At 46.8% G+C, this 53,148-nt stretch carries 48 protein-coding genes, 2 tRNA genes and 1 pseudogene; 29 read left to right on the forward strand and 22 right to left on the reverse strand.

The window, feature by feature from the left end; translation table 11 throughout:
* The 6 genes from GGR07_RS11955 to GGR07_RS11985 form a co-directional block, all read left to right on the forward strand.
* Positions 1-768: FimB/Mfa2 family fimbrial subunit (locus GGR07_RS11955; protein WP_183200515.1), on the forward strand; the 768-nt coding region annotated here is incomplete at its 5' end.
* A 47-nt stretch (positions 769-815) separates the two neighbouring features.
* A complete protein-coding gene (locus GGR07_RS13950) occupies positions 816-3,212 on the forward strand; it encodes a fimbrial protein (RefSeq protein WP_256680527.1) in 2,397 nt (798 codons plus the stop codon).
* 82 nt (positions 3,213-3,294) lie between these two features.
* Positions 3,295-6,054 (forward strand): BACON domain-containing protein, encoded by a 2,760-nt coding sequence (locus tag GGR07_RS11970; RefSeq protein WP_147298105.1) that lies wholly within the window; start codon positions 3,295-3,297, stop codon positions 6,052-6,054.
* 327 nt (positions 6,055-6,381) lie between these two features.
* On the forward strand, positions 6,382-6,879 hold the full coding sequence (locus tag GGR07_RS11975) for an HU family DNA-binding protein (RefSeq protein ID WP_034544068.1): 498 nt from the start codon (positions 6,382-6,384) through the stop codon (positions 6,877-6,879).
* A gap of 305 nt (positions 6,880-7,184) precedes the next feature.
* Entirely contained in the window at positions 7,185-8,096 is a 912-nt protein-coding gene (locus GGR07_RS11980; protein ID WP_122056360.1) for a peroxiredoxin family protein, read from the forward strand.
* Between the two features lie 71 nt (positions 8,097-8,167).
* The gene (locus GGR07_RS11985; RefSeq protein WP_147298104.1) at positions 8,168-8,548 is read left to right on the forward strand and encodes a hypothetical protein; all 381 of its coding nucleotides are present in this window, start codon (positions 8,168-8,170) and stop codon (positions 8,546-8,548) included.
* A gap of 120 nt (positions 8,549-8,668) precedes the next feature.
* Here GGR07_RS11985 and GGR07_RS11990 read toward each other — a convergent pair whose 3' ends face one another.
* Positions 8,669-9,316 carry an HAD family hydrolase gene (locus GGR07_RS11990; RefSeq protein ID WP_034543672.1) on the reverse strand — a complete coding sequence of 216 codons (648 nt, stop codon included), beginning with the start codon at positions 9,314-9,316 and terminating at the stop codon, positions 8,669-8,671.
* 155 nt (positions 9,317-9,471) lie between these two features.
* On the opposite strand from GGR07_RS11990, the gene GGR07_RS11995 reads away from it, so the two are divergent.
* From GGR07_RS11995 to GGR07_RS12010, 4 genes are all read left to right on the forward strand, one after another.
* Positions 9,472-10,053, forward strand: coding sequence for a pilus assembly protein N-terminal domain-containing protein (locus tag GGR07_RS11995; RefSeq protein WP_021647345.1), 582 nt, complete (start codon positions 9,472-9,474; stop codon positions 10,051-10,053).
* 223 nt (positions 10,054-10,276) lie between these two features.
* Complete coding sequence (locus tag GGR07_RS12000) at positions 10,277-11,134, forward strand: enoyl-ACP reductase FabI (RefSeq protein WP_034543662.1); 858 nt, start codon at positions 10,277-10,279, stop codon at positions 11,132-11,134.
* A gap of 6 nt (positions 11,135-11,140) precedes the next feature.
* The gene (locus tag GGR07_RS12005) at positions 11,141-12,148 is read left to right on the forward strand and encodes a gliding motility protein GldB-related protein (RefSeq protein ID WP_122056359.1); all 1,008 of its coding nucleotides are present in this window, start codon (positions 11,141-11,143) and stop codon (positions 12,146-12,148) included.
* Positions 12,149-12,180: 32 nt separating this feature from the next.
* Complete coding sequence (locus GGR07_RS12010; RefSeq protein ID WP_034543663.1) at positions 12,181-12,885, forward strand: SAM-dependent methyltransferase; 705 nt, start codon at positions 12,181-12,183, stop codon at positions 12,883-12,885.
* On the opposite strand, the gene GGR07_RS12015 is transcribed toward GGR07_RS12010, so the two are convergent.
* Genes GGR07_RS12015 through GGR07_RS12025 form a run of 3 tightly spaced genes read right to left on the reverse strand, consistent with a single transcriptional unit; the run spans position 12,851 to position 17,084 of the window.
* Positions 12,851-13,969 carry a hypothetical protein gene (locus GGR07_RS12015; protein ID WP_034543664.1) on the reverse strand — a complete coding sequence of 373 codons (1,119 nt, stop codon included), beginning with the start codon at positions 13,967-13,969 and terminating at the stop codon, positions 12,851-12,853. The genes GGR07_RS12010 and GGR07_RS12015 overlap by 35 nt on opposite strands.
* A 56-nt stretch (positions 13,970-14,025) precedes the next feature.
* Positions 14,026-14,874: a lipoyl synthase gene (gene lipA / locus GGR07_RS12020; protein ID WP_122056358.1), complete on the reverse strand. Its 849-nt coding sequence runs from the start codon at positions 14,872-14,874 to the stop codon at positions 14,026-14,028.
* Positions 14,874-17,084, reverse strand: coding sequence for a S9 family peptidase (locus GGR07_RS12025; RefSeq protein ID WP_034543665.1), 2,211 nt, complete (start codon positions 17,082-17,084; stop codon positions 14,874-14,876). The genes lipA and GGR07_RS12025 overlap by 1 nt, the downstream gene beginning before the upstream one ends.
* Positions 17,085-17,238: 154 nt before the next feature.
* On the opposite strand from GGR07_RS12025, the gene GGR07_RS12030 reads away from it, so the two are divergent.
* Positions 17,239-17,541, forward strand: coding sequence for a hypothetical protein (locus GGR07_RS12030; RefSeq protein ID WP_021647337.1), 303 nt, complete (start codon positions 17,239-17,241; stop codon positions 17,539-17,541).
* A gap of 666 nt (positions 17,542-18,207) precedes the next feature.
* Here GGR07_RS12030 and miaA read toward each other — a convergent pair.
* The 12 genes from miaA to asnA form a co-directional block, all read right to left on the reverse strand.
* Complete coding sequence (gene miaA / locus GGR07_RS12035; protein WP_034543666.1) at positions 18,208-19,104, reverse strand: tRNA (adenosine(37)-N6)-dimethylallyltransferase MiaA; 897 nt, start codon at positions 19,102-19,104, stop codon at positions 18,208-18,210.
* 33 nt (positions 19,105-19,137) lie between these two features.
* On the reverse strand, positions 19,138-19,692 hold the full coding sequence (locus GGR07_RS12040) for an IS1096 element passenger TnpR family protein (RefSeq protein WP_034543667.1): 555 nt from the start codon (positions 19,690-19,692) through the stop codon (positions 19,138-19,140).
* A gap of 22 nt (positions 19,693-19,714) precedes the next feature.
* Entirely contained in the window at positions 19,715-20,482 is a 768-nt protein-coding gene (gene lpxA, locus GGR07_RS12045) for an acyl-ACP--UDP-N-acetylglucosamine O-acyltransferase (RefSeq protein WP_122056357.1), read from the reverse strand.
* A 17-nt stretch (positions 20,483-20,499) separates the two neighbouring features.
* Positions 20,500-21,885, reverse strand: coding sequence for a bifunctional UDP-3-O-[3-hydroxymyristoyl] N-acetylglucosamine deacetylase/3-hydroxyacyl-ACP dehydratase (locus GGR07_RS12050; RefSeq protein WP_034543668.1), 1,386 nt, complete (start codon positions 21,883-21,885; stop codon positions 20,500-20,502).
* 3 nt (positions 21,886-21,888) lie between these two features.
* Positions 21,889-22,929, reverse strand: coding sequence for a UDP-3-O-(3-hydroxymyristoyl)glucosamine N-acyltransferase (gene lpxD, locus GGR07_RS12055; protein WP_122056356.1), 1,041 nt, complete (start codon positions 22,927-22,929; stop codon positions 21,889-21,891).
* An 82-nt stretch (positions 22,930-23,011) separates the two neighbouring features.
* Positions 23,012-24,241, reverse strand: a complete 1,230-nt coding sequence (locus tag GGR07_RS12060) for an HD domain-containing protein (protein WP_034543669.1) — start codon at positions 24,239-24,241, stop codon at positions 23,012-23,014.
* Positions 24,242-24,290: 49 nt separating this feature from the next.
* Positions 24,291-25,118 carry an orotidine-5'-phosphate decarboxylase gene (pyrF, locus tag GGR07_RS12065; protein WP_021647328.1) on the reverse strand — a complete coding sequence of 276 codons (828 nt, stop codon included), beginning with the start codon at positions 25,116-25,118 and terminating at the stop codon, positions 24,291-24,293.
* A gap of 19 nt (positions 25,119-25,137) precedes the next feature.
* The gene (gene prfA, locus GGR07_RS12070; RefSeq protein WP_021647327.1) at positions 25,138-26,247 is read right to left on the reverse strand and encodes a peptide chain release factor 1; all 1,110 of its coding nucleotides are present in this window, start codon (positions 26,245-26,247) and stop codon (positions 25,138-25,140) included.
* A 23-nt stretch (positions 26,248-26,270) separates the two neighbouring features.
* Complete coding sequence (locus GGR07_RS12075) at positions 26,271-27,245, reverse strand: hypothetical protein (RefSeq protein ID WP_021647326.1); 975 nt, start codon at positions 27,243-27,245, stop codon at positions 26,271-26,273.
* Between the two features lie 13 nt (positions 27,246-27,258).
* Positions 27,259-28,425: an AIR synthase-related protein gene (locus GGR07_RS12080; protein ID WP_034543670.1), complete on the reverse strand. Its 1,167-nt coding sequence runs from the start codon at positions 28,423-28,425 to the stop codon at positions 27,259-27,261.
* A 476-nt stretch (positions 28,426-28,901) separates the two neighbouring features.
* Complete coding sequence (gene ung / locus GGR07_RS12085; protein ID WP_021647323.1) at positions 28,902-29,564, reverse strand: uracil-DNA glycosylase; 663 nt, start codon at positions 29,562-29,564, stop codon at positions 28,902-28,904.
* Between the two features lie 2 nt (positions 29,565-29,566).
* Entirely contained in the window at positions 29,567-30,604 is a 1,038-nt protein-coding gene (gene asnA / locus GGR07_RS12090) for an aspartate--ammonia ligase (RefSeq protein ID WP_021647322.1), read from the reverse strand.
* A 221-nt stretch (positions 30,605-30,825) separates the two neighbouring features.
* On the opposite strand from asnA, the gene GGR07_RS12095 reads away from it, so the two are divergent.
* Positions 30,826-30,898 (forward strand) — tRNA-Arg (locus GGR07_RS12095).
* A 111-nt stretch (positions 30,899-31,009) separates the two neighbouring features.
* Here the strand turns inward: GGR07_RS12095 and GGR07_RS12100 are convergent.
* Positions 31,010-31,741, reverse strand: a complete 732-nt coding sequence (locus GGR07_RS12100) for a DUF3307 domain-containing protein (RefSeq protein ID WP_021647321.1) — start codon at positions 31,739-31,741, stop codon at positions 31,010-31,012.
* Complete coding sequence (locus tag GGR07_RS12105; protein ID WP_021647320.1) at positions 31,729-32,385, reverse strand: nucleotidyl cyclase domain-containing protein; 657 nt, start codon at positions 32,383-32,385, stop codon at positions 31,729-31,731. Before GGR07_RS12105 ends, GGR07_RS12100 begins: the two co-directional genes overlap by 13 nt.
* Positions 32,386-32,805: 420 nt before the next feature.
* Here GGR07_RS12105 and GGR07_RS12110 point away from each other — a divergent pair, with 420 nt between their 5' ends.
* Complete coding sequence (locus GGR07_RS12110) at positions 32,806-34,086, forward strand: L-cysteine desulfidase family protein (protein WP_021647318.1); 1,281 nt, start codon at positions 32,806-32,808, stop codon at positions 34,084-34,086.
* A 183-nt stretch (positions 34,087-34,269) separates the two neighbouring features.
* Here GGR07_RS12110 and GGR07_RS12115 read toward each other — a convergent pair whose 3' ends face one another.
* Positions 34,270-34,878, reverse strand: a complete 609-nt coding sequence (locus GGR07_RS12115) for an FKBP-type peptidyl-prolyl cis-trans isomerase (RefSeq protein ID WP_021647317.1) — start codon at positions 34,876-34,878, stop codon at positions 34,270-34,272.
* Between the two features lie 480 nt (positions 34,879-35,358).
* On the opposite strand from GGR07_RS12115, the gene ilvD reads away from it, so the two are divergent.
* The 6 genes and pseudogenes from ilvD to GGR07_RS12145 all read left to right on the forward strand — a co-directional run bounded on the left by ilvD (position 35,359) and on the right by GGR07_RS12145 (position 43,092).
* Positions 35,359-37,161, forward strand: a complete 1,803-nt coding sequence (gene ilvD / locus GGR07_RS12120; protein ID WP_081691794.1) for a dihydroxy-acid dehydratase — start codon at positions 35,359-35,361, stop codon at positions 37,159-37,161.
* 114 nt (positions 37,162-37,275) lie between these two features.
* Positions 37,276-38,970 (forward strand): biosynthetic-type acetolactate synthase large subunit, encoded by a 1,695-nt coding sequence (gene ilvB, locus GGR07_RS12125; RefSeq protein WP_021647314.1) that lies wholly within the window; start codon positions 37,276-37,278, stop codon positions 38,968-38,970.
* A 27-nt stretch (positions 38,971-38,997) separates the two neighbouring features.
* Positions 38,998-39,558: an acetolactate synthase small subunit gene (ilvN, locus tag GGR07_RS12130; RefSeq protein WP_021647313.1), complete on the forward strand. Its 561-nt coding sequence runs from the start codon at positions 38,998-39,000 to the stop codon at positions 39,556-39,558.
* A 120-nt stretch (positions 39,559-39,678) separates the two neighbouring features.
* Positions 39,679-40,446: an acyl-[acyl-carrier-protein] thioesterase gene (locus tag GGR07_RS12135; RefSeq protein WP_021647312.1), complete on the forward strand. Its 768-nt coding sequence runs from the start codon at positions 39,679-39,681 to the stop codon at positions 40,444-40,446.
* A gap of 7 nt (positions 40,447-40,453) precedes the next feature.
* Complete coding sequence (ilvC, locus tag GGR07_RS12140; protein WP_021647311.1) at positions 40,454-41,500, forward strand: ketol-acid reductoisomerase; 1,047 nt, start codon at positions 40,454-40,456, stop codon at positions 41,498-41,500.
* Positions 41,501-41,893: 393 nt separating this feature from the next.
* A pseudogene (locus GGR07_RS12145) lies at positions 41,894-43,092 on the forward strand (IS256 family transposase).
* 382 nt (positions 43,093-43,474) lie between these two features.
* On the opposite strand, the gene pfkA reads toward GGR07_RS12145, so the two are convergent.
* The 3 genes from pfkA to cmk all read right to left on the reverse strand — a co-directional run bounded on the left by pfkA (position 43,475) and on the right by cmk (position 46,160).
* A complete protein-coding gene (pfkA, locus tag GGR07_RS12150) occupies positions 43,475-44,455 on the reverse strand; it encodes a 6-phosphofructokinase (RefSeq protein ID WP_021647304.1) in 981 nt (326 codons plus the stop codon).
* Positions 44,456-44,589: 134 nt separating this feature from the next.
* A complete protein-coding gene (locus GGR07_RS12155) occupies positions 44,590-45,459 on the reverse strand; it encodes a 4-hydroxy-3-methylbut-2-enyl diphosphate reductase (protein WP_021647303.1) in 870 nt (289 codons plus the stop codon).
* On the reverse strand, positions 45,456-46,160 hold the full coding sequence (cmk, locus tag GGR07_RS12160) for a (d)CMP kinase (protein WP_021647302.1): 705 nt from the start codon (positions 46,158-46,160) through the stop codon (positions 45,456-45,458). Before cmk ends, GGR07_RS12155 begins: the two co-directional genes overlap by 4 nt.
* A gap of 648 nt (positions 46,161-46,808) precedes the next feature.
* Between cmk and GGR07_RS12165 the strand changes: the two genes are divergently transcribed.
* From GGR07_RS12165 to GGR07_RS13800, 10 genes are all read left to right on the forward strand, one after another.
* The gene (locus GGR07_RS12165) at positions 46,809-47,492 is read left to right on the forward strand and encodes an energy transducer TonB (RefSeq protein WP_021647300.1); all 684 of its coding nucleotides are present in this window, start codon (positions 46,809-46,811) and stop codon (positions 47,490-47,492) included.
* Positions 47,493-47,578: 86 nt separating this feature from the next.
* Positions 47,579-48,553: a polyprenyl synthetase family protein gene (locus tag GGR07_RS12170; RefSeq protein ID WP_021647299.1), complete on the forward strand. Its 975-nt coding sequence runs from the start codon at positions 47,579-47,581 to the stop codon at positions 48,551-48,553.
* Between the two features lie 15 nt (positions 48,554-48,568).
* The gene (locus GGR07_RS12175; protein ID WP_034543671.1) at positions 48,569-49,258 is read left to right on the forward strand and encodes a hypothetical protein; all 690 of its coding nucleotides are present in this window, start codon (positions 48,569-48,571) and stop codon (positions 49,256-49,258) included.
* Positions 49,259-49,277: 19 nt separating this feature from the next.
* A complete protein-coding gene (locus GGR07_RS12180; RefSeq protein WP_034543674.1) occupies positions 49,278-50,054 on the forward strand; it encodes a TatD family hydrolase in 777 nt (258 codons plus the stop codon).
* A 120-nt stretch (positions 50,055-50,174) separates the two neighbouring features.
* Positions 50,175-50,262, forward strand: a tRNA-Ser gene (locus GGR07_RS12185).
* 71 nt (positions 50,263-50,333) lie between these two features.
* Positions 50,334-51,125: a MotA/TolQ/ExbB proton channel family protein gene (locus GGR07_RS12190; protein ID WP_021647296.1), complete on the forward strand. Its 792-nt coding sequence runs from the start codon at positions 50,334-50,336 to the stop codon at positions 51,123-51,125.
* Positions 51,126-51,131: 6 nt separating this feature from the next.
* Complete coding sequence (locus GGR07_RS12195; RefSeq protein ID WP_021647295.1) at positions 51,132-51,617, forward strand: hypothetical protein; 486 nt, start codon at positions 51,132-51,134, stop codon at positions 51,615-51,617.
* 38 nt (positions 51,618-51,655) lie between these two features.
* Positions 51,656-52,249 carry an ExbD/TolR family protein gene (locus GGR07_RS12200; RefSeq protein ID WP_021647294.1) on the forward strand — a complete coding sequence of 198 codons (594 nt, stop codon included), beginning with the start codon at positions 51,656-51,658 and terminating at the stop codon, positions 52,247-52,249.
* Positions 52,249-52,722 carry an ExbD/TolR family protein gene (locus GGR07_RS12205; RefSeq protein WP_021647293.1) on the forward strand — a complete coding sequence of 158 codons (474 nt, stop codon included), beginning with the start codon at positions 52,249-52,251 and terminating at the stop codon, positions 52,720-52,722. Before GGR07_RS12200 ends, GGR07_RS12205 begins: the two co-directional genes overlap by 1 nt.
* A gap of 243 nt (positions 52,723-52,965) precedes the next feature.
* Positions 52,966-53,148 (forward strand): hypothetical protein (locus tag GGR07_RS13800; protein WP_221213969.1); only part of this gene is annotated, 183 nt, incomplete at its 3' end.

Raw genomic sequence — 53,148 nt, forward strand, 5'->3', positions numbered from 1 at the left:
GAGCGTGTGGAGCAGGTGACACTGTGCGTCTACCGTCCGGACGGGAGCATAGAACAGACCCTGACAATCTCCAAAGGCGAACTCATGAAGTTTCAAGGGACGGAACTCTACCTTCCCCAAGGGGAGTACACGGTGGTTTGCTGGGCGAACGCATCGGCAGAAAACAGCAGGCTCGGAGGATTCCAAACAGGGGAAACCATTGCCGACCTGTTCCTTGAACATCCGAAAGCCGCAACTTCACAAGAGATCCCTACGCTCGACAGGCTACTGTTCGCCACGGCGGACCTGAGTGTGAACGAGCGGAACGCGGGTGTGGAGACCGAAGTCAAGTTCAGCACCAAGACCATTCGCGTGAGCGTGCTGCTGAAAGGGATAAGCCTGCAACCTCAATTAAAGATGGGCGGTCTGGCATCCGCACTGCGTCCGATGAAAGATGACGACACGGGAGAATGGAAAGTGCTTCCGGTGGAGCAGGGAAAGACATACGTACCGACTGTGGAATACGACGGGACGAAGAAAGAGGCCGTAGCCGTGATAGACGTGCCGAGATTCGGAGCGGACACGCCCGCTCTGATAGAACTCAAAGACAACGCGGGAAACCACATCGTGCCGCCCATCTCGATAGCAGACCTTCTCAGGAAGTACAACATACAGATAGGGGATGAAAACGAAATCGTGATTCCCATCGAGATTACATTTACCAACGGACACGCGAAGATAACGATTAAGGACTGGGAAAACCAGAATGTGAAGCCGGGAGGAGTCTGAAAGACACGTCATCAATCATGAAATGCAAATCATAAAAACAATATATTATGCCAAGTAATTCAATCATCATACCATTTCGCAGCCTGCTGTCGGTCTCGTTATTCTTGCTGCTCGTACTCTCGTGTCAGCAAAACGATCCCATCCTTCCTGCTCCCCCTGCGCCCGGTAAAGGTGAAACGGCCGAAGTGACGCTTACCCTTCACATTCCCGATTTCCGGGCAGCAAATACCCGTGCGGGCGTACATGAGGAAAAAATAGACAAGATTACCGTGCTGATGTTCGCCGATGAAGGCGGCACGGAGAAAGTCAAGGTGAAAAAGAATATCTCCTACACCTCGCTCCTTGACGGCGGCGCTCCGGATACGAAAATCTTCAGCATACCCGTCACCGCAGGGACATACAAACGTATAGCTCTCGTAGCCAATGCTGAAGCGGAACTGTCCGGAATCAATATCGGCTCTACCTACGACGATCTTAAGCAGGTGGAAGCCATAGGCAAATTCGGACAAAAGGGAGGGACAGAACCGGACAGCTACATCCCGATGTACAGCGAGTATGCGCCGCCTGAGGGTATCAAGCTGGAAGCGGGCGTGTCGCAAACCATTGCGCAGGCGATACCTCTTATCCGCATGCTGGCACGTGTGGACATCATCAATCCGACAACTTCGGGAGCTACTACAGTGGGTGAAGTTTACTTCGTCAATCCCGCGGGAAACGGGCGTGTTTGGGTCGATCCCGCCACATACAATACAAGCAATCCGCAGTCCGGATACATGGTTCCCACTCTGCCCGGCACACTTCAAAAAGCCAATGGCAGCGATCCGCTTTTGGGAGCAGGAGATCCCGGAGTTCAGGTAATAACGTATTATCTGAACGAACAGCCCGCAACCTCTACAACCCTCACCACTTCCGGCAACAACCGCCCCTGCATCGTGATGATTCTTGCCTATCAGGGAAGACAATACTACTACCGCATGGACTATACTTGGGACGGCATCAAGGGTGGAAACGTGGCACCCTATGAGAAAGGAAAACCCATGCCTATCCTGCGCAACCACCGCTATATCTTCACCATCAAGGAAGTGAAAGGGCCGGGATTCCTTACTTTGAGCGAGGCAATACAAAGCCCGGAAAACCATACCAACCAAAACATCGTGGTGACGCCCGTCGTGATAGATGAAGCGTTCACGGATGTGACGTTCAACGACATGGGGCAGTATATTGCCGTGACCCGAACGGCGATTCTTTTAAAAGGCGAGCATACAAGCGCCAGTTCGGAAAACCGCTTTTCAGTGCACACCAACTATCCTTCCGGGTGGAAGCTGACAGCTTATCAATATGACGGAACACCGCTTCCGGCTTCCGCATGGCTCACACCATCTCAAACCGTCGGAGCGGCAAATACTACTGTCGAGGTACAGGCTCTGACACAGGGGAAAGGATGGAAGTTCGGCTACTTTGAAATACAGGCAGGCAGGCTTCAGCGCAGAATAGAGGTGATATTACTCGGCAAATTGCCTTTGGAATATGCGGCGGAATATAACCTCGCCGGTGGTTATCAGTATGGTTCTTCCTTTAATAAAGCTCTCAATGGATCCCCTTGGTTGGGAGGACAGTCAGTCCCTCTTTCCCCCACCTCCGCACAGACCGATATGGCTCTTCGTTGGGCCACAAGCCATGCTAATGACCAAAGCGGCTATTATAACGGTTATGTATGTAAGGGTAAGCACGATAATACTTATAATCCAACTACCAAGAATATCATGAATGATGTTTTCTTCACTACCGGTGAAGGGAAAAAATATCACATTCCTTCGCGTCAAGAATTGACAGGTGCATTTTGCTATTCAAACGAAGTACAATATAATAGCGCGATAGACTATCCAAATTTGGCCGAGGCCGTCAAGGTCGGAGAAACTCTACAAACTTATGCCTCCGACTTCTATTCCGCAGGTAATGGCATCTGTTATGCTCTGCGGTTCAAAAAAGGCACTTCTACAGGCAGCGATGATCCGGGAGTGCCTCTTGCCGCCACCAACAGCATGGCCTGCGCTTATCGTTACGAACGGGTGGGTGCAATGACTACTTACCTTAATACTACCGACTATTTGAAAATACAGTGCGTTTATGTTGGCAACCAAACCCCTTTGCCCGACTTAAAGACAAAGATTGCGCAAGAGAGCTGGTGGAACGCTCAGGCTCCCAGCACGGTTATCACTCGTATCTTCCCTATTCCCGGGAGTATTAGTGAAGCTAAACCATCGGCTGTATCTGACAACTTTCTCAGAGAGCGTGGTATAATAGGTTATTATTGGACGAGCACGCTTTCTCCTAACCAAGATTGGCTTGCCTATAGCTGCATCTATTCTCAGAACATACGTCTGTATAGCGGTGGAACAGACATGCAAGGGGGATTTGCAATACGTCTCTTTTCCAATGAATAAAAATGATATCTACGGTTGTTCGGCTTAAAGATGCTGACATGTTTAGGAATAATGAATGTATTAATAACAGATGAATAAAAGGATGAAAATAAAATCTCGAATATCCGGTTTGGCCGGTTTGGTGCGTGCCTCACGCTTGGGGAGGCGACATGTCTCGGTTGCACTGTGGGTTGCGATGGCGACAGTTCTCACGACTGCTTGCAGCGACGATTCGAAGCAGCCTGCACCGCAAGCCGATGGGCATACGGCCGTTATTTACCTGAATTTCAAAACAGCTGCAGCCAAGCCCTATTCCGGCATGCAGGCTTCGCAGAAGCCCGGAATGTCGGTGACGGAACTTTGGATGGACGCGGACACGGCGGACAGTGCTCCCACCGAAGAAAAAACGACCGCCGGAACTACCCGCGCACCAATGACCCGCGCCGTGGACGAGACCGGCATACAGACCGTAGACGTGCTTTCGTTCAAGACGGATCCCGCAGACCCTACGGATATAAAGAAAGGAACATTCTTCTATCGCTCTCGCGGAGTGTACACTCAAATAACTCCGGGACAGGGACGCGTGGAAGTGAAGTTGATGGGGAGTCCGGAGGCGCAGACGCTTGTGGTGCTTGCCAATGCTCGCACGCAGGTGGACGCGCTCGGCGCTGTATATGGAGAGCAAAAAGAAGCGGTGATGAGCCGCCTAACATTCGATGTGGCGATGGAGGTTTCTCCCGACCTTACGAACGGCATACCCATGTGGGGCGAGCTTCCCAACGAAGTGGTGGGTGAAGGTTTTTCCCCTTCCGGCGCTCCCAAAGAAGTGACGATGATACGTTCGGTAGCCAAGTTTACGCTGGTGAACCCTCCGCAGAGCGACCCTAAGGGCTTTTTCTTTTACTATGACCAACTGCGGCTGTACAACTACCGGAAGAAGGGACGCATCGCTCCGGACAATTACAACAGGACGGACAGTAAAGTGAACGCCCCCACCGTGCCCGCCGGCGCCCGCCCGCCTCGGGGCACATTCGTCCAATTGAACAGTGAGGTCTCACCTGGACGTATCGGTATCTACGAAGGCAAGCAGAAGTCGTTCTACTTGTGCGAGGTAGACAACAATGTGCATCCCTCCGGCGGGAATGCGCTGGACGACCTTTGCCTGATCGTATACGTGAAGTCGCACGGCACCGGTTTCATCCCTCCCAAGCCACAGAGACACGGCTACTACCGCCTCGACTTCAAGGACTACGGAACGGGAGTGCGGATGGACATACTGCGCAACCACGAATATAAAATCCAAGTAGAAAGTGTGGAGGGATTACCTGCTGACACTCCTGAGGAGGCTTTTAAGGGCAACCACACGCTCAAATGCCGCATCGTTCCGTGGAACGAAGTGCAGGAAGAGGTGAAGGTTGAAGGGAACAAACGGCTGACGGTGGACAAGCGGGTATTTCAGTTCCCGGGAGACCCCAATGTGGCGGGCGAAACGGGCGGTACGCAGACCCTCACGCTCAGCACGGAAAACACAGGCGGATGGCGTATCGATGGCAAGCCTGACTGGGTAAACCTCTCGCGAACTTCAGGCGCCGACGGCACACCTGCCACTGTGACGCTCAGCGTGGGCGTTAACCCCGGACGTACAGACCGCACGGCGGTAATGAATCTTGTGGCCGGCAATCTGACCTACAAGATTCATCTCTCGCAACCCGATGCCTGCGGCAAGAACGGTGTGCCCAAGAAGATGCGTATCGGCAATAACGACTATTACACACACCGTTTTGGCGGCCCCAACGGGCAGTGCTGGATGCTGGAAAACTCGCGCGAAGGCACTGCGGACGCTGAATTGCCCCCCTTGCCGGGCAGAACGCACAAAAGATATCTGTGGAACGGATGGAATGCTGTCCGGAGAGATAAAGCCGGCTTTCCGGCAGGCTGGGATATTCCTACGTACATGGATGTTTATAACCTGAGGAAAACGACGTTTTCGGATGGTACAGGAACAGGTATAGGAACAGAGAAATGGTTTTGGCTGCAATGGCAGAAGGATCCGGGCGTACTGTCCTATCATCCCGCTTTTGATGGGAATGGCCCCGTAGTAAATCCTTCACCGGATTGGAGCTCAATTGGCGGCAGAACTTCCGACAAGTTTTGGCCGGGCGACTATCAGAATTGGGAATACAGACGATTGCCGCGACTGGCTTCTTATATAAGAAAACAACAAGATAACATATCCGCGTTTTGGTCATATCAGAATTGTACTAACCCCAGTATGAATTCCGGTGTTCAAGAAATACCTGCCGCCAATGGTCAAAAAATGCACGCCCATGTAGGACGTATGCCGATTGTTACGGTGAACATCGGCATACCGAATAAGTATCAATCTTGCATTCACATTGCTACTACTTTAAGAGAGCCCGGAACGCATATGAACGCTTACGAGAGAGCGTCAGATTGGCTGACATTACATTGGTGGGTAAATCCGGACACAGGAGATAACTGGTCTTGGGGATATAATGGCCCATGGGGGAAAAAAGGTTTATTGCGCAAGGCTACGAGTAGTCATGGTTGGTTCGGTCCCAGTGATATGCCTTGGCGACTTACGTCATCTCATTTTTATGATGTTATGATAGAAAGGGATGGGGCTACCTTTGCAGATTTATTTGTGGGCGGACAACATTATTATAAGCCCAAGAATAGTGGCTCCACATATGAATATAATTTTTATCCGGGTGCAAATGAATTGTTTGACTATAATCCATCATTGCCTGGTGCTAACTATAATTTAGATTTTAAAAATCAGACAGGGCTGGGTGCCTATATGGAGAATCTGCTCCCTCTTCGTTTCGTGCGTAGAGATTGATTTTATCGGCATCCTCTGTTCCCGCATCGGCTTATGGCACATCGATGCTGTGCAAGTTTTTTTCATGGGGCCCGCAGGGAAACACGATTATGAGGCTAACGAAGTTAGAAATAATGACAAATAAGAATTCACGCCCACTCGTCCGGCCGGAAGCGACACCAAGTGTCCGACTTAGACTATGTCGAGAGTCCGACCTCGACATAGTCAAGAGTCCATTCTTGACATGGTCAAATGTCCGACCTTGACAACACCCCTTCGGAAGTATCTCAGGGGCATGTTCCGGCGAGGCGGGCAGGCTATTGTTTAATCTTTAAATAATTTATTACAATGCTATTCTTCAAGAAACAGAAATCACAGCTCAAAGACCGACCTGTGAAGTATTATCCGCAAGTAGTGACCGTGGGCAAGCCTGCCGGCACGCAGGAAGTGGCGCGCCGCATTGCGCGCGAGAGTACTTTATCGCCGGCGGACGTGCACGCCGTTGTCCGCGCGTTGCCGGAAGTGATGTCGCAAATCATGTCCGAAGGACGAAGCGTGAGCCTCGACGGGCTGGGTTCGTTCCGCTACGCAGGAGTGGTAGGCAAAACGGTAGACCGTGCCGAGGACGTGAACGCAGACCTTTTCAAAGGGATACGCGTGCGCTTCACTCCCGCGCGTGAACGGAAGGACCTCGGGACGGGATACACCCGGGCACTGGTGAGCGACATCAGCTTTGCCGAGTGGCAGGGAAAACCGTCGAAGAAAAAGCCGGAAACCGGAGGCGGCACTTCCTCGCCGGGAGGAGGTTCCGGCGGACATGGCGAGGCTCCCGACCCGGGCGCATAAAAGGCGGGCTTGCAGGGCACAGAATCCTGCAAGACGTTTTCATCCGTGAAATCCGTGAAACAGCTGCGGTGTTGCCCGAAACTTTCCTCTCCTCTCTTTTTGCCTCATAAAATGTCGTGTACTCACACTCCCGATGCCGGGATTTCCGGAGAGGTAAAGGGAAACAAGGGAATTTCCGGCAACACCACAGACCAAACTTAAAAGAGCTGCCGGCCGGACTTAAAAAACTCAAAAGCCCCGACCGTCAGACTTAAAAGAACCACCGGCCAAACTTAAAAGTCCGCCGGGCAGACTTAAAAGAACCTATGAACAAACTACATGACTTCCTCGCTCTATTGCCCGCTCTCTTCCTCTTGTCCGCCCTCTGCTGCGGATGCCGGAGCCGGAAACAAGGAGAAGAAACGGGAATAGAAAGCCGCTACATGCGGCTGCTACATGCTCTTGTGACAGACGACACGCCTGCCCTGCGCCGTGAACAGCATTACGTAACGGACACGCTCCCCCCCGACACGCTCCTCGCCTTTCCCCACAGATACGACTACATGCGTGTATGGGCAGATTCGTACATCTTATACGACGCAGTGATGAAAGCGGAGAAACCCGAGGTGGCAACCACTCTTGCTTCCGAACGTTTCTGCACCGATATGAAACGCCTTGCCGCCCGGCTGATCGGCGCGGGCGGGCAGCGGTGTGCGGAAGAGATGTTGCGCCCTGTGGCGGAATGCCTGTCGGGGCATGGCATGAGCGATGCGGCGGCGGTAACCGCCGCCGCCTGCATGGGCATCGATGCCGACCCTGCCCATCCGGGCGACATTGCCCGCCGCCTGCTCACCCGCCTGCTGCTTGTGGGGAAGAGGGCTCCCTGTCTATCACGTACTGTCCCGTCGGTATCGTCCGGCCCCACGTTGTTGCTGTTTTATGAGACGGATTGTCCCGGCTGCGAATCCGTTCTGCGGGACTTGTGCGGATTCTACGCCACCCTTAAAGGAATAGGCATTCGTGTGGTTTCCATCGCTTCGGACGAAGACGAACACACATTCTCTTCCCGTGCCGCCTCATTGCCTTGGGCTACGAAATTGCATGATTCCCGTGGTTTCCGGAGTCCCGACTTCGAGGCTTACGGTGTGGCGTTTACACCTACCCTTGTATTAGTGAATCCGGACGGGCGTGTGGTCGGTTCGTACAGTACGCTGGAAGAGACGGGGCTGCTCCCGTAGCTTGCCTGCCTTATCGCCACTTCCCGCATCGGGATGTGGTGAAGCCGGCCGATATCCCAAAACTCAAAATCATGGACACTCTTTTATCCCATAATGCGAACATACGCACGGAGTTGTCGGTTCTCTACGCCAAGCTCCAAGTCTATTATCTCATGCAAATATACCTTTGGCGCAAACGCGACCTGAAAAAGGCCCGTCTGTTCAATGCCCGCCTGAAGCAGCTGCAAGAGTCTGAAATCGTTGAAAACTCAGAGGGGGCAAGCCTGCATGCGCTATGCGCCGCTTACTTGCGCATGCAGGAATGCTATGCGTACGAACTGGCTATGGTAGACCGCATTCTGGAGGAATATCCGGCTTTGTTCCTGATGGACAACGATTCCCTGCAGGCTGTTCTGGAAGAGGAAACGGAGGCTTTCTCCCGGGAAAACGCCGGAGGTACGGACAGCAATTGAAAATATGCCACTAAGATACCCTTAGTCCGGATACCGTGCTGTTTTCAGTCCGGCATACGTTTTCTCCGAAGAACGCTTAAAGGCATCCTCATATCCCGAATCATCCCCTCGGCTTTATGCTTACACCAAGTCCGCTATTTTTTCCGGGCTGTCTGCAATATATGCGGGATGAAACTGCTCCAGCTCCTGTCTCGGACGGAAGCCCCATGTCACCCCGCAGGCCGTGATTCCTGCATTGGCAGCTGTTTGCATGTCTACTCCCGAATCGCCGACGTAAAGCACATCTTCTTTCTTTATATTTGCCAGTTTCAGAATATCAAAAACAATGGCGGGGTCAGGCTTCACGCTTATTCCTTGACGCTGACCGAACACGGCCGTGAAGCGTATCTCCGGGAAGTAGCGGGCAATGAGTTTTTCGGTGGCAGCCTGATATTTGTTGGAGGCTACGGCTATTTGGATGCCTTTCGACTGCAATGATTGCAACAACTCGGGAATACCCGGATAAGGACGGCTGTCGTCGGCGTTGTGAACATCGTAATAGGGGATGAATTCATTGCGTACACGGAGGACGTTCTCCTGCGTCCGCTCTCCTTCGGGCAATGCCCGCTCGAAGAGTTTGTCGATGCCGTTTCCCACCATGAAGTTGTATGCTGCCGTTTCATGCGTGGGGTATCCCAGCTTGTTCAAGGCATGGTTGGTGCTGTTTGCCAAGTCGGCTATGGTATTCAGCAGCGTTCCGTCGAGATCGAAGATGACCAGTTTTTTCATTGGCTTTTTATTTATGTTGTCAGCGAGTGAGCATTCTTGTTCCATGTGCAAAGGTAAAAAAAAAATCTCGGACACGCATGCAATATTTCTGCCATAAGCCTATTTAACAAACAAGAGCTCTTGGAAATATTAAAGTTAAACTAAAAGAAAACAAAATGAAATTCAAAATGAAATTTTTCGGACTTGCAGCGGCGATGGTCTGCTGTGTACTTGCAACCTCTTCGTGTAGTAAAGATGATGACAATAAAATCCCCAGAGTGCAGATGCTGAGATTCAATCCTGCCAAAGTGGAAGTTACCGTCAACTCGACGGCTTTGGTGACGGTGAGCGGCGGAACGGCCCCTTACACAGTCAAGTCGGGCGACACACGGATAGCCACTGTGAAGTCGGACAAGAACAAAATCACCATTGCAGGCGTCAAAGCGGGGAATGCCGTAATCACGGTGACGGACAAGAAAGGAATGAACGGCAAACTGACGGTGACGGTGACGGAAAAGAGAAACGCCGGTCTGGATTTCGACAAGAAATCGGTGACGGTCGGTGTAGGTAAGCAAGAGACAATCGCCGTTAAAAACGGTGCAGCGCCTTACACCGTTACGGTGAAAGACATGAAAACGGCCACCGCCTCGGTCAAAGACGGCAAAGTGGTGGTCAAAGGCGTCAAAGCCGGAACGACCACGGTTACGGTGACCGACAAGAATAAACTCTCGGGCATGATAAATGTGACCGTGAAATAAAGCAACCTCCCTGAATACTCTCTCGAAGATATGCCGCAGAAAACCGAGAACGGCAGTTTTGAGAAGGATTAAACTATAATTACAACCCTGCGGGAGCCACATCGAACTCTATTCCGGAAAAAGAAGATGTGGCTCCCTGTTTATTGCTTGATTTTTGCACACTTCTCATGCTTTTATGCAGAAAGTTCCTATCTTTGCACAAAATTTAACCGTTATAAGAAATATGAGTTACAACTTACTGAAAGGAAAAAGAGGGATTATCTTCGGCGCGTTGAACGACCAGTCCATTGCTTGGAAAGTGGCGGAGCGCGCGGTGGAAGAAGGAGCGACAATAACATTATCAAATACTCCGATGGCTATCCGTATGGGTGAAGTCGACGCTTTGGCCCAGAAGCTGAATTGCCGGGTGATTCCCGCCGACGCTACTAATGTGGAAGATCTGGCTAATGTGTTCAAGACTTCCATGGAAGTGTTGGGAGGAAAGATAGATTTCGTACTGCACTCCATCGGTATGTCGCCCAACGTGCGGAAGAAGCGTACTTACGATGATCTTGATTACGGAATGCTGGATAAGACGTTGGATATTTCCGCCGTTTCATTCCACAAGATGATTCAATCGGCGAAGAAGCTGAATGCGATTGCCGATTACGGGTCGATTGTCGCTTTGAGCTATGTGGCGGCACAACGCACCTTCTATGGTTACAACGATATGGCGGATGCCAAAGCGTTGTTGGAATCCATCGCCCGCAGCTTCGGTTATATTTATGGCCGCGAGCATAATGTACGTGTGAATACTATTTCGCAATCGCCTACGTTTACCACAGCCGGTTCGGGTGTGAAAGGAATGGATAAGCTGTACGATTTCGCCAACCGCATGTCTCCGCTGGGTAACGCTTCCGCTGAAGAATGTGCCGATTATTGTATCGTCATGTTCTCCGACCTGACACGTAAAGTGACCATGCAGAATTTGTTCCACGACGGAGGATTCTCCAGTATCGGAATGAGTCTTCGGGCGATGGCTACCTACGAGAAGGGATTGGATGAGTACAAAGACGAAGAAGGCAACATCATTTACGGATAAGTAAAGATGAAGAAACGGAATACTCTTCTTATAGTAGGGATGGCCATCCTTCTCGGCTCTTGCCGGATAGGCTCCGGGAAAATGACAGACCGGAAAGAAGAAGAGATTTCGGTCTTGAGATATGACAAGCTGTTGGGCGAGTATGTTCGCTCCAACAGCTTTTCTGCTATGCAGAAAATAACGATGGATTATCAGTTGCCGACTAAAATCCTGATCGAAGACGTACTGGCTATCGGGACCGTGGACGGTGACACCATTGCGCAACGCCTGCAACATTTCTATTCGGATACTACTCTCTTGCGCCTGCTGAACGATGTGGATCATAAATTCCCCGATTTGGAAGAGGTGGAGAAAGGACTGACCAAAGGCTTCGGAAAGCTGAAAAAAGAAGTCCCCGACACGCAAGTGCCATTCATTTACTCGCAAGTATCCGCATTCAACGAGTCCATTGTTCTGATCGATACCCTGCTCGGAATCAGTCTCGACAAATACATGGGAGAAGATTATCCGCTTTACAAACGTTTTTATTACGACTATCAGTGTCGTTCCATGCGTCCCGAGCGGATTGTGCCCGATTGTTTGGTATTCTATCTTCTCAGCCGTTACGGGATGGAGTATTGTGAAAGTACTTGCCTCGTCGATTGGATGATACACTACGGTAAAATCAATTATGTGGTGCAAAGCCTGCTGGACTACCGTGATATCGGTCAGACGATGGGGTACTCACCCAAAGAAACAGCCTGGTGCAAGAAGAACGAGAAAGATGTTTGGGCATATATTCGTGATAACGACCATTTGTACGCGCGCGATCCGATGATTATCCGTTATTACATGAAGGCTGCCCCTTCTGTCGACTTCTTGGAAAAAGACGTTCCGCCGTCGGTGGGAATTTGGTTGGGCGCGAAAATCGTATCCGCTTATATGAAAAAGCATAAGCGCGCCACAATAAAAGACTTGCTGGAAACGACCGATTATCACGAAATGTTGAAAGAGTCGGGCTATATGAAGTCCTGACTCTTAATTATTTCAAATTTCAAACCAAGAAAATGGAAACTGCTCTTTACCTATTGCCAGTAACGCTGGGCGATACGCCGATCGATCGGGTATTGCCGCCTTACAACAGAGAAATCATTCGCAACATCCGGCATTTTATTGTCGAAGACATCCGGTCGGTCCGCCGTTTTCTGAAGAAAACAGACCGTGAAATAGATATCGACGCGCTGACTTTCTATCCTCTGAACAAACATACGTCGCCCGAAGCCATTTCAGGGTATCTGGAACCTTTGCTCGCAGGCTCTTCGATGGGAGTGATATCCGAAGCCGGCTGCCCCGCTGTGGCCGACCCGGGCGCGGATGTAGTCGCCATTGCCCAGCGCAAGAAGCTGAAAGTCGTTCCTTTGGTAGGTCCGTCGTCCATTATCCTTTCGGTGATGGCGTCGGGGTTCAATGGGCAAAGCTTTGCTTTTCACGGCTATCTGCCTATCGATCCCGCCGAACGCATCAAACGGTTGAAACAGTTGGAACAGCGCATCTATGCCGAGAGCCAGACGCAGCTTTTCATCGAAACCCCTTACCGCAATCATAAGATGATGGACGACATTTTGCAGCATTGCCGTCCGCAAACGAAGCTTTGCATCGCTGCCGATATCACCTGTGAAGGCGAATATATTCAGACTCGCAGCGTAAAAGAATGGAAGGGGCATGTACCCGATCTGTCTAAGATTCCTTGTATTTTTCTCTTATACAAATGACTTCTTTCAGGTGTTCGTATTCGTCTTCGAAGCAACTGCTGAAGAAACCTTTATCCAGATTCTCCTGAATCTGCTTGAAACTCCATAATTTGCCGTTCTTAAAATGCGTGTTGCAGAGAATCGAGTCGTCTTTCAGGTCGATAATAAACAGATAGATGAGCCGATTGGTTACTTCGTTCTCGAAATGGTATACAATGTTGAACGTCGGTTCGCTTTCCTGTGCCTGAGGAAGCGAGTTTCGCAGCAGGCGGGATACGCCTTCCGATAATGTTTCTCCGTAACGAAGGTAACATTCCATGGGAATATCCATCTTCCCTTTATCCAGAATGGCGGACATGGATTTGCTGCAAAGAAACAACATCCCGCCGACGGATACGGCTATCCGTATCACGGGGTTGATGTAAGCGTTCTTGTAGTTGATTGCTTCTATGGCAAGGCTTTTCCCGATCACCTTCCCTTTTCTATCCACGATAGGTACGTATTCGGTGTGAGACATCAGGTGGTTGAAGTACCGGATGGCGATTTGATTGAATAAAATGCTTGCAATAAAGACAGCAGGAGGGAATATCCGGTAGAGGATGAACGTGCTTGTCCGGTTTATGGGACATTGAACAGCCAGAATAATACTCATGACGATGAAATGCAATGCTCCGAATAAAAGAACGATTCGTGCGGATACGACGGCAGATTCGGCTCCTTGTGCGAACAGCCGTTTATTGCACGATTCTATTTGACCCAGAAAATGGTTGATGAACCTTTTCCGGTGCATGTATAAAATCAACATAAAGATAAGGATACATATCTCTAAAGTTACAGGAAAACAACCGTCAGGAATGTAATTGTTGTTAATTATATTGACAAGTGAGAGAAGCAGCAGTACTCCCGTTGAAATGTATAATATAAAATTGGGTACAATAATTCCTTTTCGTCTTGACTGCAGATATATGAGAGCTATGCCGATACCCGTACCGGTATAGGCGGCGATGTCTTGCGTTATGATTTCACATAGCAGAATGGATATGATAACGGGGATAAAACCCAGTGACATATTGAATGCGGACGACAGTATTCCTTTGTGGTTCATCTTTGTTTTATGCGTCAGTCTTTTTCATAAAACAACCGATGAATCTTTTTTGTTTTTTATCCGATGTGTTTCTCCGCATGGTATGAGGAGCGGACGAGCGGGGCGCTTTCCACAATTTTGAATCCTTTTGCCAATCCGGTTTGTTTGTATCGTGCAAACTGTTGCGGAGTAATATACTCTGCCACAGGATAATGCCGGCGGGTAGGCTGAAGGTACTGCCCGATGGTGAGGATGCCGCATCCCACTGCCAGCAAGTCGTCCATCAATGTTTCCACTTCTTCCGGGCTTTCTCCCAGACCCACCATGATGCCGCTTTTCGATTTCGTTCCGCTTTTCGATACATGTCCGATGACTTGCAGGCTGGTTTCATAGTCGGCTGCGCTGCGTACGTGCGGACTGATGCGCCGCACCGTCTCCATGTTGTGTGAAATGATGTCCGGCCCTGCCTCGATTACTTTATCCACCAGCTCCATCCGTCCCTGAAAATCGGGTATGAGTACTTCGAGTGTGGTTTGAGGGTTGAGGCGTTTGATTTCGCGAATGGTGCGTGCCCAATGTTCCGCACCCAGATCGGGAAGGTCGTCGCGGTCGACGGAGGTTACCACCGCATGGCCCAGCTTCATCAGCGCCACAGATTCCGCCACGTGTACGGGTTCCTGCTCATCGAGCGGGCGCGGGCGTCCCGTTTGCGTGTTGCAAAATTTGCAACTGCGCGTACAGATATCTCCGCCTATCATGAATGTTGCCGTTCCCTTCCCCCAGCATTCGCCCATGTTCGGGCAACGTCCGCTGCTGCATATCGTATGCAGGCAGTGCGAGTCGACAATCTTTTTCGTCTCGGTGTACCGCTCGTTGCTTCCGATGCTGATTTTCAGCCATTCCGGTTTGCGTGCTCTCTCAGCCATTACAGGTTGTTTTTAAAGAAGTTGGTAAGGCGTGTGTACAGGTGCAGGCGCGTTTTTCCGCCGTATATGCCGTGGTTGCGGTTGGTATATACCTGCATGTCGAATTGTTTGCCCAGTTGCACCAGATGTTCGGCATATTCCGTACAATTCTGGAAGTGAACGTTATCGTCCGCCATGCCATGTACGAGAAGCAGATGGCCGTGCAGTTTTTCGGCGCGGGTGAATGCCGAAGACGCCTTATATCCTTCGGCATTCTCTTTCGGCGTACGCATGAATCGTTCGGTATATACCGAATCGTAGTAACGCCAGTCGGTGGGAGCGGCTACGGCGACTCCGGCTTTGAATACGGGCGTTCCTTCGCTCATGCTCATCAGCGTCATGTATCCTCCGTAGCTCCATCCCCAAATGCCGATACGGTCTTTGTCCACATACGGTTGGTTCCCCAGATAGAGGGCGGTTTCCACTTGGTCTTTGGCTTCCTGTACGCCGATCTTCAGGTAAGTGCATTTCTCGAATAGCTCTCCCCGTCCGCCGGTTCCGCGACCGTCTACGCAAACCACTACGAATCCTTGGGTCGCCATGTAGGTTTCCCAACTGAGGCTCCAAGTGTCGCGCACTTCCTGAGAGCCCGGTCCGCTGTATTGATACATAAGAACCGGATATTTCTTCGAAGCCGAAAAACCGATCGGTTTCATCATCCATCCGTTCAACGTCACGCCGTCGGACGTCCGGAAGCTGAAGAATTCTTTTTCCGGAATGGCGTATTCTGCCAGCGTCTGCTGCAGCTCCTTATTGTCTGCGAGTGTTTTCAGCGTTTTCCCGTTGTTGTCGTTCAGCGTGATGAGCAGGGGAGTTTTCAGGTCGGAGAACTTGTTCATGTAGTGCTTCATCGTTTGGCTGAACAGCGGCGTATTGGTGCCTTCGTGCTGCGAGAGTTTGGTTTTCTTCCCTTTCTTGTCCGTTTTGTAAACGGCTTTACGCATCGGGCTCTCTTCGTTGGCGGTGTAGTAGAAGCTGCCGTCGGTTGCGTCGTATCCCAGAAATTCTTTTACTTCGTACTTGCCGTCGGTTACTTTCTTGATGAGGTTTCCGCCCATGCTGTACCAGTATAAATGGCTGTATCCGTCGCGTTCGCTAAGCATGCTGAAGCCTTCGGGATAGAAGCGGATATTATCGAAAACATTCTCTTTGATGTAATAAGGCGATTCGTCGCGTACCACCAGTTTGCAGAGCGTGGAGCGGGGATCGGCGAAATAAAGGTCGAAACGGTCCTGATGGCGGTTCAGCGTCATGATGGCCAGTTTGCCAGCATCTTGGGTGAAGCGGATGCGGGGAATATATCCGTCGGCATCCAGAGGCAGCTTCATGGTGCGGGTGACGCGCGACTTTATGTCGAATGTGCGTACTTCTACTTTCGAATTAGGATATCCCGCTTTCGGATACTTGTAGACGTATTCGCCGGGATAATCGTCAAACTGCCTCAGATGAGGCGACTGTCCGGCAAACAGCGGGAAGGAGTAGGAGGGAACCGCCGATTCGTCGAAGCGTACGAAGGCAATCATCGTATTGTCGGCGCTGAACTCCAATGCCCGGTTGAAGCTGAATTCTTCTTCATATACCCAGTCGGGTATTCCGTTCAGCACAGCGTTTCTTTTACCGTCTTCGGTTACTTGGCTTTCGCTGTTGCCGTAAAGTAATTTCACGAGGAAGATGTTGTTCTCCCGTACGAAGGCAACCATTGTTCCGTCGGGCGAAAAGACCGGAACCTGCTGAGGTCCTCCGTCGGAGAGCTTTTCGATGATGTTGTGCGTGGTTGCTCCCTTATCGTTCCGTTTGAGCGGATAGATATAGTGCACGGCCGTATACGAGTGTCGATACACGGGTTGGGTTTCTGTTGCGATCAGCAGTTTCTGTCCGTCGGGTGAAAACCGGTAACTGTCGAAATGCTTGAAGTCGCATTCGCGGGCTGTGGAAACATCGAACAGCACTTCTACTTTTTCGCCCGTTTTGAACGAGTATTTCACGATTTGCGTACGGCTGTCGTTCATCTGCGTATAATATTCTCCGTCCGGCATCGGGATTACTCCGTGTATGTTTTCGGGGCGAAAACGTCCCGATGTCACTTCTTCCAGACTCAGGTTCTTTTTGCCTTGCGCCATTCCGGCGAGACAAAGCAGGCAGAGAAAAAGGGCGATACTTATCTTCTTCATGGTTCTGATATGTAGTTATATTTTTTTATTCATACCTGCAAAAGTAACAATAAACTTAGATTCGGCAAAACATGCTTTGTTTTTATCGGCTTGTATGATGGATTATTGATGGAGATTTTTTATCTTTGTCTATAAACCTTTAGAACCGGACGTTATGAACTCGAAACGAAAAGATCTGCAATACGCCTCTGTCTTTCTATTGGCGGTGGTGTTGACATTCCTCATGGGGAAAGGAGATCGCTTGTGGCTTACTTCATGGGGAGACCTGATACCGAGTATTTTCGTGCTTTTCATAGCCGGCGACTGTTTGTACAGCTCGCTGCTCCGCATCAAGCGGGGAGGGGAGGAGAAAGGCGCTCGTTGGAGCACCTGCTTTACTTTTCTGATATTCAGTTTTGTCTTCATGGCCGATTTGTTCTTCATCGGGCATTTCATATTCGATAAGATTTGCGGATAGCTTCCGTATCGGACGGATTGTAAAATCATCTTTTCATTCAAACGGAAGAATTTCTTTGTGTGGGAGAAAGATTTACTTCGCCACGCAGGATATTGCGCCGACAGTCCTCAAATAAAAACAGTGTTGACTCTTAAGAAGCCCGACAGGATGTTGCAGTATCAGTTCTTCGACTCGGATAAGCCAAAACGAGCGTCAACTTGTAATAAAAATAAGTATTAACTGAGTCAACCGACTTTGCAAATAAGCCGTAAAGTGGTCAACTAAAAACACAGTGTTGACTCCTAAGCCGTATGTTTCATTTAGTTTCCCACCGATGAAACAATAGTTTCCCACTGGGGAAACAAAAGTTTCCCGCTATTGAAACAAAAGTTTCCCATTGGGGAAACTTTTTTCTCGCTATAGCATTACGGAGCGGACTGTCCGTCATCGGCTTCGGCGATCATCTTCATACGGATTCCGGACGTACGGATGGGGTTTCTTTAATCGGTGTGCCGGCAACGGATAAGCCTTTGTTCTTTGTCGACGGAAAAGAGGCGGACTCTCCGGCTGCGGGTATTTTGAGTCCGGAGCTTGTGAAGAACATGGTGGCAACGGTGGGGAAAAAGCCATCATTAAGCATGGGGGAAGGGCGAAACGGGGAACAGTCTCTTTTTCCTTTTTACGCCGTCAGAGCATTTCCTGAATATAGGCGCGAATCTCCGTTTCCTGTTCGGGGTGGAACCAGCGTATCTCTTCGTCGCGCTTGAACCATGTCATCTGTTTGCGGGAGTAAATGCGGGAATTTTGCTTGATTTTTTCAATAGCGAACGGAAGTTCCCATTCGCCGTCCAGATATTTGAAGAGTTCTTTGTAGCCTACTGTGTTGAGCGAGTTCAGGTGGCGGTAAGGAAGCACCGAACGAACCTCGTCCAGCAGCCCGTCTTTCATCATTTCGTCCACCCGTCGGTTGATACGCCCGTAAAGTTCTTCGCGGTCGAGCTTTAATCCTATTTTCAAGATGCGGAACGGGCGTTCCTTTGTCTGCCGGGTGCGGAAAGAAGTATAGGTACGCCCCGTCATGTAGCAGATTTCGAGCGCATGGATCACGCGCTTGGGATTCTTCAGGTCTACGATGCGGTAATACTCCGGATCGAGGAGACGGAGCTCGGCACAGAGTGGTTCCAATCCTTCCGTCTCATATCTTTGCAGCATAGTCCGGCGCGTATCTTCATCCACGGTGGGAATATCGTCGATTCCTTTGCAGACGGCATCCACATACATCATCGATCCGCCTGTAAGAATCACCACGTCTCGCCGGGTGAATAGCCGGTTGAGAATTTCCATCGCTTCCGCTTCGTATTGCGCGGCGCTGTAGTAGTCGGTCAGCCGCAGTGTGCCGACCAGATAATGGGGAACTCTTTTCAATTGTTCCTCAGTGGGGGCGGCTGTTCCGATTTTCAGGTCGGCATAAAGTTGCCTGGAATCGGCCGAAACAATAGAAGTTTGAAAGCCTTCGGCTAACCGAAGGCTTAATTCTGTCTTTCCTACTCCGGTAGGACCTATGAGGACGATGAGAGTACCCAATACGATGGAAATTTTAAGTCAAATGTCCGTTGCTCAATATTTGTCGTCATCGAAAGATCCGCCGGCATCTCCTCCCATATCGAATCCCTCCTGATCGAAATCTTCCATGTCGAAATCCTGGTCTCCGTAGAAACTTTCGTCCAGATCGAGCGAGTTGCCCGTTGAGGCCATCTCTTCGAAATCGACAGTCTGTTTGGGTGCTTCTCCGCTTTTTTGGGTGCATTTAGCTCCTTTGATGTCTTTTCCGGTGATGATTTCGGACAATTCGATGAAGAAGCAACGTTCCGTCATGTAGTCGAACACGTACAGCAACTTCTGCTTTTCGTCTTCTACCAGTTCGCTGACCGGTGTGTCTTTCATCACCCAGCTGTCCATTTCCGGATTGTCATCCATCTCTTCCAATGTCACTTCTTTGTCTTTCTCCCAGTCGTCGTCGCAGATGAAGAACGAAGTCATCTGGTTGTCGGTGTAACCGGTACACTCCAGTATCGCCTTGTGAAAGTCGAAGAATGTAGCTTCCGGATCAATCTGTATTTCTCTGACAAAGTCGTCGGCTTCATCAGATATGATTGTAAATCTGTATATCATGTTGCCTTAGTTTTTTGAGTTCTTATTTGATGATTCCGCGTTCCGAACTTCGGATGAAGTTGATGATATAATCAATTTCCTGCGTCCTTTCAAACTCATCCTCGATCTTCTTCAGAGCGTCGCTCGTGTTGAGCCCGCTTTGGTAAATGACGCGGTATGCGTTGTGGATGTTTTCAATTGTTTCGTTAGAGAAACCGCGACGGCGCAGTCCGATGATATTGATACCCGAGAATGCGATGGGTTCGCGCCCTGCGATGATGTAAGGAGGAATATCTTTGCTGAAACGCGAGCCGCCCTGTATCATGACATATCCGCCCACGTGGCAGAACTGGTGCATCAGTACGTTCGCGCTCACTATCGCATTATCGTCGATGACAATCTCTCCGGCCATCTTGGTAGAGTTGCCGATGATGCAGCCGTTTCCTATGATTGCATCGTGGGCCACATGCACGCTTTCCATCAGCAGGTTGTTGCTCCCCACTACGGTTCGCCCTTTAGCCGATGTTCCTCGGTTGATGGTTACGTTTTCGCGTATCAGGTTATTGTCTCCGATCTCCGCCGTGCTTTCTTCGCCGCAGAACTTGAGATCTTGCGGAATGGCTCCGATTACCGCGCCCGGAAATATTGTATTTCCGTTTCCTATGCGCGAACCGTACAGGATATTGGCGTTGGGCATGATCTTGTTGTTGTCGCCGATTACTACGTTTTTATCGATGTACACGAAAGGCGCGATCTCTACGTTCTCTCCTATCTTTGCTTCGGGGTGTATATAAGCTAAGGGACTTATCATAACTGATTGGAAATGTATTATTTGTTTTTTACTATTTGCGCCATGAATTCCGCTTCGCAAACTACTTTTTCGCCGACAAAAGCGTATCCTTTCATGGTGGAAATGCCTCGACGGATCGGAGCAAGCAGTTCCACACGAAAGATGAGCGTATCGCCCGGAACTACTTTCTGGCGGAACTTCACACCGTCTATTTTCATGAAGTAGGTAGAGTAACGCTCTGCCTCGTCTACCGAATTCAGTACGAGCAAACCGCCTACTTGCGCCATTGCTTCTACCTGAAGAACGCCCGGCATGACGGGTTCCTGCGGGAAGTGCCCCTGAAAGAATGGTTCGTTGGAAGTGATGTTTTTAACGCCTACAATGTAGTTGGCGCCGATTTCGATAACCTTATCCACCAATTGGAAAGGATAGCGGTGAGGAAGCAACTCGCGGATGCGGTTCACATCCATTATCGGTTCGGCGCTGCAATCGTAAGCAGGCGCCTGAATATCGTGCAGCCGGATTTCTTTCCGCATCTGACGGGCGAATTTGTTGTTGATCGTGTGTCCCGGACGGGTGGCGATGATGCGTCCTTTAATCGGCTTGCCGATAAGAGCAAGGTCGCCGATTACGTCCAGCAGTTTGTGGCGGGCGCATTCGTTAGGCCATACCAATGGTTTATGATTAATATAACCCAGTTGGTCGGCGTTCATGCGGGATACTCCCATGACATCCGCCAGCTTGTCGAAGTTCTCCTGCGACATTTTGCGCTCGTAAATAACGATTGCGTTGTCCAAGTCGCCTCCTTTGATGAGTCCTGCCGACAGCAACGGTTCTATTTCGCGGACAAAAACGAAAGTACGGCTGGCTGCCACTTCGTCTTTGAACTTGTCCATATCTTCGAGCGTGGCGAACTGATTCGGTATGATGGTAGAATCGTAAGACACCAGAACGTTCAGGCTGAAATTCTCGTCGGGAAGCACGATGATGGATGAACCTGTTGATTCGTCACGGACTTCTATTTTCGATTTGATGATATAGAAGTCTTTTACCGCATTCTGCTCTTCCGTTCCTACGCGCTCTATTTCCCGCACGTAATACTGTGCGCTACCGTCGAGAATGGGGAATTCCGGCCCGTTGACCTGAATGAGGCAGTTGTCTATTCCCAAAGCATAAAGGGCTGCCATCCCGTGTTCTATGGTGCTTACTTTGACTCCGTTTTTCGATAATACCGTTCCACGGGTAGTTTCCGTCACATTATCGGCCACAGCATCGATAATCGGATGTCCCTCCAAGTCGAGACGTTGGATCTTATATCCATGGTTATCGGGAGCTGGATTGAATGTTACGGTAAGATCAAGTCCAGTGTGAAGACCTTTTCCGCTCAGTGAAAAGCTATCTTTCAGCGTTTTTTGTTTCAACATTGGCTATTTGTTTAGTAGTTGTTTTAATTCTTCTAACTCTTTGCGCAGACTGCTCAACTCAGTGTACATGTCCGGCAATTTTTTCGACATGACCGCTGCCTTGAAATACGGCTTGGGTTCCATAGGAGGAGTGCCTATCAGCTGGCTGTCGGATTTGATGCTTCCGGGAACGCCCGATTGAGCGCCGAGATTTACACGGTCTCCTATCGTAATATGTCCGGCAATGCCTACCTGCCCGCCGAACATGCACCATTCTCCTATCTTGGTAGAACCGGCGATGCCCACTTGGGCGGCCATCACGGTGTGCGAACCGATTTCATCGTTGTGGGCAATCTGTACAAGATTGTCTATCTTCGCGCCGCTGTGTATGATTGTAGCGCCCATTGTCGCGCGGTCTATACAGGTGTTTGCTCCTATATCTACCTTATCTTCCAGGACAACGATACCGATTTGCGGTATCTTGTCGTATCCGTTCGGAGTGGGAGCGAATCCGAATCCGTCGGCACCGATCACAGCTCCCGAATGAAGAATACATTCGTTGCCGATGCGGCAGTCGTGATAAACGTTGACATTCGAATAAAGCAGGCAGTTGTCGCCTATTTTAACGCCGTCGCCCACAAAGGTGTGCGGATAGATCTGAGTATTGTTTCCGATTTCCGCATTCTCACCGATATAGGCAAAAGCGCCGATATATACATTTTCGCCCACTTTCGCGCCGGGAGCGACAAAAGCCAGGGGATCGATCCCCTGTTTCTTTGGCTTGCTCATTTCGTAGAGATTAAGTAGCTTTGCCAGACTTTCGTAGGCATTGTCTACTTTGATGAGAGTGGTTTTTATCTCATGTTCGGGAATGAAATCTTTGTTCACCAGTACGATGCTGGATTGCGTCTCATATATATAAGGTGTATATTTGGGGTTCGATAAGAAAGAAATAGCTCCGGGTATTCCCTCTTCTATTTTAGCGAATGTATGGACCGTCGCATTTTCATCTCCTACGATTTCCCCTTGGATAAATGCAGCAATTTGCTTAGCCGAAAACTCCATATCTTTATTTTAAAATTAAATTAGTCCACAAATAACGGACTTTTTTTCCATATTTCCGTATTCCGGAATGATTATTTTATAGTTACCTGTCTAATCGCTGATAGCAGAGATAGTATTTTTTTACCTTTTTCGACAGTAACGAGATGTTCAACATGTCCGATGCTTCGGCGATGTTCTTTATTGTTCCGTCTTTGTAGATAATGTCGATACTGTCGTCTGCGGGATTATACATATTTCTTTCGATGCCGGGGGTAGAGACGAAATAGCTTGCTTCGGAAAGTGAGATGTTCAGCTGCCGGCTGATTCGTGATATGAGTTCTTGTTTTCTCTCTTCACCGGCGGGTTCGGATGTAACTTCCACTTTAAAAACGTTCCGGTTGATCATGCCTTGGCTTAAAACGGCGAGAACTTTGTCGGAGTGTGTGCTCCATACTTTCAAGGCTGTCCATATGTCGTTATCGTCCAATTGGATGAAATGCTCCAGGCATTCGGGGTTGTTGTAAAACTCCGAATGGTCGATGTTGTTGTACAGGAAGAAATGCAACGAGGGAGAGGCAAACAGCTCCACACCTTGCGATGCCAGCTCTTTGGCACGCAATAAGGCGCTGATAAGCATGCGCTCGTAACCTACGGATGTCTTATGCAGATATACCTGCCAATACATCAGTCGGCGTGCCGTAAGGAAGTTTTCTATGGAATAGATGCCTTTGGATTCGACAACCAGATGGTCGTCTGCCACATCGAGCATCTTGATGATACGCGCCGAACCGATATTTCCTTCGGTGACTCCCGTGTAGAAACTGTCGCGGCGGAGATAATCGAGCCTGTCCATGTCGAGTTGTCCGCTGACGAGCTGGTGCAGGAAGCGTTTGGGGTATTCGTCCTTAAAAATCTGAATGGCGAGACTGAGCTGTCCGTTCATCTCTTTGTTCATACGCTCCATGAGCATGAGTGAAATCTCTTCGTGAGACACTCCTTTCACGATCGTATCTTCGAGCACATGCGAGAAAGGCCCGTGACCGATATCGTGAAGCAGAATGGCCGCCTGCACGGCTTCCGCTTCGCTGTCGAAGATAAAATTGCCTTTCGATGTCAGTTGGGTGATTGCTTCGCTCATGAGGTGGAAAGCTCCCAACGAGTGCTGAAAGCGGGTGTGCTGTGCTCCCGGATATACCACCGAAGACAATCCTACCTGCTTGATGCGGTTGAGACGCTGCAACAGGGGATGCCGGACAATGTTGTATAAGAGTCCCTTCGGGATATGGATAAATCCGAATACCGGATCGTTGATTATCTTTCTTTCGTGGATCACAATTTCGATATTTAACGGGTTAATGGAGCAACAACATCCTCGTCACGAATCATTTGATTATCGCTTTCAATTGTTCTTCCATCTGCTTCTGTACTTCCTGGGCGGCGATACGGGCGGCTTCGGCGAACTTCTCGCCATTGTCGGCATAAATGATGCCGCGTGAAGAGTTTACAATCAATCCGCAAGTGCCGTTCATCCCGTATTTGCATACCTCTTCGAGAGATCCGCCTTGCGCACCTACGCCGGGAACAAGCAGGAAATGATTGGGAACAATCCGGCGAATGTCTTCGAAAGCCCGTCCCTGCGTAGCTCCTACTACATACATCATGCTGTCGTCTCCGCCCCATGCCTGCGATTTACGCAACACTTTCTCGAACAGGCGTTCGCCGTTTGCGTCTTCCGTCAGCTGAAAATCGTGAGAGCCTTTGTTTGAAGTAAGCGCCAATAGAATCACCCATTTGCCTTTGTACGAAAGAAAAGGAGTTACGCTGTCTTCTCCCATGTACGGGGCTACGGTCACCGAGTCGATATCCAGCTCGTCGAAGAATGTACGGGCATACATCGCCGAAGTGTTGCCGATATCACCGCGTTTGGCGTCTGCGATAATGAACTGGTCCGGATAATTTTTCTTTATGTATTGAACGGTCTTTTCGAAAGCAATCCATCCTTTTACCCCCATGCTTTCGTAAAAAGCCAGATTGGGCTTGTAGGCGATGCACAAATCGGCCGTTGCGTCGATAATGGCTTTGTTGAAAGCGAATATCGGGTCGTCCTCTTTTAGCAAGTGCTGGGGGATTTTCTTGATATCGGTGTCCAGTCCCACGCAAAGAAATGACTTCTTGCGTTTGATGTTTTCGAATAACTGCTGCTTGTTCATGATAATATTGCTGTTTTTTTTAAAGTTCGCTTTCTTTCAGTCTTTCCGCATTCTCAGCCACAATCAGGTGATCGATGCAGTCTTGGATGTCTCCGTCCATAAAAGCCGAAAGATTATATATGGTATAATTGATGCGATGGTCGGTGATGCGCCCCTGCGGATAGTTGTAAGTGCGTATCTTTGCCGAACGGTCGCCGGTAGAAACCATCGTTTTGCGCTTGGAAGCGATATCATCGATGTATTTCTGGTGCTCTTTGTCGTAGATGAACGTGCGGAGACGGGCCAAGGCGCGTTCCTTGTTCTTCGGCTGGTCGCGGGTTTCGGTACATTCGATGAGGATTTCTTCGGAAACTCCCGTGTTGGGATTCTTCCAAATGTAACGCAGACGTACGCCCGACTCTACCTTGTTTACGTTCTGTCCGCCGGCGCCGCCGCTTCGGAACGTATCCCATTTGATTTCTCCTTCGTTGATCACTACGTCGAACTCTTCCGCTTCGGGCAGTACTGCTACCGATGCCGCCGACGTATGTACACGTCCCTGTGTTTCAGTAGCGGGAACACGCTGTACGCGGTGCACGCCCGACTCGTATTTCAGCGTTCCGTAAACGTTCTCGCCCGTTATGCTGCAAACAATCTCCTTGTATCCTCCGGATGTGCCCTCGTTGGCGCTGGATACTTCGAGCTTCCATCCTTTGGTCTCGCAATATTTGGCGTACATACGGAAAAGGTCTCCGGCGAAGATAGCTGCTTCGTCGCCGCCTGCGCCTCCCCGTATCTCGAGAATGGCATTCTTCCCGTCTTGCGGATCAGCGGGCACGAGCATCAGCTTTATTTCTTCTTCCAGCAAAGGAAGTCGCTCCTGACTGCTGTCCATCTCTTCTTTCGCCATCTCGCGCATGTCCGCGTCCGATTCGTTGGAAAGGATGTTTTTGGCTTCTTCGATGTTGCCCAGCAACTGGATGTATTCCTTACGGGCTTTCATCAAGTCGTCCAGCTCTTTGTACTCTTTGGTCAGTTTGACGTAGCGTTTCTGGTCGGCAATCACTGCCGGGTCGGTGATTAATGTGGAAATCTCTTCGAAACGGGCTACAAGTCCGTCGAGCTTTTCTAATATAGTATTGTTGTCCATGAAAGTTTTTTAGATTAAGAGATTTATAATAAATCCTCTTCTATCGAGATGGGGATGTTTTTTTCTTTACAGTATGAGAAGATTTTTGAATCCTCGTCTCTTTTGAAGTAATTATCGCATAAATCTTCCATGCCTTTTTTTACATCTCTTGCAAATTTAGGTTCTGCTGTAATAATTTTCTCCAGTTGCTCGAAGAATTTATTGAATTCTTTATTGATAATACATAGTTTTTCTATTGTTTTAAAGTCTAAGGATCTGTGTTTGGCAGGAAACAATAGTTTGCTTTCGAATGGGTTGGGCATTATATGAATAACTCCAATTCCAAAAGAGTGATTTAATCGTTCCAGTTCGTCTAGTAGGTTGCTACCTATTTCGAAAGCTGCGATAAAACCATAATTGGCCCAGCTTGAGTTTGATACAGCTTGAAAAAAACTTTTTTTTAGCTCATAATCCGATGTTAGTTCTTTCTTTACTTCATAGGAATATATTTCAACTGCATTCGTGTGATTCGTTGCCTTGAAAAAGTCTTGACATGTTTTATTCCCAAACTCTGTGAATTTGGCTCCTATAATATCTGGATGAACCCATTTTTGATATTCATCATGTTTATTGGATTGCTCATGGAAGATCGTTTTCCCGTAAATATTGTTGTTTTTCAGGAAAGTAGTTAATAAAGGGTGTAAGTCTCTTTCCTTGTAGGAATGCTTTACTTTATCTGTTGTTTTGTTGTTATTAGAGAGTATTGGAAGAGTATTTATTTTTTTCTCGTTTTGGGCTAAGTAATAGCTATAGGTGTTATCGCTATTCTTTACTCTCTTAACCCGATTATCTCCATGCCTGATAAAGCCACCCAATCTTGCACTAACTGTTTGTTCCGGTGTTTGAGCATTGCTGAAATCACAGTAGTTTTTTTCCTTGATATGTTGGAATACCTCTTTGTAAGTTCCTCCTTGTTCAAGTTCTTCAAGGCTTTTTAGAATAGCTTCTTTTACGGTCATTTTATTGGCTTATTTAATATCTGAACTCTCCGAATTCGCTTTGAATGATCAACTCTTTTCGGTCGCTTGCCTCCACTCGTCCGACAATTTGCGCGGGAATGCCGAAAGACTCGGAGATGGAGATGACTTCCGCGGCGTGTTCGGGCGAAAGATAAACCTCGAGGCGATGTCCCATGTTGAATACCTTGTACATTTCCGACCAGTCCGTTCCGCTTTGCTTCTGAATGGCTCTGAATAAAGGAGGAACAGGGAAAAGATTGTCTTTCACCACGCGTACCTCGTTTACGAAGTGTAGGATTTTGGTCTGCGCTCCGCCTGAGCAGTGCACCATTCCGTGTATTTCCGGACGCAGTGCATCGAGGAGTTTTTTCACTACGGGCGCGTATGTGCGGGTAGGAGAGAGCACCAGTTTTCCTGCATTCAGCGGAGAGTCTTCCACCGCATCGGTCAAATTCAGCTTTCCCGAATATACCAACTCTTCGGGCACGGCCGCATCGTAGCTTTCGGGATACTTCGCCGCAAGATATTTGCCGAATACATCGTGGCGGGCACTCGTCAATCCATTGCTGCCCATACCTCCGTTATATTCTTTCTCGTAAGTCGCTTTTCCGTAAGAGGCCAGTCCTACGATGACATCGCCCGGCCGGATGTTGGCGTTGTCTATCACATCCGTTCGTTTCATGCGGCAGGTCACTGTAGAGTCGACAATGATGGTGCGTACCAAGTCGCCCACGTCGGCAGTTTCTCCGCCGGTTGCATATACACCTATCCCCATTTCGCGGAGTTCGGCCAGAAGTTCGTCCGTTCCGTTGATGATGGCGGAAATCACTTCGCCCGGAATCAGCAACTTGTTGCGTCCGATGGTAGAAGAAACCAGAATGTTGTCTACCGCTCCCACGCAGAGCAAATCGTCGATGTTCATGGTCAGCGCGTCTTGTGCGATTCCTTTCCATACGGACAAGTCGCCCGTTTCTTTCCAATACATATATGCCAGCGACGATTTTGTTCCGGCGCCGTCGGCATGCATGATGTTGCAATATTCGGGATCGCCTCCCAATATATCGGGAATGATTTTACAAAAAGCTTTCGGGAAGATTCCTTTGTCTATGTTCTTGATGGCATTGTGCACATCTTCTTTGGATGCGCTGACGCCTCTCATCATGTATCGTTGGTTGCTCATGAATGATAGAATTGATGTTTTGTATACAGCGGCAAAATTACTCTTTTTTTTTCTATCAGCCAACAATCAGAGCAGAAGAGGTTCTCTCAAACCGAATTTTCGATTTTGACTTTTTGCCAAAAGGTTTTGAGTTTTGCCGGGAGTTTTGCAGAGGTTTCTTCGTGGGGAATGTCTTTGTTCGTTTCTCGGTTGTCGTTCCTTACTGCAATTGGTGGATGTTTCTTGTTATCGCGGTGGACATATATGCTCGGTGCGGTGGATATATATACTCAGTACGGTGGACATATATACCCAGTGTGGTAGATATATATACTCAATACGGTAGATATATATGAGTGAAACGGTACCTCTATTCCTAATACAATCCATAACCAGCTTTTATGGTTGACAGGCGGGCATGTGATTCGGGCAATGTCTGTTTCTGCATAGGTATTAAGCTGTCTTACCATAAGTTTGTTGAAGGATAGTGGTTTCTGCTACCAGATTATTTCGCTTTCTCCGTGTGCCTTTAAGTATTCGTTTGTTCGGCTGAAGTGTTTGTTGCCGAAGAAGCCGTTATAGGCGGAAAGCGGAGACGGATGTGCCGAAGTGAGTACCAGATGTTTGTTGCGGTCGATGAAAGCCCCTTTCCGTTGCGCATATGCTCCCCATAGAATAAATACCAGATGTTCTTTCTCTACTGCCAGAGAGCGGATGGCTGCATCTGTAAACGCTTCCCATCCACGGCTTTGATGAGAGCCGGCTTGGTGCGCCCTTACAGTAAGCGTAGCGTTGAGCAAGAGTATTCCTTGTTCTGCCCATCGGGTGAGATTGCCTGTAGCGGGTGGTTCGATGCCCGTATCCGCTTTTATTTCTTTGAAAATGTTGACCAGTGAAGGGGGAAAGGGAATGCCGTCGTTCACCGAGAAGCACAAACCGTGCGCTTGTCCCGGTCCGTGGTACGGATCTTGCCCGATGATCACAACTTTCACCCGGTCGAACGGGCAAAGGTTGAAAGCGTTGAATATCAGTCTTCCCGGTGGAAATATCCGGTGTTGGGTGTATTCATTTCTGACGAATTCCGTCAATGCGCGGAAGTAGTCTTTCTCAAATTCCGGCTGTAAGCGTTTTTTCCAGCTTTCTTCTATCTGAACGTTCATGGCTAAATAAGGTGTATGTCGAGTTCTTCACATTTTTGGCGCATTTCATCGGGCCAAATGCTGGCTTGTATCTCTCCGATGTGGGCTTTGCGAAGATAATACATGCAAAGGCGCGATTGTCCGATGCCTCCGCCGATGGAGAGAGGAAGCGTTCCGTTTATCAGCCGCTTGTGGAAATATAGTTCGAGCCTGCTTTCTTCATTCTTTTCCTTAAGCTGTTGCAGCAACACCTCCTTGTTCACACGGATTCCCATGGATGAAAGTTCGATGGAACGTTGCAACACTTCGTCCCAAAGCAGCAAATCGCCGTTTAGTCCGGGCAAGTCGTTCAACCCCTTTGTAGTATAGTCGTCGTAGTCCGGTGCGCGTCCGTCGTGCTTTTGCCCGTCGCTCAGCTCGCAACCAATGCCGATGATGAACACCGCTCCGTACTTCTGACAGATGGCATGTTCCCTATCCTTCGGCTCCAGCTTCGGGTAGAGCCGGTACAACTCTTCGGCATGAATAAAATGCAGCTTCGCGGGCAGGCAAGGTTTGATTTGTGGATACATTTCGTACACCATATATTCTGTGCGGATCATGGCTGCATAGATGCGGTTGACAATCTCTTTCAGAAAATTTATGTTTCTGTCTTCATCCGTTATCACCCGCTCCCAGTCCCACTGATCGACATAAAGTGAATGAAGGTTTCCCAACTCCTCATCTGCGCGGATGGCGTTCATATCGGTATAAATGCCGTATCCCGGTTCGATGTTGTAATCGGCCAGAGTCAGTCTTTTCCATTTGGCCAGCGAGTGCACCACTTCGGCCTTCGCATCTCCCAAATCTTTGATCGGGAAAGAAACCGGTCGCTCTATTCCGTTCAAATCATCATTGATCCCCATCCCTTTCAGTACGAAGAGAGGGGCTGTGACACGGCGAAGACGCAGCTCCGACGACAGGTTGAGTTGGAAAAACTCTTTTATTTTTTTTATTCCCAGCTCGGTTTGTTTTAAGTCGAGCAAGGATTTATAGTTTTGAGGTTTTATCAAGTAGCTCATATATCTTAATATGTTATTTGTCGACAAAGGTAGAAATTATATTGATAGGAGTATTTCGTTTTCTCCAAAAGATTATCAATTCGATTGAATATACCTTCCGTAATGTTTCAAAATATCAATTGTAGTAGAGAAGTTTATATTGCAGGGAATATAAAAAAGAAAAAATCATTAGGAAAATGCGAAGTTTTTTTCTACTTTTGTCCTCGCATTAGAAAAAGAATGGCTCCGTAGCTTAGTGAATAGAGCGTCAGATTCCGGTTCTGAAGGTCGTGCGTTTGAATCGCACCGGGGTCACATGAGAAGAGGGTTTCCGAAAAGGATATCCTCTTTCTTTTTCTTTATAATACTTCTGCTACAGTCGGGGTGTGTAAACAGTATTTTAAAGCAGCTTTTCCGCTATAACTCCTACGAGGCAGGCAATGGTGAAACTGGCAAGCGTGCCCACCAGTACGTATTCCGTATTTTTAATTCGGACGGTTTGCTTAATTCTCCGAACCGGAAAATAGACTTTGCAGCCAAGAGGAAACCTATCCCTTCGTAATGGTGAGTCAGTATAAAGGTCAGTATCAGTACGCGTTCAAAATAGCCTATCCATTTCCCTGCTTGCGGCAGACTCATTTCCTCGATGTCTTTTTTAAGCTCTGGGCTTTGTTGCTCTTCTTGTTTGGGAGGATGAGGAATCCATCTTTTGATAAATTGCCCCAATAGAATGGAAGTAGGGTGCAATACGAATATGTATGCAGTGGCAATTATCCAAAAACTTCTGTTGTCCCAATTTTGTTCGAGCCAATCTTTTAAGGTTGCGCTTCCGGAGAAAAGGAGAAGCCATATAAAGCCGATGACAGTGATGTGAGCGGCTTGGTCTGAAAGAAACATGTGCATAGTTTCTTTGGGACGGCACACTTTAAACCAGTCGATAGCCCAGTGGCTTAGCAGGATGATGGTGGGGACAATCCAGTTTGTCCATTCCCCGAGTACGATGTAAACCGTTGAGGCATGAAGAAAACTGTGGATGAAAAGGGCGAGATATCTTTGAAACCCTTTTTCTTTCTTTGCTTCAAGCAGCTTTTGAGGCTGGAGTGCGAAATCGGTAATGAAGTGAGCGAAGAGCAGTTTGATGAGCGTTAGTGTGTGCATATTGATAACTTCTTTTGAATGAGTGTTGAATACCGGTCTATATACATTTCTATCAGTGAGATTTTGGCATTTACCAATAGCTTGCTTACATTTTGATATGAACTCCCGATTTGCTGCCCGATTTCTTTTTGTGTTGCTGCCCGATTGAGCAATGCGTAATAAACCGCTTTCGACTGCGTGACACTCCAACCGGAAATAATGTCGTCGGCAAACGATGTGCTTACTTTAAGTTCTTCGTTTACTGTCTCCCATTTGGTTTTTATTTGCAGCCTTTGTTTGCCGATTTCGTCCAAACCTCTTCCTGAGAGCTGGAAAGCTTCCCCGTCGGAAGTGACGATATGTTCTGAGGTGAAAGATACTTCGCCTATGCCTATCGACAGGCGAGCGTCCCAGGATGGCATTCCTTTCGGAGTGCTGCTGATAAGGCGAGCCCGTAAAAGAATGGCAATTCTGAGAGTCTCTTGCGGGTTTCCGGAAACAATCTGAAAACTGTCTCCTCTGTAGAATTCTATTCTTAGTGAAGCGTCTATCTGCGTCAGTTCGGTGATGATGTCGTGTATATCGTTCAATAGCTGTTCCCGCCACTTTGTTGCGATATGTGTGGAACCTACAATGTCTCCGGTAATTACTCCTTTTATGTCCATAGCTTTTTTCTTGCTTGATTTGTTAGCAAATATAATAACACTCTTCGTATTATCAACTTATTTCGGTTGAATTTTCTATTTCAATCTATTTCGGTTGATTTTTGTTGTTTCATCTTTTGGGAGTTGAATCTTTTGTTTTACTTCTTTGTAGGCTGAGTGAGCAAACGGTGAAACCCTTGTTGGCGGTATGCAGATCTGGAAGCCGATGCAGGTCCGGAGGACGAGCCGGTATTGTGATGTTTATGAGAGTCTTTGGTTATTTCTGCTAACTCTTGATTCTGAATCGAATGATATACGCCCGTGGGGTTATATCGGCTGGGAAATCTTTCTTGATCCCTGAAAGTAAAAAGATAAAGATGCAGAAAATATACATATCAATCTATTATTTCCTATTTTTGTAGCTGAATAAACAAAACCTTTATGACCGAATCAGAAAGAAAACAGATTATAGAGCTGATAAAGGAAGAAGTGGTTCCTGCTATCGGCTGTACCGAACCGATAGCGGTTGCTTTGTGTGTTGCCAAGGCTGCCGAATTATTGGATTGTAAGCCCGGACGGGTGAATGTATTCTTGAGTGCCAATGTTCTGAAGAACGCGATGGGAGTGGGAATACCTGGAACGGGAATGATCGGGCTTCCCATAGCCGTAGCTTTGGGAGCTTTGATCGGTAAATCCGCTTACCAGCTGGAAGTGCTGAAAGACTGTACGCCCGAAGCGGTAGAACGCGGCAAACGCTTAATTGATGAGAAACGCATTCATATCGCTTTGAAAAAAGACATATCCGAAAAGCTTTATATTGAAGTGATTTGCGAGGCAAACGGACGGAAATCCACTGCCATTATTGCGGGCGGGCATACTTCGTTCGTTTATCTGGCTCGTGATGGCGAAGTGCTGCTTGATGTGCAGCAGGTGTCTCAGGAAGAAGACAAGGAGCATACGCTCGATCTCAATCTGCGTAAGGTGTACGAATTCGCATTGACCACTCCGTTGGACGATATTCGTTTTATTTTGGATACGGCCCGTTTGAATAAAGCAGCGGCGGAGCAGTCTTTCAAGGGCGATTACGGACACTCGTTGGGTAAAATGCTTTGTGGGACACAGAGAAGTAAAGTGCTGGGCGATACTGTGTTTTCACGTATTCTTTCTTATACCTCAGGTGCATGCGACGCGCGTATGGCAGGCGCAATGATTCCCGTGATGAGCAATTCGGGCAGCGGAAATCAAGGAATCTCTGCTACGTTGCCGGTGGTGATTTATGCCGAAGAAAACGGCAAGACCGAAGAAGAGTTGATTCGCGCTTTGGTGCTTAGCCACCTGACGGTTATTTACATCAAGCAAAGCTTGGGACGCTTGTCAGCTCTTTGCGGTTGCGTAGTGGCAGCTACGGGATCCAGTTGCGGAATAACCTGGTTGATGGGAGGGGATTATGACCGAGTGGCTTTTGCCGTTCAAAACATGATTGCAAACCTAACGGGAATGATTTGCGACGGGGCGAAACCGAGTTGTGCCTTGAAAGTGACGACAGGAGTTTCTACTGCTGTATTGTCGGCAATGATGGCGATGGAAGACCGTTGTGTCACTTCTGTAGAGGGGATTATTGATGAAGATGTGGATCAAAGTATTCGTAACTTGACCCAAATAGGTTCGAAAGGAATGAATGAAACAGATAAGATGGTGTTGGATATTATGACGCATAAATAAAACCCGCCATTCTCGGGCGGTCATGCATACGAACTTACCCAAGAATACGCTAAAGTTCGTAAACTTGGGTAAGGTTTAAAATGAATTAGTTCCGGTTTTATCTACAAGTTCGGCTACCCGGACAGGTAATCCGGCTGTTTGCATAAACTTGTTGGCCGCATCTAAAAGTAGATTGGCACGGGTTTAGTGGCAGCTTCCTTCACAACCGCAGTCGCTTCCGCATCCGCAACTGTTTTCTTCGCATCCGCAGCCATCGCCGCATCCGTGATCATCGCAACTTCCACATCCACAACCGTCGCCGCTCATCATCTTTACCAGTTCCTGAATCTCTTCATTCGTGGCAGGACGATTTTCAATCACCTCTCCTTCGAAAATCAAGCTGGCTCCCGCCAAAGGGTGATTCAGGTCTACTACGACTACGTCTTCCTTGATCTCCACTACGTTTGCGTTTACCTGCTGTCCGTCTCCAGTCATAAGAGGTACAATGTTTCCTTCTTTTACGCGTTCTTTGTCGAATGCGCCGTCTACCTCAAAGATATGCTTGGGGAGTTCGATGACATGTTGCTCGTCATACTCTCCGTAAGCTTTGTCGGCAGGAATGGTAAAGTTGAACTTATCTCCTTTCGACAAAACGGTTATCTGATTTTCGAAGTCTTCAAGTGTTGTTCCCAATCCGGAAATAAATTGGAAAGGATGATCTGCTTTTGCTTCTTCGAACAATTCTTTTTCACCATCTTCCATTGTATATAGTCTGTATGCAACGGTGATGTACTTGTTTTCTGCTGTTTCCATCTGATTTTTTAATATTTCTAATTAATGAATCCCGCAAAAACGGGGCGACAAAGATACGAATTATTTGTTTCTCTACGGTGAGCAGAAGATAATTTTCAGATTATTAAGGGCCTTTCTTTGAAAATATACCGATTTATATACTATGAACCTAAGCTTCCAATCATATATATTGAAGTAATAAAATGACCTGTAAATCTCTATCTATTCTTACGAATAACCATTTTTATCTTCATTTTTTAATTGATTTGTTTGGAAATAATAAAAAAGGCCTTACCTTTGCAAACAAGAAATTAAAGTATATAATGATTGCGCTACATACATCTATTAACCTTGCAATTTTGCATATTATTCGCGTCGTGGTGGTTTCATCAGGAATGTGAGGAAGGTTTTTGTATGTATACATATCTCGAGCATAATAAGTTGTAGGAGCCTTTCTCACAGTTGTGAGAAAGGCTTTTTTCATTAAACATATATTTTGAAATGAAAAAGCAGTTACGTAGTTCGTTTAGCACGCAAGGGCGTCGAATGGCAGGAGCACGCGCATTGTGGGCGGCTAACGGGATGAAAAGGCAGCAGATGGGAAAACCTATTATAGCTATCGTAAATTCATTCACACAATTTGTGCCCGGTCATGTGCATCTCCATGAGATAGGTCAGTTTGTGAAAACTGAGATTGAAAGTATGGGATGTTTTGCAGCAGAATTTAATACGATTGCTATCGACGACGGTATCGCTATGGGGCACGACGGTATGCTCTATTCCCTTCCTTCGCGAGATATCATAGCCGATAGCGTGGAATATATGGTTAATGCGCATAAAGCGGATGCCATGGTGTGCATCAGCAACTGCGATAAGATTACTCCGGGTATGCTGATGGCTGCCATGCGTTTGAACATTCCTACAGTTTTTGTATCGGGCGGACCGATGGAGGCAGGCGAATGGAACGGGAAACAACTGGATTTGGTGGATGCCATGGTGCGGTCGGCGGATGAGAATGTGACTGATGAACAAGTGAAAGGTATCGAGCAACATGCTTGTCCCACATGCGGCTCTTGTTCGGGTATGTTTACGGCCAACTCCATGAACTGTCTGAATGAAGCGATCGGTTTGGCGCTCCCGGGCAATGGAACCATTGTAGCTACGCATATAAATCGTAAAGAGCTGTTTAAAGATGCCGCCCGACTGATTGTCGAAAATGCCATGAAGTATTATGAGAAGGGAGATGATAGCATGCTCCCGCGCAGTATCGCTACCCGTGAGGCCTTTTTGAATGCGATGACACTGGATATCGCAATGGGCGGATCTACTAATACCGTGCTCCATTTGTTGGCGATTGCTCGCGAAGCAGAAGTAGACTTCAATATGGACGATATCGACTTGCTTTCCCGCAAGACTCCTTGCTTGTGTAAAGTAGCTCCTAACTCGCAGAAATATCATATTCAGGATGTAAACCGTGCGGGAGGTGTTCTTTCCATTATGAATGAATTGGCAAAAGGCGGTTTGGTCGATACCTCCGTAAGGAGGGTAGATGGGCTTTCGTTATCAGAAGCCATTGATGCTTATGCTGTGACGAATCCGAAAGTCTGTCAGAAGGCATTGATAAAGTATGCGAGTGCCCCCGGAAAAACATTTAATTTGATACTCGGCTCACAAAACGCTTATTACGACGAGTTGGATACGGATCGTGCTAACGGATGTATACGAGATATAGCCCATGCTTACAGCAAGGATGGCGGATTGGCTATATTGAAAGGAAACATTGCGCAGGATGGATGTGTGGTGAAAACTGCCGGAGTTGATGAGAGTATATGGCGGTTTACAGGTCCCGCCAAAGTGTTCGATTCGCAGGAGGCGGCTTGTGAAGGCATCCTTTCGGGTAAGGTGGCGAGCGGCGATGTAGTCGTGATTGCACACGAAGGTCCGAAGGGAGGCCCGGGTATGCAGGAGATGCTTTATCCTACCTCTTATATTAAGTCCCGTCATTTAGGCAAAGAGTGCGCTTTAATTACCGACGGACGTTTTAGCGGCGGGACTTCCGGTCTGAGCATCGGGCATATTTCGCCTGAGGCCGCTGCCGGGGGAAATATAGGAAAGATAGTGGATGGCGATGTGATTGACATTGATATTCCAAACCGGAAGATTAACGTAAGGCTTACAGAGGAAGAATTGGCTGCTCGTCCGATGACTCCGGTCACTCGTGACAGGAATGTGCCGAAGAGCCTGAAAGCCTATGCCGCTATGGTGAGTTCGGCTGATAAAGGAGCGGTGAGACTGATTGATTAGTGAATAGAGTTAGATAAGAAGCTGTTTCAATTGTATATAAAATGCGTGGCTGTTGGTTTTCTTATAGAAATTGAACCGGTTTCCATACCTTAATTATTAATTCGGAATGTACTTATGAAAGACTTTATAACAGGAGCGGAAGCGATGATGCGCTCTTTGGAGCATCAGGGGGTAACTACTGTTTTCGGTTATCCGGGAGGCTCTATCATGCCTACCTTCGATGCTTTGTTCGACTTTCGACATACGTTGAACCATATTTTGGTTCGTCATGAACAAGGAGCTGCTCATGCCGCTCAAGGATATGCCCGTGTATCAGGCAAGGTAGGAGTGTGTCTGGTAACCAGTGGTCCAGGCGCTACCAATACGATTACAGGTATTGCGGATGCCATGATAGACAGTTGTCCCCTCGTTGTGATTGCAGGTCAGGTGGGGACAGGCTTTTTGGGAACGGACGCTTTTCAGGAAGTAGACTTGGTAGGCATTACTCAGCCCATCAGTAAATGGAGCTATCAGATTCGCCGGGCAGAAGACGTGGCATGGGCGGTGGCGCGCGCTTTTTATATCGCTCGTTCCGGTCGTCCCGGTCCGGTGGTTCTCGACTTCGCGAAGAATGCGCAGGTGGAGAAGATTCATTACGAACCGATTGCAATTGACTTTGTACGCAGCTATGTACCCGTGCCCGATACGGATGAAGCGTCTGTAAAAGAGGCCGCTGAACTGATAAACGCTGCCGAACGTCCGTTTGTGTTGGTCGGTCAGGGCGTGGAACTCGCAAACGCCCAAAAAGAACTTATTGCTTTTATTGAAAAAGCCGACCTCCCTGCCGGCTGTACATTGCACGGACTCTCTGTCTTGCCCACAGAGCATCCTCTTAATAAAGGAATGTTGGGAATGCACGGTAATCTGGGACCGAATATGAATACCAATAAGTGCGACGTACTGATTGCTGTCGGGATGCGTTTCGATGATCGGGTGACGGGCAATGTGGCGACTTATGCCAAACAGGCGAAAGTGATTCATTTCGATATCGATCCGGGAGAAATCAATAAGAATGTACGGGCGGATGTGGCTGTCTTGGGAGATTGCAGAGAAACTTTACCGGCAGTTGCCCGTCTTTTGAAGAAAAAAAAACACGCCGAATGGATCGATAGTTTCGGGGAATATGAGCAGGTGGAAGAAGAAAGGGTGATTCGCCCCGAACTGTATCCGGCTTCGGAGGAGCTGAGTATGGGAGAAGTGGTGCGGGCTGTCAGCGAGGCGACACTCCATCGGGCAGTGTTGGTGACCGATGTCGGACAGAATCAGATGATGGCCGCCCGCTATTTTAAATATACTCAAGAACGCAGCATCGTTACTTCGGGCGGATTGGGAACGATGGGCTTCAGTCTTCCCGCAGCCATCGGGGCAACCTTCGGACGTCCCGATCGGACAGTGTGCGCGTTTATGGGCGACGGCGGACTTCAGATGAATATTCAAGAGTTGGGTACGATTATGGAACAGCAAGCTCCCGTGAAGATTATTTGCATGAACAATAACTTTTTGGGAAATGTGCGCCAATGGCAGGCTATGTTTTTCAACGGGCGGTATTCTTTTACCCCGATGCAGAATCCGGATTATATGAAGATAGCGGAAGCTTACGGCATTCCTTCCAGAAGAGTGTTTGCACGTGAAGAACTGAAAGCGGCAGTGGACGAAATGCTGGCAACAGATGGACCGTTTTTGCTTGAAGCTTGCGTGCAGGAGGAGGGAAATGTTATGCCGATGACTCCTCCGGGAGGTTCGGTGAACCAGATGTTGCTGGAGTGTTAAGCATGTGAATCGATAAATGAGTGAGTTATGAATGAGAAAACATTATATACCATTATTGTTCATTCCGAGAATTTTGCCGGATTGCTGAATCAGGTGACTGCGGTGTTTACCCGTCGCCAAATCAATATAGAGAGTCTGAATGTTTCGGCCTCGTCTATTAAAGGAGTACACAAATATACCATTACGGCTTGGACCGATAAAGATACGATTGAAAAAGTGGCGAAGCAGATTGAAAAGAAGATCGATGTCATTCAGGCCCACTTTTTTACGGAGGATGAAATTTATTCGCACGAGATAGCGTTATATAAGGTAGCTACTCCTGCTTTTCAGGAGAATCCGGAGGCGTCGAAAGTTATCAGGCAATACAATGCGCGCATTGTGGAGGTGAACCCGACGTTTTCCGTTGTGGAAAAGAATGGAAAGAGTGAAGATATAACGGCTCTTTATGAGGAGTTGAAAGAGTTGAATTGCGTCTTGCAGTTCGTACGTTCCGGCCGTGTGGCTATCACGACAAGCTGTTTCGAACGGGTAAACGAGTTTTTGGAGGCGCGGGAAGCCAGAAGGCAGTTTCCGGTTGCCTGTTCTTAGAAAGGAGAGGATTTTTCTCAGTGGACCTCTTTGTTTGATCAAGAAAAGCCAGTTTTTTAATAACACAGGCTTTGCATAGGAAGAATATTGAAGCAGTTTTTAAATATTAATTGAAATAAAATGAATCGAGAGAATAAAATTGGGAGTTATCATTTTGTAGCCGAACCTTTTCATGTCGACTTTAACGGAGAGCTGACTATGGGAGTGCTGGGAAATCACTTGCTTAATTGCGCCGGCTTTCATGCCACCGAACGCGGATTCGGAATCGCCACACTGAACGAAGAGAATTATACCTGGGTGCTTTCGCGTTTGGCTATAGAGTTGGATGAGATGCCCTGCCAATACGAAGATTTCTCTATCCAAACGTGGGTGGAAAACGTCTACCGCTTGTTTACCGACCGCAATTTTGCCATTGTCGATAAAGAAGGCAGGAAAATAGGATACGCGCGTTCCGTGTGGGCGATGATTAGCTTGAATACGCGTAAACCGGCCGATTTGCTGACTCTTCATGAGGGGAGCATCATGGATTATGTATGCGATGCGCCTTGTCCGATAGAGAAGCCTTCGCGCATTAAGGTTGCCGCTAAAGAGCCACAGGCTGTGTTGACGGCGAAATACAGCGATATCGATATCAACGGACATGTGAACAGCATTCGCTACATTGAGCACATTCTGGACTTGTTTCCGATCGAGCTTTACCGGGAGAAACGCATCCGCCGCTTTGAGATGGCGTATGTTGCCGAAGGGTATTACGGAGACAAGCTTTCGTTCTTCTGCGATGAGGCTTCGGAAGATGAATACCATATTGAGGTAAGAAAGAACGGTGAAGAGGTTCTTTGCCGTTCGAAAGTGATATTTGCAGATAAAAAAATAATAACGGAAAATTGAAAAGAAAATGGCACAAATGAATTTTGGAGGAGTGATGGAGAACGTAGTAACCCGCGAGGAGTTTCCTTTGGAAAAGGCGCGGGAGGTGTTGAAGAATGAGACGATAGCCGTAATTGGGTATGGAGTGCAGGGGCCGGGACAGTCGCTCAATTTGCGTGATAACGGCTTCAATGTGATTGTAGGTCAGCGCAAGGGAGGCAAGACTTGGGAAAAAGCCGTAGCCGACGGCTGGGTGCCCGGAGAAACGTTGTTTGATATCGAAGAAGCTTGCCGGCGCGGTACTATCATTCAGTATCTGCTTTCAGATGCCGCCCAGATTGAAGTATGGCCTACGGTGAAGAAACATCTGACGGCAGGCAAAGCTTTATACTTCTCTCATGGCTTCGGTATTACTTACAAGGAACGTACCGGAATTGTTCCTCCTGCGGATGTGGATGTGATTCTGGTTGCCCCCAAAGGTTCGGGCACATCATTGCGTACGATGTTTCTCGAAGGGCGGGGGCTGAACTCTTCTTACGCTATCTTCCAAGATGCCACGGGACGCGCATACGACCGCGTGATAGCTTTGGGTATCGGCGTAGGCTCGGGCTATCTGTTCGAAACGACGTTCAAACGCGAAGTGTACTCTGATATGACGGGTGAGAGAGGTTCATTGATGGGGGCTATTCAAGGACTTCTGTTGGCTCAGTATGAAGTTCTTCGTGAAAACGGACACACCCCTTCCGAAGCTTTCAACGAAACAGTGGAAGAGCTGACCCAGTCGCTGATGCCGCTGTTCGCAAAGAATGGCATGGACTGGATGTATGCCAACTGCTCCACTACCGCACAACGGGGGGCGCTCGACTGGATGGGACCGTTTCACGACGCTATCAAGCCTGTGATGCAGAGATTGTACGAAAGCGTGAAGAGCGGCAACGAAGCGCAAATCTCTATCGACAGCAATTCGCAACCCGATTATCGCAGCAAGTTGAACGAAGAGCTACGCCAACTGAGAGAAAGCGAGATGTGGCAGACAGCTGTCACCGTTCGCAAACTTCGTCCCGAGAATAATTGATTCGGGGAATAGGCATACTGGTACGATAACGTTTTTTGACCGTTACGCTTAGTAACGGACACCGAACATCGCAGCGTCTATCCGACGCATCGGTGACAGATATCCGATCACTGTCAGTGGATGCTCAATATAGGGAAGAATCGTCTCTTGCCCTATTCGGTAGAGTTTAAGGATGGAGTTTGCAAGAATCTTATGTGGGCGATAAACAGTCTCTGCCTTAAAATTGTGTTCAGACAAACGCGATTTTAAGGCAGAGACTGTTTTTCTGGAACTTGGAGCAACTCAAAAACGTAAAAATGAGACACCATCCATAAAATTGTGTAAATGATAACTTGGGTATAAAATATTCGAGTTATTATTTTACTTTTACAATTGAAAAAGAATATGGATGTTATGTCAAAAATTCACAGAGCAGTTCCGGACGAACTGTTAAGCAAAGAGTTTTTAAGCCGGTTTAAGTCCGATCAGGATGTCAGTCGTTTCCTCAAAGACCTGCACAGTCAAGTATTGGAAAAGATGCTTGAGGGTGAGCTTGACGCCCATCTGGGTTATGAAAAGTACTCTTGTGCTGGTAATAACAGTGGTAATTCTCGTAATGGTAGCTTTCCCAAGAAGATACAAACCGAACATGGTGAGAGTGCCATTCGTGTTCCTCGTGAGCGTAATGGCGATTTTTCCCCTATTCAAGCACGAGAGTCGTAGTCTTTCTATTGAAAAGCTTGTAATCTCACTCTATGCCAAAGGAATGAGCGCTTCAGATATAGAAGATGAGTTGCGTGATATATACGAAGTAAACCTTTCTACGAGCGCCATATCCATTATCACCAATAAAGCCACCCAATTCGCCCTTGAATAGCAAAATCGCCTTTATATGGTTGTCTGAATGGATGGTATTGTCTTCAAAGTAAGAGAATCAGGCAAGATAATCAACAAAACGGTTTATCTATGCGTAGGACTTAACGACAGAGGCTATAAGGAAGTTCTTGGAATGTGGATAGGCAAAGGTGAGAGTTCTTCGTTTTGGATGGGGTATTGACTGATTTAAAGACTCGTGGTGTTGAGGATATACTCATTACTGTAACGGATAATTTCAATGGCTTCACTGACACCATTAAAACGGTTTTTCCCCATTCCACCACCCCAGATATGTGTTGTGTATCAAATATGCAACTCCTGCAAGTATGTGGTTTGGAAGGATATGAGGGGATTTACGGATGACATGAGGGAAATATATACTTCCGTCAACCGGGAAGAGGCGGCATCGGCATTATCGCACTTCGAGCGAAAGTAGGGTTCAAAGTATCGACATGTCTTGCAGAGCTGGTATCGTATTGGGACGATTTAACGGCTTTCTTTGATTTTCCTGTAGAGATGAACAATTATTTATACGACCAATCTGATTTGAAAATCTCAATGGGAAAATCCGTAAATACACGAAAACAAAGATGGCATTCCTTACAGATGATGCTCTTCGCAAGTCTGTTTGGTTAGCTTTGCAAGAAATAGAAAAGAAGTGGACAATGCCAATAAAAAACTGGGAATTGGTTATGAATCAATTTATGCTTATTTTTGAAAACAGGATCCAGATATAGCAAGAAACTTACAACTGAATCCTGTTTCCATTTACACAAAATTTTGGACAGTGTCGATTTAGCACTCGACTAAATCTCGACCCGAATTATCGTTTACACAAAATAATGGACAGTCCCCAAAATTGAATATTATCCGGACTACTTCTGTTTTTTCGGTTTATTGCTGGAATTTCTTCTTTCATGCTCGTATTCCATTCGATTCTGCAATTGTTATTGCCGGAAGACGAATACCGGGCTTTTTGATTGAGTTGTTCATGATGCAGGATATAATAAAAGAGGATGCTGTAACACTCTTTTCATAGAATTATCCTTGTTACCGATCTCTGTAAAAGGGAGTATTCTAAGGCGGTGCTTCAACATCCTTTTTCTGCTATATGTGCTGTCAGATCGATAGCTTCTTTAGAACACTGATGAGGTCTCTCTTGATAGGTTTATCGTTCTTAATCGCTTTGCTGAAGGGTACATAGACTATTTCGTCATGTTCGATACCGATCATTACATTGCGTTGGTCTTCCATCAGCGCCTCGATGGCTGCCGTTCCCAAGCGACTTGCCAGTATGCGATCGTGCGCGGTGGGGCTTCCTCCGCGCTGCACATGCCCTAGAATGGTTACTCGCACGTCGTATTGCGGATATTCGTTCTTTACGCGCTCTGCATAGTGCATGGCACCTCCAGTGATTTCACTTTCAGCCACTAACACGATACTGCTGTTCTTTGATTTTCGGAATCCGTTTTTTATAAACTCTTCCAATTGGTCTACTTCGGTACTGATTTCGGGGATGATAGCTGCCTCTGCACCCGATGCAATGGCTCCATTCAGCGCAAGGAAACCGGCGTCGCGCCCCATCACTTCTACGAAGAACAAACGTTCGTGTGAAGTTGCCGTATCACGTATTTTGTCTACCGCCTCCAGAATTGTATTTAGGGCTGTGTCGTATCCGATCGTCGTATCCGTACCGTAAAGGTCATTGTCTATTGTTCCCGGCAGACCGATACAAGGAATATCGAATTCTTGTGCTAATATACGTGCTCCTGTTAGTGAACCGTCTCCGCCAATCACGACTAAAGCATCGATCCCTTCTTTTTGCATATTCTCGTAAGCCTGTTTACGCCCTTCGGGGATGGTAAATTCTTTGCAACGAGCCGTTTTAAGAATAGTTCCTCCCAGTTGGATGATATTGCTTACGTCTTGACTTTTGAATTCCTTGATTTCGCCTGTCACCAGCCCTTTATATCCTCTGTATATACCCTTTACTTGCAATCCGTTGTAGATTGCCGCACGTGTCACTGCACGAATGGCGGCATTCATGCCTGGAGCATCTCCTCCGGAAGTCAGAATACCGATACATTTAATTGTTGCCATAACAAACGTTTAATTATTTTTAGTTCGACGTGACAAATGTACGATAAAAAGTTGAATGCGATGTTCGAGTTGATTTTATTAGTGTGAAGAAAGTATTAAAAAGTCCAAATAGTATCAGAACTGGAAATTTTTCTTTATTTGTCCATGAGCGAGCGGATATGAGCATATATCCGTTCCATCAGCCACTTGGGAGTGGAAGTCGCGCCGCATATACCGATGGAATTGATATTACGGAGCAAAGCAGGGTCAATATCTTCTTCACCGTCGATCAGGTGTGAGTTGGGATTTACTTTCAGACATTCGTCAAAGAGGATTTTTCCGTTCGAGCTTTTCTTTCCGCTGACAAAGAAGATCAAATCGTGCGAAGCTGCAAATTCGCGAAGTTTGGGCATGCGGTTGGCTACCTGCCGGCAGATCGTGTCATAATACTCAAAAGCCGATTTGGACGAAATATGCTCTTTGATGCGACTGACTATTTCCTGAAATCCATCCAGCGATTTAGTGGTTTGCGAAAATAGCCGTATGCTTTTGTTGAAATCGAGTTTTCCGATTTCTTCCGCTTTCTCAATCACAATCGCCTTTCCGTCTGTCTGTCCCACCAATCCCAGTACTTCCGCATGTCCGTTCTTCCCGTAGATGACTATTTGTTTGTCTTGTCGTTCGTCATTCAGGAAGCTTTGCTTGATACGCTTTTGTAGTTGCAACACTACCGGGCAAGTAGCATCGATGATCTCTATATTATTTTTGCGGGCGGTTTCGTAAGTTTCGGGCGGCTCTCCATGCGCGCGAAGCAACACTTTGGCATTTCTCAACCGTCTGAATTCTTCGTGGTTGATTGTAATCAATCCCATTGCTTTCAGTCGCTCTACCTCCCGGCTGTTGTGTACGATATCACCTAAACAATATAGAGTTTTTCCTTTTGCCAATTCCTCTTCAGCCTTGTGAATGGCGGTTACTACTCCGAAGCAGAAGCCTGAGCCTTTATCTATTTCTATTTTGATCATGCGATTGTTTTATCGTTACCGACAACTGACCGGAATTGTTTCATCAACCATTCCTTTTGTTGCTCGATTGTCAGGTTCGTATTGTCCAGCTGCAGCGCGTCTTCCGCTTTGCGCAATGGGCTGACTGCCCGATTCTGGTCGATCTCGTCCCGCTGCTTCACGTTTTTCAGTATATCCTCGAAACAGGCCTCTTCACCTTTTGCTTTCAGCTCGTCGTAACGTCTTTGAGCACGTATTTCAGGTGATGCTGTAACAAAAACTTTCAATTCGGCATTCGGAAATACAGTTGTTCCGATATCGCGTCCGTCCATCACAATGCCCTTTTCTTTTCCCATTGCCTGTTGCTGAGCTACCATCTCATGGCGTACAAAGTCGAGAGTACTGATTGGGCTGACTTTAGAAGAAACCTCCATCGTACGGATCTCTTTTTCCACATTTACGCCGTTTAGGAATGTGTCCGGGCGTCCCGTTTGCGGGTTCAGACGAAACGAGATTTTGATATCCTTTATCGCCTTTTTCAGTTTTTCGGCATCTATCGTTTCTCCGTCGAAGATCCCATTCCTTATACTGTATAGCGTGACGGCGCGGTACATCGCCCCGCTGTCAATGTATATATAGCCTATTTCCCGGGCAAGGTCTTTTGCCATGGTGCTTTTTCCGCACGAGGAAAACCCATCTATTGCTATTGTTATTTTTTTCATCTCTCGTTATGTCTTTTATTTGAATTAATGCTCCAAAGATACGTTATTTTTTAAAAAACGAACCATGCTTGCTTTTTGTTCCGTTGTTTTTTTAATTGTTTTATAGCGAGAGTCTACACATAGATTAAGGGTATGTCGGTTTCAGCCCGGAGCATGGAACTTTCGGATGGAGAGGTACTATGCAGCCTGTATGCCGGCATTGAACTTCAGACTGTAGCGTGGAATTTTCGGTTCTCCTTTACGGGAGCGCCTCATGAACGTGTGTGATGGATGAATATAGAGGCGACCGGTTGAACGTGATAGAAATGCACATCTTTATATCAATGAGAGTATTCGCTTTCACTCCAGTCACAATTTGTGTTCGCTTTTTCTGCAATTAATTAAAGTAGTCTGAGAATAGCTTGTGAATAGTTTTCTCTTTTTATCTGCTTTTCCAAACGTTTCAGAACCAGGATAAATCGCTTCAAGTGCAGGTCTTTGGATTATTCCTGAAGGATTTAACTTGCATCTTTTCTCCTGCGAACCTTAAAAAAAATAAAAAGCAATTCGAAAAGGGGGAATAAAGAAGTCGGTTATTTGAAAATGTATTATATTTGCCCGAAGACAAATAGCTGAAGACACATTTTTTATCATTATATTAACAAATTTATGGAAGTTAAAAAATCACCCAAAGCAGACTTGGAAGGCAAAAAGACCACTTGGCTGCTCGTTGGTTACATGGTTGTATTAGCTTTTATGTTCGTGGCGTTCGAATGGTCGCACCGTGACATTAAAATTGATACCAGCCAAGCTGTGGCCGATGTCGTGTTTGAAGAGGAAATTATTCCGATTACCGAAACCCCCGAACAGCAGGCTCCACCTCCTCCTGAAGCGCCGAAGGTGGCCGAGCTTCTGGAAATTGTAGATGATAAAGCTCAGGTAGATGAACCTACAGCTATTTTCGATGAAGACAATGCTCCGAAAGTTGAAGTGAAATATGTCCCTGTACAAGTTGTCGAAACAGAGCCGGAAGAACAAACGATTTTCGAAGTTGTAGAGCACATGCCGGAGTTCCCCGGCGGGCAGGCCGCTTTAATGCAATATTTGGCAAAGAATATCAAATATCCCACTATCGCTCAGGAGAATGGAACGCAGGGACGTGTGATCGTGCAGTTTGTAGTAAACAGAGACGGTAGTATCGTAGATGCAAAAGTTGTTCGCAGCGTAGACCCTTATTTGGATAAGGAAGCGCTTCGTGTGATTAATACGATGCCTAAATGGAAGCCGGGTATGCAACGCGGTAAACCGGTGCGTGTAAAATATACGGTTCCTGTAATGTTCAGATTGCAGTAATCTTATATCACGTCACAGATAAATAAAGAGGCTGCTCGAAAGCAGCCTCTTTTTGTTCATCACATTTTTATATTATTTTCATTATCATGTTTACAGCCTCCCAGATTCTCGACAAAATAAACAGCCATATTGCCGCACTTCAATTCATCCGTACACCTGAAGGACTTTACCAACCGATCGAATATGTTCTCTCTTTGGGAGGGAAAAGGATACGTCCGGTACTGATGCTGATGGCTTATAATTTATATAAAGAAGATATTGCTTCGGTCTATGCCCCTGCCACCGGAGTGGAAGTATATCATAACTATACGCTTCTGCATGATGACTTGATGGATCGCGCAGATTTGCGAAGAGGAAAACCTACTGTTCATAAGATTTGGAATGATAATACGGCTATATTGTCCGGTGATGCAATGCTGGTTATGGCGTATCAATACATGACAGACTGTGCTCCTGAATATTTAAAAGAAGTTCTCGACCTGTTCAGCCGCACTGCACTTGAAATTTGCGAAGGACAGCAGATGGATATGGAATTCGAATTCCGCAAAGATGTGTCGGAAGCTGAATACCTCGATATGATTCGTTTGAAGACTGCGGTATTGCTTGCTTCTGCTTTAAAAATCGGTGCAATTTTGGCTGGAGCATCCGCTCTGGATGCTGACTTTTTATACCAATTCGGTGTACGGATAGGGATTGCTTTCCAATTGCGAGACGATTTGTTGGATATATATGGAGATACGGAAGTCTTCGGAAAAAAAATAGGTGGAGACATTCTTTGTAACAAAAAAACTTATATGCTCATTAAAGCCCTTGAACGTGTAGATGAACTGGAACGAAAAAACTTGAACTTTTGGCTGGATGCGGAGACGTTTGATCCGGTTGAGAAAATCCAAGCGGTGACTTCTATTTATGATCGGTTGAATATCCGGAAAATCTGTGAAAACAAGATACGCGAATACTACGATCTGGCTATGGAGAGCTTAAATGCTGTAAGTGTGATCGAAGAGAAAAAATATGAATTGAAAAATGTAGTGAAACTTCTCATGTATCGTGAGATATAAACAACTGAAAGAGGTATGCCTTACAGACGATTGCCAAATACTGATCAAGCCAGAGTGAGAGCGTTGAAAGCAGCGGTCAGCAAGGGAGATGTATATTCTGTGAACGACTTGGCTATCTCGTTGAAAACTCTGTTTGAAGCCCGTAACTTTTTGTCGAAGTTCGAAGCGGCACAGATCTATTATGTCCAGTGTTACGCTGCACAGTCTAAAGCCAGTCGCAAGCATCAGGCAAATGTCAGGACGGCGAGGCTTTATATATCACATTTTATACAAGTGTTTAATTTAGCCGTGCTTAGGGATGAAATTAAAGACTCGCAAAAAGAACTTTATGGCTTGCCGGATGTAAACGCAGTGCCCGATCTGCTTAGCGAATACGCATTAATAGAATGGGGGGCAAGAATAATAGAAGGAGAACAGCGGCGTATTTCGCAAGGAGGGATACCCATTTATAATCCTACTATTGCGCGTGTGAAAGTGCATTACGATATTTTTCTCGACAGCTATGAACGACAGAAAAACTATCAGGCTGCCACAGCCCGTAGTTTGGAAGATCTTGCATCTATGCGGGGGCGTGCCGACGAATTGATTTTGGATATATGGAATCAGGTGGAGTCTAAGTTTGGAAAAGTCCAACCCAATGAAAGCAGATTGGAGAAATGCCGGGATTATGGTTTGGTATATTATTATCGTTCCGGTGAGAAATGAATAGGTAAAAGTGACTTTTATGTTAATAGATACGCATTCCCATCTTTTTTTAAATGAGTTTTCAGAAGATTTGCCGGAAGTAATGGAGCGGGCGCGCTCTGCCGGAATCTCTCATATTTTTTTGCCTAATATAGATAGTACGACTATTGATTCGATGCTGGCTGTCTGTGCCGAATATCCGGAGTATTGTTATCCCATGATCGGCTTACACCCTACGTCGGTCGATGAGTGGTATGAAAACGAATTGGAAATAGTTCGTAAGCGACTTGGAAAGTCTAAGCAGTTTGTTGCTATCGGTGAGATCGGACTCGATTTTTATTGGGACAAGACTTTCTTCAATCAACAGCTGGCAGCGTTTGAAAAGCAACTGGAATGGGCGGTCGAATATGATTTGCCTGTTATTATACACTCGCGCGATGCATTCTCTCATATATATAAAATAATGAAACGGTTTGAGTCTATACCGCTTACCGGAATATTTCATAGCTTTACCGGAACTGCTGAAGAAGCAACTCAACTTCTCGAATTTGAGAGGTTTATGTTAGGTATCAATGGAGTTGTAACATTTAAAAAATCTACTCTGCCGGAGGTTTTGTTATCCGTTCCGTTAGAAAGGGTGGTTCTTGAAACAGACTCCCCTTATCTGACTCCGGTTCCGAACCGGGGAAAACGAAACGAAAGTGCAAATGTAAGAGATATATTGTTGAAAGTGGCGGAAATTTATCAAATGACACCAGAGTATGTTGCAAGGGTAACTTCCATGAATGCCTTAAAAGTGTTTGCATTCTGCAAATAAGGACGGAAAGGTTTTAAAATATATTAATTTGGTACGTTTATTCAAGATAAAAGAGAGATAATGCTTCATGAAAAAAAAAAAAAGGATACATTTGTAGCTGAAAATCCGAAAACCCCGTAGGGAGAGATGCTCGAGTGGTTGAAGAGGCACGCCTGGAAAGCGTGTATACGCCAAAAGTGTATCGGGGGTTCGAATCCCCCTCTCTCCGCAATTGGAAAATTAATGAGAAATAAATACAAAATAACAATTAATTAATTAATCTTAAAAATTAGACACACAATGAAAAAGTTATTTGCAATTGTTGCTGTGGTTGGAGCCATGACATTTGGCACAACTCAATTTGCTCAGGCCCAAGAAGATCCTGCTACTGAACAGGTTGCCGACCAACAGGTTGCTGCTGAAACTGTAGCTGATACTGCTTCAGGAGAGGGTGGCATTCATAAGGAACTTAAGGTGAAATTCATTGAAGGAACTGCTTCTTTCATGAGTTTGGTAGCTATTGCTTTGGTTATTGGTTTGGCCTTTTGCATTGAACGTATCATTTATCTGAGCTTAGCCGAAATCAATGCAAAGAAATTCATGGCATCTATAGAAGCTGCTTTGGAGAAAGGTGATGTGGAAGCTGCTAAAGATATTGCTCGCAATACAAGAGGTCCTATCGCTTCTATTTATTATCAGGGGTTGATGAGAATCGATCAGGGTATTGATGTTGTTGAAAAGTCTGTTGTTTCTTACGGTGGCGTACAAGCCGGTTACCTCGAAAAAGGATGTTCTTGGATTACACTGTTTATCGCTATTGCACCTTCACTCGGGTTCTTGGGTACTGTAATCGGTATGGTGCAGGCTTTTGATAAGATCCAACAAGTGGGTGATATTTCTCCGACAGTTGTGGCCGGTGGTATGAAAGTTGCCTTGATTACTACTATCTTCGGTTTGATAGTTGCTTTGATTCTTCAGGTGTTCTACAACTACGTTCTTTCGAAGATCGAAGCTCTTACAAGCGAAATGGAAGACTCTTCCGTATCTTTGCTTGACATGGTAATCAAATATAATTTGAAATACAAAAAATAATCTGAGATGAGTAAATTAACATATAAAGTTTCGTACTACATTCTGTATGCGATGTTTGCTGTCATTCTGATTGTCTTGGGTCTGTTTTACTTCGGTGGAGACGCTCAAGGCGCAGAACTCATTCCGGGTGTAGATCCCGAAATGTGGCAGCCGGCTCAAACCAATGCCTTACTCTTCTTGGTGTATGGATTGCTTGGTTTGGCCATTGCAGCTACTCTTGTCGCTGCTGTATTCCAATTTGCATCAGCTATGAAAGTTAGTCCTGCAAATGCTATAAAATCTTTGCTTGGATTGGTACTTTTAGTTATTGTTCTCGTTGTGGCTTGGGCCATGGGTGATGGTACGCCGATGAATATCCAAGGTTATGGCGGAACGGATAATGTTCCTTTCTGGTTGAGGTTGACAGATATGTTCCTTTATACTATCTATACTTTGCTGTTTGTGACGATTGTTGCAATCATTGTAAGCGGTATAAAGAAAAGATTGTCCTGATTAATTCAAAGGGATATTCAATTTAATAAGTAATTACAATGGCAAAAGGAAAAAGAAAAGTTCCTGATATTAACTCAAGTTCTACGGCAGATATCGCTTTCTTGTTGCTTATCTTCTTCTTGATTACGACATCAATGGATACAGACCGTGGTTTGGCAAGATTGTTGCCTCCGCCACCTGAAGAGCAAGATCAGCAGAATACGGATAAAATCAAGGAACGCAACATTTTGCAGGTGTATCTGAATAAGGATGACGCCTTGATGTGCGGAAATGATTATATCAGTATCGAACAACTGAGAAAGAAGGCCAAAGAGTTTATTGCTAATGTTAATAATGAAGAGTCTAAACCGGAGAAAACACAAAAGGATGTAGCGTTTTTTGGCCCGTCTCTTGTTAACGATAAGCATGTAATTTCTTTGCAAAACGACCGTGGTTCTTCCTATCAGGCATATATTAGTGTGCAGAATGAATTGGTTGCTGCATACAATGAGTTAAGGAATGAATTGTCTCAATCCAAGTTTCAGAGAAATTATGCTGATTTGAACGAAGAGGAACAAAAAGCTGTTCGTGAAATCTTCCCGCAGCGTATTTCAGAAGCAGAACCTAAAAAATACGGAGAAAAAAAGAAGTAATGGGAAAATTTAATAAAACTGGTAAACGTGAGATGCCGGCGTTGAACACTTCTTCTTTGCCTGACCTAATCTTCACCTTGTTGTTCTTCTTTATGATTGTAACAACAATGCGTGAGGTAACTTTAAGGGTGCAGTTTAAGCTTCCGGTAGGTACTGAACTTGAAAAATTGGAGAAGAAATCGCTGGTGACGTTCATTTACATTGGTGAACCGACTCAGGAATATCGTGCTAAAATGGGTACTGAAAGCCGTATACAATTGAACGACAGCTATGCTGAGGTTTCAGAAGTACAGGATTTTATCTTTCAGGAACGTTCTAGTATGAGTGAAAGCGATCAGGGAAATATGACAGTTTCTTTGAAAGTCGATCAGAAAACGAAGATGGGTATTGTGACAGATGTGAAGAATGCTCTTCGTAAAGCTTATGCGCTAAAGATCAACTATTCTGCCACGCAACGGAGCGAACAGAAGTAATAGTTGAATTGATATTATAAAAAGAGAGGGCAATAGACGGCCCTCTTTTTTTATACATAATTTCTGAAGCAGCGGGTTGCCGCAGATTCGGAGGTGTATGAAGATTCGAATGCCGGATACTGCGGCGGAAACTCCAAGGCTATGGAGCGATCATTTTGTTTCCCACCGGGGAAACAAAAGTTTCAATAGTGGGAAATAAAAGCTTCAATAGCCGGAAACAAAAGTTTCAATAGATGAAACCACATGGAACTGTGGTTTAATGTTTTTAGTTGTGGTTTAATGTTTTTAGTTGACCACTTTACGGCTTATTTTCAAAGTCGGTTGACTCAGTTCAATACTTCGGTAAATTTTTACCGAAAAATTAAAAGTCAAACAATAGAACCGGCAAAAGTCGGTTCGAAAACACTAAAGAGGTCATTGAAATGT

The sequence above is a fragment of the Bacteroides pyogenes genome, assembly GCF_014196225.1.
In the GTDB taxonomy this organism is placed as follows: domain Bacteria; phylum Bacteroidota; class Bacteroidia; order Bacteroidales; family Bacteroidaceae; genus Bacteroides; species Bacteroides pyogenes_A.

What these genes read in the sequence shown, in the direction of transcription:
- GGR07_RS13950 (WP_256680527.1), top strand. Translation starts at nt 816, where the DNA reads ATGCCAAGTAATTCAATCATCATACCATTTCGCAGCCTGCTGTCGGTC.
- GGR07_RS11970 (WP_147298105.1), top strand. Translation starts at nt 3,295, where the DNA reads ATGAAAATAAAATCTCGAATATCCGGTTTGGCCGGTTTGGTGCGTGCC.
- GGR07_RS11975 (WP_034544068.1), top strand. Translation starts at nt 6,382, where the DNA reads ATGCTATTCTTCAAGAAACAGAAATCACAGCTCAAAGACCGACCTGTG.
- GGR07_RS11980 (WP_122056360.1), top strand. Translation starts at nt 7,185, where the DNA reads ATGAACAAACTACATGACTTCCTCGCTCTATTGCCCGCTCTCTTCCTC.
- GGR07_RS11985 (WP_147298104.1), top strand. Translation starts at nt 8,168, where the DNA reads ATGGACACTCTTTTATCCCATAATGCGAACATACGCACGGAGTTGTCG.
- GGR07_RS11990 (WP_034543672.1), bottom strand. Translation starts at nt 9,316, where the DNA reads ATGAAAAAACTGGTCATCTTCGATCTCGACGGAACGCTGCTGAATACC.
- GGR07_RS11995 (WP_021647345.1), top strand. Translation starts at nt 9,472, where the DNA reads ATGAAATTCAAAATGAAATTTTTCGGACTTGCAGCGGCGATGGTCTGC.
- GGR07_RS12000 (WP_034543662.1), top strand. Translation starts at nt 10,277, where the DNA reads ATGAGTTACAACTTACTGAAAGGAAAAAGAGGGATTATCTTCGGCGCG.
- GGR07_RS12005 (WP_122056359.1), top strand. Translation starts at nt 11,141, where the DNA reads ATGAAGAAACGGAATACTCTTCTTATAGTAGGGATGGCCATCCTTCTC.
- GGR07_RS12010 (WP_034543663.1), top strand. Translation starts at nt 12,181, where the DNA reads ATGGAAACTGCTCTTTACCTATTGCCAGTAACGCTGGGCGATACGCCG.
- GGR07_RS12015 (WP_034543664.1), bottom strand. Translation starts at nt 13,969, where the DNA reads ATGAACCACAAAGGAATACTGTCGTCCGCATTCAATATGTCACTGGGT.
- lipA (WP_122056358.1), bottom strand. Translation starts at nt 14,874, where the DNA reads ATGGCTGAGAGAGCACGCAAACCGGAATGGCTGAAAATCAGCATCGGA.
- GGR07_RS12025 (WP_034543665.1), bottom strand. Translation starts at nt 17,084, where the DNA reads ATGAAGAAGATAAGTATCGCCCTTTTTCTCTGCCTGCTTTGTCTCGCC.
- GGR07_RS12030 (WP_021647337.1), top strand. Translation starts at nt 17,239, where the DNA reads ATGAACTCGAAACGAAAAGATCTGCAATACGCCTCTGTCTTTCTATTG.
- GGR07_RS12040 (WP_034543667.1), bottom strand. Translation starts at nt 19,692, where the DNA reads ATGATATACAGATTTACAATCATATCTGATGAAGCCGACGACTTTGTC.
- lpxA (WP_122056357.1), bottom strand. Translation starts at nt 20,482, where the DNA reads ATGATAAGTCCCTTAGCTTATATACACCCCGAAGCAAAGATAGGAGAG.
- GGR07_RS12050 (WP_034543668.1), bottom strand. Translation starts at nt 21,885, where the DNA reads ATGTTGAAACAAAAAACGCTGAAAGATAGCTTTTCACTGAGCGGAAAA.
- lpxD (WP_122056356.1), bottom strand. Translation starts at nt 22,929, where the DNA reads ATGGAGTTTTCGGCTAAGCAAATTGCTGCATTTATCCAAGGGGAAATC.
- pyrF (WP_021647328.1), bottom strand. Translation starts at nt 25,118, where the DNA reads ATGAACAAGCAGCAGTTATTCGAAAACATCAAACGCAAGAAGTCATTT.
- prfA (WP_021647327.1), bottom strand. Translation starts at nt 26,247, where the DNA reads ATGGACAACAATACTATATTAGAAAAGCTCGACGGACTTGTAGCCCGT.
- GGR07_RS12075 (WP_021647326.1), bottom strand. Translation starts at nt 27,245, where the DNA reads ATGACCGTAAAAGAAGCTATTCTAAAAAGCCTTGAAGAACTTGAACAA.
- GGR07_RS12080 (WP_034543670.1), bottom strand. Translation starts at nt 28,425, where the DNA reads ATGAGCAACCAACGATACATGATGAGAGGCGTCAGCGCATCCAAAGAA.
- ung (WP_021647323.1), bottom strand. Translation starts at nt 29,564, where the DNA reads ATGAACGTTCAGATAGAAGAAAGCTGGAAAAAACGCTTACAGCCGGAA.
- asnA (WP_021647322.1), bottom strand. Translation starts at nt 30,604, where the DNA reads ATGAGCTACTTGATAAAACCTCAAAACTATAAATCCTTGCTCGACTTA.
- GGR07_RS12100 (WP_021647321.1), bottom strand. Translation starts at nt 31,741, where the DNA reads ATGCACACACTAACGCTCATCAAACTGCTCTTCGCTCACTTCATTACC.
- GGR07_RS12105 (WP_021647320.1), bottom strand. Translation starts at nt 32,385, where the DNA reads ATGGACATAAAAGGAGTAATTACCGGAGACATTGTAGGTTCCACACAT.
- GGR07_RS12110 (WP_021647318.1), top strand. Translation starts at nt 32,806, where the DNA reads ATGACCGAATCAGAAAGAAAACAGATTATAGAGCTGATAAAGGAAGAA.
- GGR07_RS12115 (WP_021647317.1), bottom strand. Translation starts at nt 34,878, where the DNA reads ATGGAAACAGCAGAAAACAAGTACATCACCGTTGCATACAGACTATAT.
- ilvD (WP_081691794.1), top strand. Translation starts at nt 35,359, where the DNA reads ATGAAAAAGCAGTTACGTAGTTCGTTTAGCACGCAAGGGCGTCGAATG.
- ilvB (WP_021647314.1), top strand. Translation starts at nt 37,276, where the DNA reads ATGAAAGACTTTATAACAGGAGCGGAAGCGATGATGCGCTCTTTGGAG.
- ilvN (WP_021647313.1), top strand. Translation starts at nt 38,998, where the DNA reads ATGAATGAGAAAACATTATATACCATTATTGTTCATTCCGAGAATTTT.
- GGR07_RS12135 (WP_021647312.1), top strand. Translation starts at nt 39,679, where the DNA reads ATGAATCGAGAGAATAAAATTGGGAGTTATCATTTTGTAGCCGAACCT.
- ilvC (WP_021647311.1), top strand. Translation starts at nt 40,454, where the DNA reads ATGGCACAAATGAATTTTGGAGGAGTGATGGAGAACGTAGTAACCCGC.
- pfkA (WP_021647304.1), bottom strand. Translation starts at nt 44,455, where the DNA reads ATGGCAACAATTAAATGTATCGGTATTCTGACTTCCGGAGGAGATGCT.
- GGR07_RS12155 (WP_021647303.1), bottom strand. Translation starts at nt 45,459, where the DNA reads ATGATCAAAATAGAAATAGATAAAGGCTCAGGCTTCTGCTTCGGAGTA.
- cmk (WP_021647302.1), bottom strand. Translation starts at nt 46,160, where the DNA reads ATGAAAAAAATAACAATAGCAATAGATGGGTTTTCCTCGTGCGGAAAA.
- GGR07_RS12165 (WP_021647300.1), top strand. Translation starts at nt 46,809, where the DNA reads ATGGAAGTTAAAAAATCACCCAAAGCAGACTTGGAAGGCAAAAAGACC.
- GGR07_RS12170 (WP_021647299.1), top strand. Translation starts at nt 47,579, where the DNA reads ATGTTTACAGCCTCCCAGATTCTCGACAAAATAAACAGCCATATTGCC.
- GGR07_RS12175 (WP_034543671.1), top strand. Translation starts at nt 48,569, where the DNA reads ATGCCTTACAGACGATTGCCAAATACTGATCAAGCCAGAGTGAGAGCG.
- GGR07_RS12180 (WP_034543674.1), top strand. Translation starts at nt 49,278, where the DNA reads ATGTTAATAGATACGCATTCCCATCTTTTTTTAAATGAGTTTTCAGAA.
- GGR07_RS12190 (WP_021647296.1), top strand. Translation starts at nt 50,334, where the DNA reads ATGAAAAAGTTATTTGCAATTGTTGCTGTGGTTGGAGCCATGACATTT.
- GGR07_RS12195 (WP_021647295.1), top strand. Translation starts at nt 51,132, where the DNA reads ATGAGTAAATTAACATATAAAGTTTCGTACTACATTCTGTATGCGATG.
- GGR07_RS12200 (WP_021647294.1), top strand. Translation starts at nt 51,656, where the DNA reads ATGGCAAAAGGAAAAAGAAAAGTTCCTGATATTAACTCAAGTTCTACG.
- GGR07_RS12205 (WP_021647293.1), top strand. Translation starts at nt 52,249, where the DNA reads ATGGGAAAATTTAATAAAACTGGTAAACGTGAGATGCCGGCGTTGAAC.